51 protein-coding genes and 1 riboswitch are annotated in these 55951 nt (G+C 69.5%); of the genes, 26 read left to right on the forward strand and 25 right to left on the reverse strand.

Annotation, left to right across the window (positions count from 1 at the left end; all coding sequences use genetic code 11):
* Positions 1-7823 (forward strand): hypothetical protein (locus AC07OA_RS06290; RefSeq protein ID WP_494662933.1); only part of this gene is annotated, 7823 nt, incomplete at its 5' end.
* Between the two features lie 152 nt (positions 7824-7975).
* Positions 7976-8728, forward strand: coding sequence for a phosphocholine cytidylyltransferase family protein (locus AC07OA_RS06295; RefSeq protein ID WP_494662934.1), 753 nt, complete (start codon positions 7976-7978; stop codon positions 8726-8728).
* A gap of 4 nt (positions 8729-8732) precedes the next feature.
* Here the strand turns inward: AC07OA_RS06295 and AC07OA_RS06300 are convergent, their stop codons facing one another.
* Positions 8733-9884, reverse strand: coding sequence for a S41 family peptidase (locus tag AC07OA_RS06300; protein ID WP_494662935.1), 1152 nt, complete (start codon positions 9882-9884; stop codon positions 8733-8735).
* Positions 9885-10136: 252 nt separating this feature from the next.
* Between AC07OA_RS06300 and AC07OA_RS06305 the strand changes: the two genes are divergently transcribed.
* Complete coding sequence (locus AC07OA_RS06305; RefSeq protein WP_494662936.1) at positions 10137-12455, forward strand: TonB-dependent receptor; 2319 nt, start codon at positions 10137-10139, stop codon at positions 12453-12455.
* A gap of 245 nt (positions 12456-12700) precedes the next feature.
* Positions 12701-13156, forward strand: coding sequence for a hypothetical protein (locus AC07OA_RS06310; protein ID WP_494662937.1), 456 nt, complete (start codon positions 12701-12703; stop codon positions 13154-13156).
* Here the strand turns inward: AC07OA_RS06310 and mobA are convergent.
* From mobA to AC07OA_RS06340, 6 genes are all read right to left on the reverse strand, one after another.
* Complete coding sequence (mobA, locus tag AC07OA_RS06315; protein WP_494662938.1) at positions 13153-13926, reverse strand: molybdenum cofactor guanylyltransferase; 774 nt, start codon at positions 13924-13926, stop codon at positions 13153-13155. The two genes, AC07OA_RS06310 and mobA, sit on opposite strands and share 4 nt — an antisense overlap.
* Positions 13923-15074, reverse strand: coding sequence for a dATP pyrophosphohydrolase (locus AC07OA_RS06320; protein WP_494662939.1), 1152 nt, complete (start codon positions 15072-15074; stop codon positions 13923-13925). The genes mobA and AC07OA_RS06320 overlap by 4 nt, the downstream gene beginning before the upstream one ends.
* Entirely contained in the window at positions 15075-16139 is a 1065-nt protein-coding gene (locus AC07OA_RS06325) for an LptF/LptG family permease (protein WP_494662940.1), read from the reverse strand.
* The gene (locus AC07OA_RS06330; RefSeq protein WP_494662941.1) at positions 16136-17374 is read right to left on the reverse strand and encodes an LptF/LptG family permease; all 1239 of its coding nucleotides are present in this window, start codon (positions 17372-17374) and stop codon (positions 16136-16138) included. Before AC07OA_RS06330 ends, AC07OA_RS06325 begins: the two co-directional genes overlap by 4 nt.
* On the reverse strand, positions 17371-17808 hold the full coding sequence (locus AC07OA_RS06335) for an HIT family protein (RefSeq protein WP_494662942.1): 438 nt from the start codon (positions 17806-17808) through the stop codon (positions 17371-17373). Before AC07OA_RS06335 ends, AC07OA_RS06330 begins: the two co-directional genes overlap by 4 nt.
* A 104-nt stretch (positions 17809-17912) precedes the next feature.
* Positions 17913-18830, reverse strand: a complete 918-nt coding sequence (locus AC07OA_RS06340; protein ID WP_494662943.1) for a metallophosphoesterase family protein — start codon at positions 18828-18830, stop codon at positions 17913-17915.
* 156 nt (positions 18831-18986) lie between these two features.
* On the opposite strand from AC07OA_RS06340, the gene AC07OA_RS06345 reads away from it, so the two are divergent.
* The 3 genes from AC07OA_RS06345 to AC07OA_RS06355 are packed head-to-tail and all read left to right on the forward strand — an operon-like array spanning position 18987 to position 21906.
* Positions 18987-20051 (forward strand): CDP-alcohol phosphatidyltransferase family protein, encoded by a 1065-nt coding sequence (locus AC07OA_RS06345; RefSeq protein WP_494663737.1) that lies wholly within the window; start codon positions 18987-18989, stop codon positions 20049-20051.
* The gene (locus AC07OA_RS06350) at positions 20051-20980 is read left to right on the forward strand and encodes a diacylglycerol/lipid kinase family protein (protein WP_494662944.1); all 930 of its coding nucleotides are present in this window, start codon (positions 20051-20053) and stop codon (positions 20978-20980) included. The genes AC07OA_RS06345 and AC07OA_RS06350 overlap by 1 nt, the downstream gene beginning before the upstream one ends.
* On the forward strand, positions 20977-21906 hold the full coding sequence (locus AC07OA_RS06355; RefSeq protein WP_494662945.1) for a hypothetical protein: 930 nt from the start codon (positions 20977-20979) through the stop codon (positions 21904-21906). Before AC07OA_RS06350 ends, AC07OA_RS06355 begins: the two co-directional genes overlap by 4 nt.
* Positions 21907-22053: 147 nt before the next feature.
* Here the strand turns inward: AC07OA_RS06355 and spt are convergent, their stop codons facing one another.
* From spt to AC07OA_RS06395, 8 genes are all read right to left on the reverse strand, one after another.
* Positions 22054-23271: a serine palmitoyltransferase gene (gene spt / locus AC07OA_RS06360; protein WP_494662946.1), complete on the reverse strand. Its 1218-nt coding sequence runs from the start codon at positions 23269-23271 to the stop codon at positions 22054-22056.
* Between the two features lie 4 nt (positions 23272-23275).
* The gene (locus AC07OA_RS06365; protein ID WP_494662947.1) at positions 23276-23527 is read right to left on the reverse strand and encodes a phosphopantetheine-binding protein; all 252 of its coding nucleotides are present in this window, start codon (positions 23525-23527) and stop codon (positions 23276-23278) included.
* A gap of 79 nt (positions 23528-23606) precedes the next feature.
* Positions 23607-24572 (reverse strand): NAD-dependent epimerase/dehydratase family protein, encoded by a 966-nt coding sequence (locus AC07OA_RS06370; protein ID WP_494662948.1) that lies wholly within the window; start codon positions 24570-24572, stop codon positions 23607-23609.
* A gap of 1 nt (position 24573) precedes the next feature.
* On the reverse strand, positions 24574-26283 hold the full coding sequence (locus AC07OA_RS06375; protein ID WP_494662949.1) for a fatty acyl-AMP ligase: 1710 nt from the start codon (positions 26281-26283) through the stop codon (positions 24574-24576).
* Positions 26283-27665: a lipopolysaccharide biosynthesis protein gene (locus AC07OA_RS06380; RefSeq protein WP_494662950.1), complete on the reverse strand. Its 1383-nt coding sequence runs from the start codon at positions 27663-27665 to the stop codon at positions 26283-26285. Before AC07OA_RS06380 ends, AC07OA_RS06375 begins: the two co-directional genes overlap by 1 nt.
* The gene (locus AC07OA_RS06385) at positions 27662-28831 is read right to left on the reverse strand and encodes a CDP-glycerol glycerophosphotransferase family protein (RefSeq protein WP_494662951.1); all 1170 of its coding nucleotides are present in this window, start codon (positions 28829-28831) and stop codon (positions 27662-27664) included. Before AC07OA_RS06385 ends, AC07OA_RS06380 begins: the two co-directional genes overlap by 4 nt.
* On the reverse strand, positions 28831-29445 hold the full coding sequence (lptC, locus tag AC07OA_RS06390) for an LPS export ABC transporter periplasmic protein LptC (RefSeq protein WP_494662952.1): 615 nt from the start codon (positions 29443-29445) through the stop codon (positions 28831-28833). Before lptC ends, AC07OA_RS06385 begins: the two co-directional genes overlap by 1 nt.
* 95 nt (positions 29446-29540) lie before the next feature.
* Positions 29541-30308 carry a pseudouridine synthase gene (locus AC07OA_RS06395; RefSeq protein WP_494662953.1) on the reverse strand — a complete coding sequence of 256 codons (768 nt, stop codon included), beginning with the start codon at positions 30306-30308 and terminating at the stop codon, positions 29541-29543.
* A 108-nt stretch (positions 30309-30416) separates the two neighbouring features.
* Between AC07OA_RS06395 and AC07OA_RS06400 the strand changes: the two genes are divergently transcribed.
* On the forward strand, positions 30417-30719 hold the full coding sequence (locus tag AC07OA_RS06400; RefSeq protein ID WP_494662954.1) for a hypothetical protein: 303 nt from the start codon (positions 30417-30419) through the stop codon (positions 30717-30719).
* On the opposite strand, the gene AC07OA_RS06405 is transcribed toward AC07OA_RS06400, so the two are convergent.
* Positions 30716-30898 (reverse strand): hypothetical protein, encoded by a 183-nt coding sequence (locus AC07OA_RS06405; RefSeq protein ID WP_494662955.1) that lies wholly within the window; start codon positions 30896-30898, stop codon positions 30716-30718. The two genes, AC07OA_RS06400 and AC07OA_RS06405, sit on opposite strands and share 4 nt — an antisense overlap.
* A 100-nt stretch (positions 30899-30998) precedes the next feature.
* Between AC07OA_RS06405 and AC07OA_RS06410 the strand changes: the two genes are divergently transcribed.
* Positions 30999-31334, forward strand: a complete 336-nt coding sequence (locus tag AC07OA_RS06410; protein WP_494662956.1) for a hypothetical protein — start codon at positions 30999-31001, stop codon at positions 31332-31334.
* A gap of 137 nt (positions 31335-31471) precedes the next feature.
* Here the strand turns inward: AC07OA_RS06410 and pcaF are convergent, their stop codons facing one another.
* Positions 31472-32674, reverse strand: coding sequence for a 3-oxoadipyl-CoA thiolase (gene pcaF, locus AC07OA_RS06415; RefSeq protein ID WP_494662957.1), 1203 nt, complete (start codon positions 32672-32674; stop codon positions 31472-31474).
* 77 nt (positions 32675-32751) lie between these two features.
* Positions 32752-32883, reverse strand: a complete 132-nt coding sequence (locus AC07OA_RS06420) for a hypothetical protein (protein WP_494662958.1) — start codon at positions 32881-32883, stop codon at positions 32752-32754.
* A 315-nt stretch (positions 32884-33198) separates the two neighbouring features.
* Here AC07OA_RS06420 and AC07OA_RS06425 point away from each other — a divergent pair, with 315 nt between their 5' ends.
* Complete coding sequence (locus AC07OA_RS06425) at positions 33199-33996, forward strand: hypothetical protein (RefSeq protein ID WP_494662959.1); 798 nt, start codon at positions 33199-33201, stop codon at positions 33994-33996.
* Here the strand turns inward: AC07OA_RS06425 and AC07OA_RS06430 are convergent, their stop codons facing one another.
* A complete protein-coding gene (locus AC07OA_RS06430) occupies positions 33997-35691 on the reverse strand; it encodes an ATP-binding protein (protein WP_494662960.1) in 1695 nt (564 codons plus the stop codon).
* 147 nt (positions 35692-35838) lie between these two features.
* Complete coding sequence (locus tag AC07OA_RS06435; protein ID WP_494662961.1) at positions 35839-37485, reverse strand: pectate lyase; 1647 nt, start codon at positions 37483-37485, stop codon at positions 35839-35841.
* A gap of 505 nt (positions 37486-37990) precedes the next feature.
* Here AC07OA_RS06435 and AC07OA_RS06440 point away from each other — a divergent pair.
* The 7 genes from AC07OA_RS06440 (at position 37991) to AC07OA_RS06470 (ending at position 44785) form a co-directional block, all read left to right on the forward strand.
* Positions 37991-38182: a hypothetical protein gene (locus tag AC07OA_RS06440; protein WP_494662962.1), complete on the forward strand. Its 192-nt coding sequence runs from the start codon at positions 37991-37993 to the stop codon at positions 38180-38182.
* A gap of 79 nt (positions 38183-38261) precedes the next feature.
* Positions 38262-39284 (forward strand): sensor histidine kinase, encoded by a 1023-nt coding sequence (locus AC07OA_RS06445; RefSeq protein ID WP_494662963.1) that lies wholly within the window; start codon positions 38262-38264, stop codon positions 39282-39284.
* A 487-nt stretch (positions 39285-39771) separates the two neighbouring features.
* Positions 39772-41649, forward strand: coding sequence for a transglycosylase domain-containing protein (locus AC07OA_RS06450; protein WP_494662964.1), 1878 nt, complete (start codon positions 39772-39774; stop codon positions 41647-41649).
* Between the two features lie 240 nt (positions 41650-41889).
* Positions 41890-42939 (forward strand): IMCp domain-containing protein, encoded by a 1050-nt coding sequence (locus AC07OA_RS06455; RefSeq protein ID WP_494662965.1) that lies wholly within the window; start codon positions 41890-41892, stop codon positions 42937-42939.
* Positions 42940-43072: 133 nt separating this feature from the next.
* A complete protein-coding gene (locus AC07OA_RS06460) occupies positions 43073-43294 on the forward strand; it encodes a hypothetical protein (protein ID WP_494662966.1) in 222 nt (73 codons plus the stop codon).
* 44 nt (positions 43295-43338) lie between these two features.
* Positions 43339-43953 carry a DJ-1/PfpI family protein gene (locus tag AC07OA_RS06465; protein WP_494662967.1) on the forward strand — a complete coding sequence of 205 codons (615 nt, stop codon included), beginning with the start codon at positions 43339-43341 and terminating at the stop codon, positions 43951-43953.
* 88 nt (positions 43954-44041) lie between these two features.
* Complete coding sequence (locus AC07OA_RS06470; RefSeq protein ID WP_494662968.1) at positions 44042-44785, forward strand: DUF4019 domain-containing protein; 744 nt, start codon at positions 44042-44044, stop codon at positions 44783-44785.
* Positions 44786-44797: 12 nt separating this feature from the next.
* Here the strand turns inward: AC07OA_RS06470 and cuyB are convergent, their stop codons facing one another.
* Both cuyB and cuyA read right to left on the reverse strand, forming a co-directional pair.
* On the reverse strand, positions 44798-45481 hold the full coding sequence (gene cuyB / locus AC07OA_RS06475; RefSeq protein ID WP_494662969.1) for a cysteate racemase: 684 nt from the start codon (positions 45479-45481) through the stop codon (positions 44798-44800).
* On the reverse strand, positions 45474-46487 hold the full coding sequence (gene cuyA, locus AC07OA_RS06480; protein ID WP_494662970.1) for a D-cysteate sulfo-lyase: 1014 nt from the start codon (positions 46485-46487) through the stop codon (positions 45474-45476). The genes cuyB and cuyA overlap by 8 nt, the downstream gene beginning before the upstream one ends.
* A 167-nt stretch (positions 46488-46654) precedes the next feature.
* Here cuyA and AC07OA_RS06485 point away from each other — a divergent pair, with 167 nt between their 5' ends.
* Genes AC07OA_RS06485 through ypfJ form a run of 3 tightly spaced genes read left to right on the forward strand, consistent with a single transcriptional unit; the run spans position 46655 to position 48562 of the window.
* Entirely contained in the window at positions 46655-47227 is a 573-nt protein-coding gene (locus tag AC07OA_RS06485) for a tetratricopeptide repeat protein (RefSeq protein WP_494662971.1), read from the forward strand.
* 52 nt (positions 47228-47279) lie between these two features.
* Positions 47280-47681, forward strand: coding sequence for a hypothetical protein (locus tag AC07OA_RS06490; RefSeq protein ID WP_494662972.1), 402 nt, complete (start codon positions 47280-47282; stop codon positions 47679-47681).
* A 32-nt stretch (positions 47682-47713) separates the two neighbouring features.
* Positions 47714-48562 carry a KPN_02809 family neutral zinc metallopeptidase gene (gene ypfJ / locus AC07OA_RS06495; RefSeq protein WP_494662973.1) on the forward strand — a complete coding sequence of 283 codons (849 nt, stop codon included), beginning with the start codon at positions 47714-47716 and terminating at the stop codon, positions 48560-48562.
* Between the two features lie 4 nt (positions 48563-48566).
* Here ypfJ and AC07OA_RS06500 read toward each other — a convergent pair whose 3' ends face one another.
* On the reverse strand, positions 48567-49937 hold the full coding sequence (locus tag AC07OA_RS06500) for a serine hydrolase domain-containing protein (RefSeq protein ID WP_494662974.1): 1371 nt from the start codon (positions 49935-49937) through the stop codon (positions 48567-48569).
* A gap of 77 nt (positions 49938-50014) precedes the next feature.
* On the opposite strand from AC07OA_RS06500, the gene AC07OA_RS06505 reads away from it, so the two are divergent.
* The 3 genes from AC07OA_RS06505 (at position 50015) to AC07OA_RS06515 (ending at position 53160) form a co-directional block, all read left to right on the forward strand.
* Positions 50015-50533, forward strand: a complete 519-nt coding sequence (locus AC07OA_RS06505) for a MarR family winged helix-turn-helix transcriptional regulator (protein ID WP_494662975.1) — start codon at positions 50015-50017, stop codon at positions 50531-50533.
* Between the two features lie 26 nt (positions 50534-50559).
* A riboswitch (TPP riboswitch) is annotated at positions 50560-50667 on the forward strand.
* A 75-nt stretch (positions 50668-50742) separates the two neighbouring features.
* Positions 50743-52578, forward strand: a complete 1836-nt coding sequence (gene thiC, locus AC07OA_RS06510) for a phosphomethylpyrimidine synthase ThiC (RefSeq protein ID WP_494662976.1) — start codon at positions 50743-50745, stop codon at positions 52576-52578.
* Between the two features lie 75 nt (positions 52579-52653).
* Positions 52654-53160 (forward strand): hypothetical protein, encoded by a 507-nt coding sequence (locus tag AC07OA_RS06515; RefSeq protein WP_494662977.1) that lies wholly within the window; start codon positions 52654-52656, stop codon positions 53158-53160.
* Positions 53161-53163: 3 nt separating this feature from the next.
* Here the strand turns inward: AC07OA_RS06515 and AC07OA_RS06520 are convergent, their stop codons facing one another.
* Positions 53164-54159 carry a hypothetical protein gene (locus AC07OA_RS06520; RefSeq protein ID WP_494662978.1) on the reverse strand — a complete coding sequence of 332 codons (996 nt, stop codon included), beginning with the start codon at positions 54157-54159 and terminating at the stop codon, positions 53164-53166.
* Positions 54160-54340: 181 nt separating this feature from the next.
* Here AC07OA_RS06520 and AC07OA_RS06525 point away from each other — a divergent pair, with 181 nt between their 5' ends.
* The 3 genes from AC07OA_RS06525 (at position 54341) to AC07OA_RS06535 (ending at position 55408) form a co-directional block, all read left to right on the forward strand.
* On the forward strand, positions 54341-54694 hold the full coding sequence (locus AC07OA_RS06525; RefSeq protein ID WP_494662979.1) for a DUF1428 domain-containing protein: 354 nt from the start codon (positions 54341-54343) through the stop codon (positions 54692-54694).
* 62 nt (positions 54695-54756) lie between these two features.
* Positions 54757-55263: an ATPase gene (locus AC07OA_RS06530; RefSeq protein ID WP_494662980.1), complete on the forward strand. Its 507-nt coding sequence runs from the start codon at positions 54757-54759 to the stop codon at positions 55261-55263.
* A complete protein-coding gene (locus tag AC07OA_RS06535) occupies positions 55253-55408 on the forward strand; it encodes a hypothetical protein (RefSeq protein WP_494662981.1) in 156 nt (51 codons plus the stop codon). Before AC07OA_RS06530 ends, AC07OA_RS06535 begins: the two co-directional genes overlap by 11 nt.
* 62 nt (positions 55409-55470) lie before the next feature.
* Here the strand turns inward: AC07OA_RS06535 and AC07OA_RS06540 are convergent, their stop codons facing one another.
* Positions 55471-55824 carry a SnoaL-like domain-containing protein gene (locus AC07OA_RS06540; protein WP_494662982.1) on the reverse strand — a complete coding sequence of 118 codons (354 nt, stop codon included), beginning with the start codon at positions 55822-55824 and terminating at the stop codon, positions 55471-55473.
* Positions 55825-55951 lie beyond the last annotated feature (127 nt).

Genomic DNA, 55951 nt, shown 5'->3' on the forward strand with positions numbered 1-55951 from the left:
TGGCGGCCCTGGGCGGCGACGGCTCGGGCGGCGGCGACGGCGGCACGGTCGACGTCTACAACGACGGCTCCATCGAGACCGGCGTCGGCAGCGGCGGCGTGGGCTCGATCGGCATGTTCGCCCAGAGCGTGGGCGGCAGCGGCGGGGTCGGCGGCGGCGGCGGCGGCCTGGTCGGCATCGGCGGCGGCGGCGGCTCGTCCGGCGACGGCAAGAAGGTCACGGCCACCAACGACGGCGCCATCGTCACCCACAAGGACGAGTCCGTGGGCCTGTTCGCCCAGTCGGTGGGCGGCGGCGGCGGCAACGGCGCGGGCGGCGGCGGCGTGGTCGGCATCGGCGGCAAGGGCGGCGCGTCCGGCAAGGGCGGCGAGGTCGAGGTCACCAATCGCGGCTCCATCGAGACCAGCGGCGCCCAGTCTCAAGCGATCTTCGCCCAGTCGGTGGGCGGCGGCGGCGGCAACGGCGCGGGCGCCGGCGGCCTGGTGGCCATCGGCGGCGACGGCGGCGCGGGCGGCGAGGCCCTGGGCGTCACCGTCACCAACATCGGCGACCTGACCACCCACGGCTACGACTCCTATGCGGTGTTCGCCCAGAGCGTGGGCGGCGGCGGCGGCAACGGCGGCGGCGCGGGCGCCCAGTTCGCCATCGGCGGCGCCGGTTCGGGCGGCGGCCAGGGCGGCAATGTCACGGTCCAGAACCAGGGCAGCATCGTCACCGAGCTCGACGGCTCGGGCGGCATCTTCGCCCAGTCGGTGGGCGGCGGCGGCGGCAGCGGCGGCGACTCCGTCAGCCTGGGCCTGTTCGTCAATCTGTCGATCGGCGGCAACGGCGGCACGGCCAGTAAGGGCGGCGACGTCACGGTCGGCAACAGCGGCTCGATCGTCACCAAGGGCGACCGGGCCTCGGCCATCTACGCCCAGAGCGTGGGCGGCGGCGGCGGCAACGGCGGCTTCGGGGCCGGCGGAGCCATCGGCGTCTACGGCGCGGTCAGCATCGGCGTCGGCGGCGAAGGCGGCAAGGGCGGCGAAGGCGGCATCGTCCACGTCACGGCCGACGGCAGCCTGACCACCACCGGCGACGACTCGCGCGGCGTCTTCGCCCAGAGCGTGGGCGGCGGCGGCGGCGACGGCGGCTACACCGTGGCGGCGGCCTTGGCGGTCGGCGACGTGGGCGCGGTCTCGGGCGCGATCTCGGTCGGTGGCACGGGCGGCGACGGCGGCAAGGGCGGGGCGGTGACCATCGACCACGCCAGCACCCTGACCATCGACACCACGGGCGACCGCTCGGTCGGCATCTTCGCCCAGAGCGTGGGCGGCGGCGGCGGCAACGGCGGCTGGAGCGGCGCCATCGCCGCGGCGGTCTCGGGCGGCGGCAGCGCCAGCATCGGCGTGTCCGTGGGCGGCGAGGCCGGCAAGGGCGGCATCGGCGACAACGTGCTGATCGACACCGCCGGGACCATCCACACGCGCGGCGTCGCCGCCGCGGGCCTCTACGCCCAGAGCATCGGCGGCGGCGGCGGCACGGGCGGCTTCGCCCTGGCCGGCGCTCTGTCGGCCGGCACGGCGGCCGGCTCGGCCTCGGTCGGCGTGGGCGGCTCGGGCGGCGAGGGCGGCATGGCCGGTTCGGCCACCGTGCGCAGCGTTACCGACATCGTCACCGAAGGCGCTCGCTCGGCGGGCATCTTCGCCCAGGCCGTGGGCGGCGGCGGCGGCAGCGGCGGCTGGAGCGGCACGGTGGCCGGGGCGGCCGGCCAGGCCGGCGGCGCGGTCGGCGTCTCCATCGGCGGCAGCGGCGACAAGGGCGGCAAGGGCGGCGTCGTCGACATCGAGAGCCTGGGCTCCATCGAGACCCAGGGCGTGGATTCGGCCGGCATCTTCGGCCAGAGCATCGGCGGGGGCGGCGGCAGCGGCGGCTTCTCCATCGCGGCCGGCGTGGCCGTGGGGCAGGGCGCCCTGGGCGGCTCGGTCGGCGTGGGCGGCAGCGGCCTGGGCGGCGGCGACGCCGACACGGTCGACATCGACACCACCGGCTCGATCCACACCATCGGCGACCGGTCGGCGGGCGTGTTCGCCCAGAGCGTGGGCGGCGGCGGCGGCAACGGCGGTTGGAGCGGCTCGCTGGCCATCGCGGCGGGCCAGACGGCCGGCGCGGTCGGCGTCAGCGTCGGCGGCTCGGGCGGCCTGGGCGGCGACGGCAAGGTCGTCACGGTCAACAGCAAGGGCGCGATCACCACCGAAGGCCATGACGCCGCAGGCGTGCTGGCCCAGAGCATCGGCGGCGGCGGCGGCACGGGCGGCTTCTCGCTGGCGGCCGGCGTGGGCGCGGGCCAGACGGCCGGCTCGGCCACGGTCAGCGTCGGCGGCAACGGCGGCGCGGGCAACGACGCCGCGCTGGTCAAGGTGAGCAGCGACGGCGTGATCAGCACCACGGGCGACCGTTCGTACGGCGTCCAGGCCCAGAGCATCGGCGGCGGCGGCGGCAGCGGCGGCTTCACCGGCGCCCTGTCGGTGGGCGCGGGCCAGAGCACGGCGGCCATCGCGGTCGGCGTCGGCGGCTCGGGCGCCGGCGGCGGCAAGGGCGGCGATGTCGAGGTCGACGTCATCGACCTGATCCTGACCCTGGGCGACGACGCCACGGCCGTCCTGGCCCAGAGCATCGGCGGCGGCGGCGGCAGCGGCGGCTTCTCGTTGACCGGTTCGGCGGGCATCGGCCAGACCTCGGGTTCCGGTTCGCTGGGCATCGGCGGCAGCGGCGGCGCGGCGGGCGACGCGGGCGACCTGGTCAAGGTGACCAGCCACGCCGACATCTCCACCACCGGCGACCGGGCCAACGGCATCCAGGCCCAGAGCATCGGCGGCGGCGGCGGCGCGGGCGGCTGGACCGGCGCCCTGGCCATCGCCTCGGGCAACACCAGCGGCGCGGTCTCGGTCGGCGTCGGCGGCTCCGGCGCGGGCGGCGGCAACGGCAAGGAGGTCAAGGTCGACAGCTTCGGCCAGATCCTGACCACGGGCGTCGACGCGGTCGGCGTCCTGGCCCAGTCGGTGGGCGGCGGCGGCGGCAGCGGCGGCTTCTCCATCGCGGCGGGCGGCGCGGCCGGCCAGAGCACGGGCGCGGCCAGCCTCAGCATCGGCGGCGGCGGCGGCGTGGGCGGCGACGGCGGCGTCGTGACCGTCCACAGCTACGACCTGATCGAGACCACCAACGACCGCGCCTACGCGATCCAGGCCCAGTCCATCGGCGGCGGCGGCGGCAACGGCGGCTTCTCGGCGGCGGTGACGGCGGCCCTGTCGTCGGGCAAGCCGGTCGGCGTCGGGGTCTCCGTCGGCGGTTCCGGCGGCAGCGGCGGCGACGCCCAGACCGTCACGGTGATCAGCGACGTCGGCGCGGTGACGCATGGCGAAGAGGCCCACGGCCTGATCGCCCAGAGCATCGGCGGCGGCGGCGGCAGCGGCGGCTTCTCCATCGCCGGCGCCCTGACCCAAGGGACCAGCACCATCGGCATCTCGGCTAGTCTCGGCGGCTCCGGCGGTTCGGCGGGCGACGCTGGCGAGGTCTATGTCACCACCGACGGTGTGACCACCACCACCGGCTCGCGCGCCTACGGTGTGTTCGCCCAGAGCGTGGGCGGCGGCGGCGGCGACGGCGGCTTCGCCGGGGCCCTGACCGGCGGCCTGTCCTCGACCGACAACATCGCGCTCGGCGTGTCGCTGGGCGGCACGGGCGGCTCGGCCGGCATCGGCAAGAAGGTCGAGGTGACCAACAACGGCAAGGTCGGCACCACGGGCGACGGCGCCACGGCCATCTTCGCCCAGAGCGTGGGCGGCGGCGGCGGCGCGGGCGGCATGGCCGTCTCGGCGGCCCTGGGCGGCGCCAAGTCCAAGAACATCTCCCTGGCCCTGGGCGGCTCGGGCGGCGGCGGCGGCAAGGGCGGCGACGTCAAGGTCACCTCGACCGACCTGGTGGTCACCGAGGGCGACGACGCCACGGCCATCTTCGCCCAGAGCGTGGGCGGCGGCGGCGGGGCCGGCGGCGCGGCCGGGACCCTGGCTGTCTCGGGCGGCGAGTCCACCAACCTGTCGATGAACATGGGCGGTTCGGGCGCCACGGGCTCGATCGGCGGCAATGTCACGGTCGACAACAGCGGCACGGTGGTGACGCACGGCGAACAGTCGCACGGCATCTTCGCCGAGAGCATCGGCGGCGGCGGCGGCCACGGCGGCATGGCCGGCATCGACGAGAACCAGTGGTCCGACTACATGGCCGGCGGCGCCGGCACGGTCAGCCTGGGCTCCAAGAGCAACAACATCTCGGTCGCCCTGGGCGGTTCGGGCGGAACCGGCAACGACGGCGGCGAGGTCCGCGTGACCAACAGCGGCGTCGTGGCCTCCACGGGCGAGTCCCAGTCCAACGCCATCTACGCCCAGAGCATCGGCGGCGGCGGCGGCGACGCGGGCGTGGCCACGGCCGCTTCCGGCAGCTTCGGCCAGGGCCAGAACGGCACCTACGCCATCGCCCTGGGCGGCACGGGCGGCGCGGCCGGCGACGGCAAGCTGGTGGACGTCAAGAACACCGGCTCGCTGAGCACGGTGGGCGGCAATTCGTCCGGCATCGTGGCCCAGTCGGTGGGCGGTGGCGGCGGCAGCGGCGGCGACGCTCGCGGCTTCTCGCTGAGCTTCTCCAAGAAGGCGTCGGGCGCGGGCACGGCCAAGGCCACCTCGGTCAACGTCTCGATCGGCGGCCAGGGCGGCGCGGCCGGCGACGGCGGCGAGGTCTGGGTCGACAACAGCGGCCAGATCCTGACCGAAGGCGGCGATTCGCACGGCGTGTTCGCCCAGTCGGTGGGCGGCGGCGGCGGTCGCGGCGGCCTGATCTCGACCCAGGGCGAGGAGGTCGTCACCTTCCTCGACATGGCCAACAAGGGCGAGGCCAAGGGCGGCCAGATCGCCATCGGCGGTTCGGGCGCGGGCGGCGGCGACGGCTTCCTGGTCGACGTCAAGAACAGCGGCCTGATCTGGACCAAGGGCAAGGACTCGCACGGCGTGTTCGCCCAGTCGGTGGGCGGCGGCGGCGGCGACGGTGGCTCGGGCCTGGCCGGCCAGGTCAGCATCGGCGGCCAGGGCGGCGTGGCCGGCGACGGCGGCGAGGTGCGCGTGGTCAATAACGGGACCATCGTCACCGAAGGGGCCCTGTCGCGCGGCGTCTTCGCCCAGAGCGTGGGCGGCGGCGGCGGCACCGGCGGCGCCACCGACTACGACGGCGACGACACCTATTCCTACAGCCAGGGCCTGTCGGACACGATGAGCGTGGTCGGCAACATCACCGACACCATCGACCTGGTGAACTCCTTCAAGGAGCCCGACTGGGGCATCAGCATCGGCGGCACCGGCGGTTCGGCCGGTGACGGCGGCCTGGTGACGGTCACCAACAACGGCGCGATCTACACCTCGGGCCGCCTGTCGCACGGCATCATGGCCCAGAGCGTGGGCGGCGGCGGCGGCACGGGCGGCGAGGGGACCATCACCACCGTCGGCCAGATCGTGTTCTCCGGCGTGGGCGGCTCGGCCGGCGACGGCGGCGACGTCGTGGTCAAGAACACCGGCCTGATCCAGACCGAGGGCTTCGGCGCCTACGGCATCTTCGCCCAGAGCGTGGGCGGCGGCGGCGGCGTGGCCGGCGACGTCTCGCTGGGCATCGCCTCGTGGGGCGACCTCAGCGCCTTCGGCGGCGAGGACTACAGCGACTACGGCAAGCTGAGCCTCAACCCGCTGGACGGCTACGGCGGCGACGGCGGCGACGTGACGGTGACCAACACCGGCGACATCATCCTGCTGGGCGACGGCTCGGTCGGCATCTTCGCCCAGTCGGTGGGCGGCGGCGGCGGCCTGTTCGGCAGCGGCCTTGGCCTGTCGTTCGCCGGTTCGCTGGGCGGCACGGGCGACGCCGGCACGGTCACCGTGATCCAGAACGGCAACATCTGGACCGGCGGCAAGAACGGCGTCGGGGCCTTCTTCCAGAGCCAGGCGGGCGACATCGACCCGGTCTCGGCTCCCGTGGCGGGTTCATCCGCTCCGGCGGCCTCGGCCTTCACGCCCAAGGACATCGTCGCCACCCTGAACGGCGACGTCCGCGGCGGCACGGTCTACGGCAAGGGCGTCCAGATCGACGGCGGCAAGAACAACGTCATCACCCTGAACGGCGTGGTGTCGGCGGGTTCGGACCTGGCGATCCTGGGCTCGACCGGCAACGACGCGATCATCAGCAACAAGGGCGTGATCGGCAACATCGACCTGGGGAGCGGGACCAACAGCTTCCACAACACCGCGACCTCGATCCTGGAGTCGCTGGACTTCGTGAAGCTGGGCGGCGGCGATCTGCTCAACGACGGGGTCATGTCGCCGGGCGGGATCGACCATGTGCAGACCACCCGCGTGGAGGGCGACTTCACCCAGACCACGACCGGCGTGTTCCTGGCCGACCTCGACCTGGGCAAGACCGGCAAGGCGGGCGAGATCGATCGCCTGGACGTGACCGGCGCGCTGGACCTGAAGGGCAAGTTCGTCCTGCAGATCGCCGACGCGGGCCACATCCTGCCGGGCGACCACACCGCCACGATCCTGAACGGCACGGGCGCGCTGACGGCCTCGGGCCTGCAGCTGGTGGCCCCGACCTCGTCGATCGCCACCTTCGAGCTGAAGACCACGGCCGACGACCTGAACCTGCACTATGTGGTCGACTTCTCGCCGGCCGGGTTCAACGTCAACCGCACGGCCGTCGGCGATCACATCAACAACATCCAGCTGGCCGGCAGCTCCGACGGCTTCGCGCCGGTGGCGGCCGAGCTGTTCTGGGAGCCGTCGCAGACGAACCTCGCCAACTACTACGACAGCTTCAGCCCCGAGACCTATGCGACCCAGGTGGCGGTGACCAACTACGCCATCGCCGGGTTCACGGACTCGCTGATGAGCTGTCCGACCGCTCCGGGCGCGGACACGGCGGCCGCCTGCGTCTGGGCCAAGCCCAGCGCGCGCCGGCTGACCCTGGACGCCACTGCTCAGGACATGGCCTACGAAGAGCGTTCGACGGGCCTGTCGGGCGGCTTCGAGGACGGCAACGACCAGTGGCGCTTCGGTGCGGCCGCCTCGGCCGAGGACCTGCGTACGGGCGTCAAGTACCGCACCCAGGGCAACGGCGAGCGCTATCAGTTCGGCGCGGTGGTCAAACACGTCCGGGGCCCGCTGACGGCGGCCCTGGCCTTCGACGCCGGTACGAGCAAGGTGGAGACGAGCCGAGCGGTGCTGCTGCCCTCGGGCCTGCGGATGGCCAAGGGCGAGCAGAACATGGGCTTCAAGGCCCTGACCGCGCGGGTCAGCTACCGCCTGGGCGAGGACAAGGCCTACGTCAAGCCGATCGCCGAGCTGAACACCAGCGCGATCACCACCCACGCCTTCGTCGAAGAGGGCGCGGGCGCGCTGAACCTGGTGGCCCCGCGCCAGACCGACAAGGCCACCCGCGCCAGCGTCAAGGTCGAGGTCGGCGGCGAGTTCATGCAGGGCGTCACGGCCATCCGGCCCTATGCCCGCGTCGGCGCCAGCCAGACCCTGTCGGGCCGGGCCCCGCTGTTCACCGCCGCCTTCCAGGCCGCCCCGACTCCGTCGGGCCAGTTCAGCGTCGCGGGCCGGACGGACAAGACCACGCTCGACACCGAGCTGGGCGTGACCATCGTCGGGGGCAACGGCGCCAGCGCCAAGCTCAACTGGTCAGGCCAGTTCGGCGACCGGGTCGACAACCAGAGCTTGGCGGTGAAGTTCAGCGTGCCGTTCTAGCGCCGGACCGCATCAAGCCGACGGGCAGGGCCTTGCGCGAAACCCGTCCGGCTTGATACTTCCACCCTTCGCACGACGGGGCGGGCTTGTTGGCCCGTCCCGTCGTCGCTATTTCGCGCTCTTCGTATTCCCTGACAGACGAGACCACGCCCGTGGCGAAACCGGCCAAAGCCATCATTCTCAGCGCCGGCCAGGGCAAGCGCCTGTCGCCCCTGACCGACACCCGCCCCAAGTGCCTGGTGGAGCTGTCGGGCCGCACCGTGCTGCACTGGCAGCTCAAGCACCTGGCCGAGGCCGGGATCACCGAGGCGGTGGTGGTGACCGGCTTCGCGGCCGACACGGTCGAGGCCGAGATCGCCAGCCTGAACATCCCCGGCCTGAAGGCGCGGACCCTGTTCAACCCGTTCTATGCCCTGACAGACAACCTGGCGACCTGCTGGCTGGCGCGCGGCGAGATGCGCGGCGACTTCCTGCTGCTGAACGGCGACACCTTGTTCGAGCGCGCCATCGCCGAGACCCTGATCGCCGCCCCGTCGGCGCCGATCACCGTCACCATCGACCGCAAGGCCGCCGGCTACGACGCCGACGACATGAAGGTGCTGACGGAAGGTTTGTCCCTGCGCGCCATCGGCAAGACCATCGAGCAGTACGACGCGGAGTCCATCGGCTTCCTGAAGTTCGATCCCGAAGGCGCGACCCTGTTCACCCGCATCGTCGAGCAGGCCCTGCGCACGCCCGAAGGCCTCAAGCGCTGGTATCTCAGCGTCATCAACCAGATCGCTCAGGACCATGACGTGGTCCGCGTGCAGTCCATCGAAGGCAAGCAATGGGCCGAGATGGACTTCCCCGAGGACCTGCCCCGGAACCACGAGCTGGCCGCCGCCTGGGTGGCCGCAGGCGAGTAGGGCGCTAGCCGCCGCTCTTGAGCAGGGCGACGGCGCGGGCCAGCTGGACGTCGGAAACCTCTCCGGGCGCCGGAGTCACCGTCAGGTCCGGCGTGATCCCGACCGCGTCGATCGCCGCGCCCGAGGCGCGATAGAAATAGGACGTCGTCATCTTCAGGGCGCCGTCCACGCCGCCGCGCAGCGGCATCACCGTCTGGATCGAGCCGCGACCGAGGCTGGGCTGGCCCACAAGCCTGGCGCGGCGGTTGTCCTGCAGGGCGGCTGCGATGATCTCGGCGCCGGCCGCCGTGCCGCCGTTGATCAGCACCACCATCGGCAAGCCATTGGCGGCGTCGCCGGCGTGAGCGGTGTAGCGTCGGGTGTCGTCGTTCCCGCGACCGCGCTGCAAGAAGACCTGTCCCTCGTTCAGAAACAGGTCCGATACCGACACGGATTGATCGACCAGGCCGCCGGGATTGTCGCGCAGGTCCAGAACCACGCCCTTCATTTCCGGGTGATCGCGTCGCAGTTCGCGCAGGGCGGTGTCGAGCGTTCCGGTGGCGGTTTCGTCGAGGCGCGGCAACAGCAGATAGGCGTAGTCGCCTTCCATGCGCGCGGTCGCTGTACTGGAGGCGACGCCCTCGCGGACGAGAGCGACGTCCAGCCGTTCGCGCAGGTCGCGGATGACCGACACCTTGACCGTGCTTCCCGGCGGGCCGCTGAGCTTCGAGCGCAGGCGGGCGTCGGTGTCGCCCAGCACGCTCAGGCCGTCGATGGCGACGACGTAGTCGCCACGGCGCAGGCCGCCCTTGGCCGCAGGGCCGTCGCTGGCGAGCATGACGATCCGGGCCACGCCGTCCGCGTTGTTGGTCGACAGGCCGACGCCCACCGCGGACCCGCGCTCGCCCAGGGTTTCGACCTCTTCGGCCGTAATATATTCCGAGTGAGGGTCGAGGGACTGCATCATGCCGTCGATCGCGGCCTCGACCGCCTTGCGGGCGTCGATCGGCGTGACGTGCTGGAGCTCCGCCGTCTGGAGCGCGTCGCCGAAGACCTCCAGCATCTGGAGCGTGGTCGACTTGGTGTCGCCGGCCACGGCGTGGCCATGGAGCAAGAGCCCGGTCGCCAGTCCAAGCGTGATCGCCCACATCGGTTTCGCCGCCCAGGATCGCGCCATGATCGCCCCCCAAATCCCTTGTGGAGCAAGCGATACCTTAAAGCTTGCAAGGCCGGAAGGCGCCCGTCGGCGCCGGGAAAGCGCTCAGTCGGCGCCCGATCGCCCGTCACGCGAGCGTCACCGAACGGCCTTATACGGCGCGGGTTCGCCTAAGTAAGCGAGTTCTTATAAGCGGGTGGCCCTCGATGGCCTTTCCCCGCGATTCTCGCGCGCAGGCTTCAAGGTCTCGGTCACGGTTTCAGAGGGGTAGTCATGTCTCGTTTTTCGGCCCGCAAGGGCGCTTTGCTGTTGGGCGCGGGTCTCTCCGCCCTCTCGTTCGCCTCTTTGGCGTTCGCCACCGCTGCTCTGGCCCAGGAAGCGGCGCCGACCGCCCTGGACGAGATCGTCGTCACCGCCGAGCGCCGCTCGGAAAACCTGCAGAAAGTGCCGGTGTCGGTGGCCGTGGTCGGCGGCGAACAACTGCGCGCCGTCAACGCCGACGGTTCGGACATCCTGGCCCTGTCGGGCAAGGTGCCCAGCTTCTACGCCGAGACCACCACGGGCCGGATCTTTCCGCGCTTCTACATCCGTGGCCTGGGCAACATCGACTTCTACCTCGGCGCCTCGCAGCCGGTGTCGATCATCCATGACGACGTCGTGCTGGAACACGTGGTGCTGAAGTCCAACCCGCTGTTCGACGTCAAGCAGGTGGAAGTGCTGCGCGGCCCGCAGGGCTCGCTGTTCGGCCGCAACACCACCGCCGGCATCGTCAAGTTCGACACCAACAAGCCGACCCAGACCCTGGAAGGCCGCGCCAGCGCCTCGTACGGCACCTACGGCACCACCACCTTCGACGGCGGCATCGGCGGCCCGATCGTGGCCGACAAGCTGGCCTTCCGCGTCTCGGCCCTCTACCAGCACCGCGACGACTATGTGGACAACACCTTCGCCGGCGCCAGCGCCGACGGCACCGTCACGCCGAAGAAGAACGCCATGGGCGGCTTCGACGAGAAGGACGCCCGCATCCAGTTGCTGTTCACCCCGAACGAGCAGCTGAGCGTCCTGGCCTCGGCCCACGCCCGCAACTACGAGGGCACCTCGACCCTGTTCCTGCGCCAGGCGCTGAAGAAGGGCTCCAACAACTCGACCGCCCCGCGCGACAGCGTCGCCTTCGACGAAGCCGCCAACAACCCGCAGGCCTACGACACGCAAGGCGCGTCGCTGAACATCGGCTACGACTTCGGCCCGGTGACCCTGACCTCGATCAGCGCCTACGAGACCACCAACGGCTACAGCCGCGGCGACACCGACGGCGGCGCGGCGGCCAACTATCCGGTGGGCGGCGTTCCCAACGGCTTCGGCCAATCGATGGGCCAGGTCCGCGACCTGGACCAGCTGACCCAGGAAATCCGCCTGGCCAGCAACGGCGAGGACCGCCTGAAGTGGCAGGTCGGCGCCCTGTACTTCGACTCGCGCGACACCACCGACTTCTACCAGCGCGCCTATTTCCTGACGCCCGGGACCACCGGCTACAACCCCAACAACTGGGTGCGCCTGAACAACCTGAACACCTCGTGGGCGGTGTTCGGCCAGGTCAGCTACAAGGTCACCGACGCCCTGACGATCACCGGCGGCCTGCGCGACACCTTCGACGCCAAGAAGACGGTGCTGGCCAAGACCGCCAACAACGCCGCCAACGTCCAGACCTATACCGGCCGCCGCTACGTGCGCCTGTCGGACGAGCAGGTCAGCTGGGACCTGTCGGCCAACTACGAGGTCACCCCTGACCTGAACCTCTACGCCCGCGTGGCCAAGGGCTTCCGCGGCCCGACCATCCAGGGCCGCTCGGCGGTGTTCAACACCGACTTCACCACCGCCAATTCCGAAACGATCCTGTCGTGGGAAGCCGGCTTCAAGAGCACCCTGCTGGACAACACCCTGCGCCTGAACGCCTCGGCCTTCACCTACGAGGTCAAGGACATCCAGCTGAACGGCAACGACTCCAACGGCAACGGCGTGCTGTTCAACGCCGACAAGGCCAAGGCCTACGGCCTGGAAGCCGACGCCGAATGGCGCCCGATCCAGAACCTGACCCTGACGGCCGGCGTCAGCCTGCTGCACAGCGAGATCCAGGACGACCGCGTCTACGCCCAGGTCTGCGCGCTCAACAGCGTGGTGGTCTGCACCGTCAAGAGCCCGCTCAAGGCCATCGTCGGTCCGTTCGGCACCAACTACTACACCCAGATCGACGGCAACCCGCTGCCCAACGCGCCGAAGTACAACTTCAGCTTCACGGGTCGCTACGACGTGCCGGTGGGCGCCGACGGCAAGCTGTTCGTCGCCACCGACTGGAACGTGCAGGGCTACACCAACTTCGTGCTCTACAAGACCGACGAGTTCTACTCGAAGGACAACTTCGAAGGCGGTCTGAAGCTGGGCTACGAGGGCGGCGACGGCGCTTACGAGGTGGCCCTGTTCGGCCGCAACATCACCAACGAGAAGAACCTCAAGGGCGTGATCGAGAACTACATGGCGGCCGTCTACAACGAGCCGCGCATCGTCGGCATCTCGGTCAGCGCCAAGCTGAAGTAACCGACTCCAACGTTCCTGGACGTTCAGAAACCCCGGCGCCGGCCTCGGCGTCGGGGTTTTCCTTATCCGTTTCTCAGGGTTTTCCATGAGTTGTGTCGGATAAAACTTCCATCAATGATTGCGGTCGGGGGCCAGTTCGGTCAGGCTCGCCCTCGGGACGACGCTCGCTCAGTGTCGCGTCGGAGAGTCGCGATGCGGCGTCCCGCTTCGAGAAAGCCAATCTTTGAAGGGACGAGGGAGCATCCATGTCACTGAGAGTTAACGGTCCGCCGCTGAGCCCGGGCGACAGCCCGCCGCCGCAAGACAACAACACCGACGGCTGGGCCTCGCGCCTGGCCAAGCTGATCCCGGCCGAGGCGCTGGGCACCTACGGCGCGGCCACGGGCCTGGTGCCCACCACCATCGACAGCACGTTGCGGCTGGTCCTGCTGATCGTGATCGCCCTGATCTGCATCGCGATCCTGATCGCGGTCCGCATCAAGTCCACGTCGAAGGGCGGGGTGAAGCCCCAGGCGCTGGGGATCACGATCTCGGCCATCTCCTTCGTGATCTGGGTCTCGACCCTGGGCTCGAACTCGCCCATTCCCTGGCCGTCGTCGGTGGCGTTCATTCCCGCCATCCTGGCCTTGCTGTGGGTCGGCGCCGTCGGCGTCTTCTATCGCGGCGACGAGGGGAACACGCCCGAGGCCGCCACCAGCTAGGCGGGCGCGCCCTCGACGATGGACCGCACCAGGTCCAGGTCGGCCGGCTTGTCGACGTCCACCGCCGCCAAGCCGTGCCGGGCCCGGACCGCCGCCGCCTTGACGCCCGCCAGGGCGCCGATGCGGGCGACCATCTCGTCCAGGGTCATGCGACCCAGCAGGTAGCGCACCAGCATGGCCGGCCCGAACAGGGCGGCGATCTTCCACGGCTTCTTGCGGTGCTTCTCGACCGTGCGCCAAAGGTCGATGGCCTTCAGCGACGCCGGGGTCTTCAGGTAGAACAGGTTGCAGCCCGAATAGCGGCCGTCGCGGAACGCCAGATAGGTGCGCTTGGTGGTCGGGGCCGCGGCCTGGACCAGGGCTTCCTCGCCCAGCAGGATGGCGATGTCGGCTTCGGCAGGCGTGTCGGCGATGAAGTCGGTCACCCAGTCCGGCTGGAGCAGGGCGTGGTCCACCGTGGTGACCAGCAGCGGCGTGCCCATGGCCTGCGCGCCCTCGTGGACGCTCTGGCTGGGGCCGGCGGCGGATGGCAGGCGCTGGAGACCGGCGCGGGTCTTCTCGGCCGCCAGGGCCTCTTGCAGGGCCGCGTCGTTGGTCGAGACGGCGATGCGCTCGGCCCCGGCCTGGTCCAGCGCGCCCAGCACGCGGTTCAGCAGGGTCCGGCCGCCCAGGACGATCAGGCCCTTCTGGCTGACGCCGGCATAGTCGGCCACGGGATCGACCCCGCCGCGCGAACCGGCCAGCACCAGGGCCTGGAAGGGCGCGGTCAAAGCTGTTTCTCGTAGATGCGGTAGGTCTTGTAGATCTCCGCGCCCATGGCCTCGGAAATCCGGCGCATGGCCGTGTTGTCCTCCAGGATCCACGAGAACTCGAACTTGTCGTAGCCGAGCGCGATACCGGCGTCGCGGCCGGCGTTCATCAGGTGGAAGGGCACGACCTGGCCGCGCAGGGTGTCGGCGAACTTCTTCTTCAGGCCCATCAGCGGAATGCGGATCGACTTCACGCGCTTGACCTTCAGCCGCCACAGCAGCTTGGCCCAGCCGAAGGGCAGCAGCTTGCCGTTCAGCCCCTCGATGGCCTCGTTGACGTTGGGCAGCAGCACGATGAAGGCGGCGACCTCGCCGTCGATCTCGGCGAACAGCACTAGGCGCGGGTCGAGCACGTCCTTCAGGGCCTTGCCCAGCTGGGCGGTCTCGGCCTCGGTGGTCGGCACGAAGCCCCAGTTCTGCGACCAGGCGTCGTTGAGGATGGCGGTGAGGGCTTTGACCTCCTCGTCGTAGCGGCTCATGTCCAGCTGGCGCAGGATCACGCCCTCGGGCAGGCCGCGCTTGACCCGGCGCACCACCACGGGCGGCAGGGCCGCGCGCGGGTCGCAGACATAGGCGTAGACGTCCTTGGCCTTGACGTAGCCCTGCTCCTCGACCCGGGCGGGGGTGTAGCGCGGATCGTGGCCCATCATCACCATGGGCTTGGTGTCGTAGCCGTCGACCAGCAGGCCGACCTCTTCGTTGATCGACAGGTTGAACGGGCCCAGCGCCCGGGTGCAGCCGCGCGCCTTCAGCCAGTCCTCGGCGGTGCGGAACAGCAGGCTGAAGATGGCCGGGTCGTCCTCGGCGGCGATCATGCCGAAATTGCCGGTCGTTCCGCTGCCGACCTCGGTGGCCAGATGGTCGATGGTGGCGCTGATCCGGCCCACGTCGCGGCCGCCGCGCACCGCCAGCCACAGCTGGACGTCGGCGTGTTGGAAGAACGGGTTGGTGGCCGGCGTCAGGGCCGCCAGCCGCTCGTACATCAGCGGCGTGACCCAGTTGGGGTCCTTGGCGTTGAGGCGGTTGGCCAGTTCGACGAAGCGCTTCAGCTCGGCCTTGGTGGAGACGGGAATGACCGTGAGATCGGAATCGACGGTGTCGAACGGCATTCAGCCCTCCAGGACTACAAGCGCGTAAATGGCGAGGGCGGCGAAGATGACCGGGCCGCCCCAGACGGCCAGGATGGGCGACAGCGACCCGCCTTCGCCCAGGGCCGAGAGCAGGCCGTTGATGACCAGGAACAGAAGTCCGGCGGCCAGGCCTCCGGTCAGCAGGGTCGCGCCCTGTCCGCTGCGGAAATTGGCCAGGGCGACGGGGGCGCTGAGCAGCAGCATCACCAAGGCCGCGAACGGTCCGGCGAAGGCGCCCAGGAAGCGGGTCTCGTAGAAGGTGGACGGCCGGTCGCCGCCGCCGTTCAGCAGGGCCCGGCGGGCCGTGGCGGCGGTGGGCACGGGGCTGTCGGCGAACAGGGCCTGGACGTCCTGGCGGTGCAGGGGCGAGGGCCAGCTCAGCGTATCGGCCGAGGTGACCGAAATCTGCTCGCCGCTGAACCGGACGATGGTCGGCTTGACCAGGGTCCAGCCCGCGCCGCGGGCGTAGGTGGCGCTGGGGGCCTCGATGCGCTCGATCAGCCGGCCGGCCGTGTCGCGGCGATAGACCTTCACCGTGTTCAGCACCCGTCCGTCGGTCGAGGCGCCGGCGGCGATCACCAGGTCGTCGCCGGCCCGGAAGGTGCGCGGGCCCGGGACCTTGCGGTCGGCGACGGGAGTGGTGGCCCGCCACCAGTCGGCCAGGACCGGATCGGTGCGCGGGGCGATGATCTGGGCGCAGCTGAAGTCGATGGCCATGACCAGCAGGGCCACGGGCAGGGCCATGCCGACGATGCGATAGGCCGAGATGCCGGTGGCGCGCATGGCGATCACGGCGCTCTCGCGCGCCAGCTGCGAGAAGGCGAACAGGCCGCCGGCCAGGGTGGCGATGGGCGCCACCTGCTCGATCAGGCGCGGCGAGCGCAGGGCGGCGTAGTACAGTACCCCGGCCATGCCCAGGCCCCGGTCCAGGATGTCGGTGGTCACTTCCAGCAGGTCGAGGATCTGCAGGATCGAGAACAGGATCAGGGCCGCGCCGAGCACGCGCGTGCCCACCGTGCGCAGGACGTAGAGCTGGATCTTCATGCTTCGACCTGCTCGTCGAACTTGGAGCGGAAGCGGCGGCGCAGGCGCTTGATGCCCACGCCCAGGCGGCGGATCAGCTCGGTGACCGGGGTCTGGCCGGGCCGCTTGCGGCTGCCGATGAACATCCAGAGGCTGAGGCCCACGAAGATCGACCACGGCAGGCCGATCGCCATCAGGGGCATGGCCTTGCCGGACTCGGCCATGCTCTGGCCCAGCTGCAGGCTGTGCTGGAAGGCCAGCAGCAGCACGCCGGCGATGATCAGGCCGGGCGTGCGGTTGCCGCGCTTGGCGGCCAGGCCCAGTGGGAAGGCCAGCAGCGGCAGGAAGGGCAGGAACAGGGCTCGGGCCACGCGCCCGTACAGCTCGGCCAGCAGGGTGGCGCGCGGCACGACGGGGTGGGGATTGTCGGCCTGCCGGGCCAGCTCGCCCAGGGTCAGCTCGCGCTCGTCGCCGCCGCGGTCGCGCAGCAGGGCCGCCGCGCCGGCCAGGGGGACGTTGGTGGTGAACTGGTCGAAGACCAGGGTGCGGTACTGGCCGCGCGCGTCGATGCCGATCCGCTGGCCCTTGCGCAGCAGCATGGTGACGTTCTTGCCGTCCGGGGCGGCGCGCAGGTCGGCCGTGGCGGCGGTGATCACCTCCTCGTGGCCGGCCACATCGACGCGGCGGATGAACACCCGGGTCAGTTGCTGGCCGGCCGCGTCGGCGCCGTCGGCGGTCATCAGCAGCTTGGGCTCGTCGATGAAGGACCCACCGTTCAGCTTGCCGTTCCAGCCGGCGTTGATCGCCTCGTGCATCACGGCGCGATAGGCGTAGCGGCTGTAGGGCTGCATGTAGCCGAAGACGACCAGGCTGAAGATCATCAGGAACACGCCCACGCAGACGAACGGCGCGGCCACGCGGGTCAGGGACTGGCCGCTGGCCAGCAGGGCGTCGATCTCAGAGCCGTCGGAAAGCTTGGTGATGACGATGAACAGCGCCACGAAGAAGGCCACCGGCAGGGCCAGGCCCAGATAGTGCGGCACCAGGTTGGCGGCCAGCTGGGTGACGTAGCCGAAGCGGGCGCTGCTCTGGGACAGCACGTCCAGCAGGCGCAGCACGCGCTCCAGCAGCAGGGCGATCACGGTCACGCCCAGGCAGCCGACGATCGGCCAGACCAGCAGGCGCAGCAGATAGGCGTCGATCAGCCGAAAGCGCGACGTGCCGTGCGGCGTGGGGATGGGCTTCTTCTTTTTCACGCGACCGACCAGACCTGGGCCAGTTCGCCGGCCAGGCGCTCGGCGCCGTCCAGGCCTAGGTCGACGGCTTCGCCCAGGGCGGGCGCGGCGGGCCAGCCGGCGTCGGCGAAGACGCGCCCGTCGTGTTCACGCGTCCCGGCGTAGCGGGGGATCACGTGGAAATGCACGTCCCTGTCGACCATCATCAGCATCAGGTAGTTGATCTTCTCGTAGGCGACCACCTTGCCCAGCATCCGTTCGATACCGTCGACCGCCGTCTTGAGATCGGCGAAGGCGGCGGGACTCAGTTGCGAGAAGGCCTGGGCCGACTCTTTGCATATCAGGACCAGAGACCCAAACGTCGGTTGCTTGGGTCGGACCAGCACCAGCCAGCTTTCGGTTTCGGCGACCTTGGTGCGGGGAAAGCCGAAAGCCTCGGCGGTGGGATTGGTCATGTCGGCCTCGCCTCGGGGCGTACGCCGCCGTCGCGGCTACAATAGGGATGCGCCCTTTTGCAGGGAAGGGCGATCCATGGCGTTCACATCGGTTCCGGACGATTTCAGGGCGCGGCCCGACCCGCCTGGATCAGGACGTAGCGGCCCAGCTCGGCGGGCTCGCCGTTGGCGGGAGACAGGCCCCGCGCCACGACCTTGACCTCGATCCCGCCGTCCGCCCGGCGGTCGATCTCAACGCCGTGCCAGCGGGCGGCGGGGTGGCCCCGCTGACCCAAGGCCGAGGCCGAGGGCACGCCCAGGACCGGGATCGCCTTGCCGCCGGGGCCGGGCAGGGTGGAGACCATGGCGTCGTGGGCGTGGCCGTGCAGCACCAGGTCGGCCCCGTGCGCGGCCAGCAGCGCCCGCAGCGCGTCCTGGTCCTCCAGGCACTTGCGCTTGGCCACCGCCCCGGCGACCGGCGGATGGTGGATCAGCAGCACCTTGAAGGCGTCGGCATAGGCCGGGTCGGCCAGCTGGACCGCCAGTCGCTCCAGCTGCGCGGCGCCAAGGCGGCCGGTGGCCAGGTGGGGCGCGGTGGGCACGGCCGAACACAGGTTGAACAGGGCCACGCCGTCGCGCACCCGCACCTGCGGAAACCGCGTCTCGCCCACGTCGCCCAGCCAGGGCGTCCAGGCGGCGAAGGCCTGCTCGCCTTCCTTGGCCGTGACCAGGGCGTCGTGATTGCCGGGGCTGACGGTGATGTCGTGGGCGGGACCCAGGGCCTCCAGCCACAGGCGGGCGGCGTCGAACTCGGCCGGCGAGGCGTAGTTGGTCAGGTCGCCGGTGATGGCCACGTGGTCCACGCCCTGGGCCTTGAGGTCGGCGATCACCGCCGCCAGGATGTCCGGCCTATGCTCCCGGTGCTTGCGACGCCAGGCGATGCGGCTCAGCAGCCGTTTGGACAACAGATCGCGCCAGCCGAACGCGCCCTTGGGCGGCGGCAGGTGCAGGTCCGAGAGGTGCGCGAGGCGGAATATCGACAAGACTGAAACACGGATTCTGGCGGAAGGGGCCGAAGCTGCTTATCAATCGCCTCGGGTTTCAAGGGGTTGTCTATCGTGAGCGTCGAAAATGATCCAGGCGAGGTCGGCAAGCCGGTCGCGGTGACCGCGGGCAAGGCCGATACGCGCCTGTGGGGCATGAGTTCGGCCGAACGCCTGTCGCGCATCTATCGCCGCCTGGGCCTGCGCGAAGCCGCGCGCGACGCCGTGCTGCTGGACCCCGTCGTGGTCGTGGACGCCGGCTGGGTGTTCGACGAATCGCTGATCAAGGCCCTGGCCGGGCGTCCGGGCGTGGCCCTGACCGACGAGACCGGCCGGGTCGTGGCCCTGCACGCCGCCCCGACCGAGGCCGTGGCCGCGATCGCGGCGATCAACGCGGGCAACGATCCCGGCGCGGCGACGCCGACCCTGACCCGCCTGACCGCCCTGGAGCTGGGTTCGGCCTACAACCACGCCCTGCGCAAGAAGGAGCCGCCGGTCCTGGAGCGCCTGACGCCCGAGACCCGCGTGGCCGTGGAAAAGCGCCTGTTCCAAGGCTCCTACAAGGGCGTCACCGACCTGGTCACCAAGCACGTCTGGCCCACGCCCGCCCGGATCGTCACCCGCTGGTGCGCCCTGGCCAGGATGACGCCCAACCAGGTGACCGGGATCGGCTTCCTGCTGGTGCTGGCGGCCTTCTGGCTGTTCTGGGAGGGCAACTATGGCTGGGGCTTGGTCTGCGCCTGGATCATGACCTTCCTCGACACCGTCGACGGTAAGCTGGCCCGAGTGACCCTGACTTCTTCCAAGTGGGGCAACGTTTTCGACCATGGCATCGACCTGATCCACCCGCCGTTCTGGTGGTGGGCCTGGTTCATGGGTCTTGGTGGTCTGGGCTGGTTCACTGTGCCCTATGGCGGCCTCGCCCTGGCGGTGATCCTGGCCGGCTATGTGCTCCAGCGGGTGGAAGAGGGCATCTTCCTGGCCCTGTTCAAGGTCGAGATGCACGCCTGGCGGCCGTTCGACAGCTTTTTCCGCCAGATCACCGCACGCCGGAACCCGAACCTGATCCTGCTGACCCTTGCGGTTCTGGCCGGGCGACCCGACATCGGGTTCCTGGCCGTGGCGGTCTGGACGGGGATCTGCCTGCTGGTGCACGCCGCCCAGATCGTTCAAGCCCTGGCGGCCCCCAAAGGCTCCATCGTTTCCTGGTTGTCGCGCTGATGCGAGTGGGCGTTGTCCGCAATCCGAAGAGCCACGCCAATATCGGGCGGGTCGACGCCGATACGGTAGGACCGCCGACGCCCGACGCGGTGCTGCTGGTCGAGCCGGCCACGCCGCTGGCGCTGGAGCAGGACCTGAAGGCCTTCGCCGAGTGCGGGGTGAACCTGCTGGTCATCGACGGCGGCGACGGCACGATCCGCGATGTGCTGAGCCTGGCCGCGCGGGTGTTCGGCGAGGCCATGCCCCTGATCGCCCTGATCCCCTCGGGCAAGACCAACGTCCTGGCCATCGACCTGGGCGTGACGCCCGGCTGGACCCTGGAGCAGGCCCTGGCCGCGGCGCGCTCCGAAAGCGCCGTCATCAAGCACCGCGCCCCGCTGGAGGTGCGCTGGGACGACGGGCGGCCCTGCCTGCGCGGCTTCGTGTTCGGCCTGGGCGCCTTCGTGCGCGCCACCAGCCTGGCCCAGAACGTCCACAAGGCCGGGGCCTTCCACAGCATCGCCGTGGCCATGAGCGTGCTGGGCGCCCTGGTCGGCACGGTGATGGGCGGCAAGCGCGACCAGTGGCGGGCCGGCGTGCCGCTGTGCCTGGCCATCGACGGCGAGGAGACCCGCACGGCCGACCGCTTCCTGGTGCTGGCCACCACGCTCAAGCGCCTGCCGTTCGGGGTCAAGCCGTTCGGCCCGCCGCGCGAGGGGATGAAGTTCCTGGACGTCGACGCCCCGCCGCGTCGGCTGCCCGGCGCCTTTCCGGCCCTGCTGGCCGGCAAGGACTCGGCCTGGTCGCCCAAGCACGGCTATCGTCGGGGCGACGCCGAAAAGCTGCGCATCACCACCGACCAGCCCCTGGTGGTCGACGGCGACGTCTATGACGGCGGTTGCGGCGTGACCGTCAGCCTGGCCCCGACCCTGCGGTTCCTGGCGGGATGACCGCCGGCGTCGCCAGCCTGATCGGCGCGGAGCTGCTGGCTCCGGCGCCGCCGCCCGCCGTGGCCTATGCGGCCAGGCTGGCCCAGCTGTTCGACGGCGTGCGGGCGGTGCTGTTCTACGGCTCGATCCTGCGCACGGGCGACCTGGACGGGGTGATGGACTTCTACGTCCTGACCCAGACTGTCCGGCCCGGCCTGCGGGGCCTGGCCACGCGCGTTCTGTGGCCAGACGTCAGCTATCACGAGCTGGAGATCGACGGGCAGGTGCTGCGGGCCAAGGTGGCGACCATGACCCTGGCCCAGTTCCGCAAGGCGACGCGCGGGGAGGGGATCGACACCACCATCTGGGCCCGGTTCGTCCAGCCCGCCGGCCTGGTCTGGAGCGCCGATCCCGAGGCCGCCTCGGAGGTGGTCGAGGCCGTGGCCGACGCGGCGCGCACCGCCGCCCGCTTCGCCGCCGCCCTGGGCCCCGCCGAAGGGCCGCCGGAGGCCTATTGGTCGGCCCTGTTTCAGGAGACCTACGCGGCGGAGTTCCGGGTCGAGAAGGGCGGGCGCGAGCGCTCGATCCTGTCGTTCGACGTGGCGCGCTACGACCGCCTGCTGCGCGCGGCCTGGCACGAGGAAGGCCTGCTGGACCTGGAGGCCGACGGGGCGGTGCGGCCGGCCTTGTCGTTCGAGGACCGCAAGCGCTTGGGCGCGGCCTGGCGTCTGCGCCGGCGGATGGGCCGCCCGCTGAACTACGCCCGGCTGGTCAAGGCCGCCTTCACCTTCGAGGGCGCGGCCCGTTATGCCGCCTGGAAGATCGAACGCCATACCGGCATGCCCGTGGCCCTGACCCCCTGGCGCGAGCGCCACCCGGTGCTGGCCGCGCCGGGCGTGCTGTGGCGCCTGTGGCGACAGCGCCAGGCCCAGGGCAGGGCGCGATAGGGCCGGGGACATGCCCTCGCGGCGTGTCCCCATCAGCATCCACGGCGCCAAGACTTGGGGACACGCCGCAAGGGCATGTCCCCGGCCATAAAAGAAAAAGGCCCGAGGTTTCCCTCGGGCCTTTCGCACTTTCGGATGTCGGTGGCTTTAGGCCGAGACGCGCTTCAGCGGCGTCTCGATCAGGCCCATCGCCGCGCCCAGCTCGGCGAACACGGCCAGGACCTGGTCGATCTGTTCGTCGCTGTGGGCGGCGCTGACGCTGGTGCGCAGCAGCGGACGGCTGTCCGGCGTGGCGGGCGGCAGGGCCAGGTTCAGATAGACGCCGTTCTGCAGCAGGGCGTTCCACATGCCGATCGCGCTTTCGACGTTGGGCATGGTGATGGCCACGATCGGGCTGGAGGTCGGGCCGGTGATGTAGCCCATGCCCGACAGGCCGTCGTACAGGCGGCGGGCGTTGGCCATCAGCTTGTGGCGCAGCTCGGGCTGTTCTTCCAGGCGGCGCAGGGCGGTCACGGTCGAGGAGACCACGGCCGGCGGCAGCGAGGCGGTGAACATGTACGGACGGCAGGTGACGCGCATGACGTCGAAGTCGTCCATGTCCGAGACGCAGAAGCCGCCGATGGCGCCCAGGCTCTTGGAGAAGGTGCCGACGATGAAGTCGACGTCGGCCTCGACGCCGGCCATCTCGGCCAGGCCGCGCCCGTGTTCGCCCAGCACGCCCATCGAGTGGGCCTCGTCGACCAGCAGGTAGCCGCCCAGCTCGCGCTTCACGGCGGCGATTTCCTTGAGCGGCGCGATGTCGCCGATCATCGAATAGATGCCCTCGACCACGATCAGGCGCTCGCCGGGCACGTCCTTCATGCGGCGCAGGCGCTTGTACAGGTCTTCCGGATCGTTGTGGCGGAAGCGGATGACCTCGGCGTGGCCCAGACGCGAGCCGTCATAGATCGAGGCGTGGCTGTCGGCGTCCAGGATCAGGTGGTCGCCGCGGCCGACCAGGGTCGACAGCACGCCCAGATTGGCCTGGTAGCCGGTGGTGAACACCATCGCGTGCTTGCGGTTGTAGAACTTCGCCAGCGCTGTCTCGAGCTCGACGTGCGCCTCGAAACTTCCGTTGGCGATGCGGGAACCGGTGGTGCCCGTTCCGCGTTCCTGAACAGCCTTGACCGAGGCGGCGACCGCCTGCTCGTCGAAGGTCAGGCCCAGATAGTTGTTGGTGCCCAGCAGAATGGTGCGTTTGCCGTTGATCACGCCTTCAGTGGGCGAGACGACGGAGTCGAAACGCACGCTGAAGGGATCGGCTCCGGCTTGCCGGATCGCGTTGTACGCATCGCGATATGCGAGGTGCTTGTCGAACAGCCCCATGGCTTCAGGCCCTATTCCGAAGGTCTTTAATCAGGGATGCGAGGTCTCCGGCGGTCTCCACCGAAGCCAGGCGATCCAGAGGAATGGAGATATCGAAGGTGTCTTCGAGCTCCATGATGATGTTCATCAAGGCCAGGGAATCGACGGCCAGATCGCGGCCGATATGGGTTTCGTTCGTCACATCGACCGAGCGCCCGAGCACCTTGCCCGTAGCCAAGCCGATTTCACGCAAAGTGAGATCCGTAACAGCTTCCATAGACGCGACGATATCCCCGACCAAAGTCCTACATAACCGAATTGTAACAGCCGTCTTGCCAGAAAATCGCCGAATAGGGCTATTTCCGAGACTTTTTATCCTTCAACCAGCCTTCCGAACGATACCAGCGCACGCTTTGCGCGAATCCCGCTTCGAGAGGGTATCTCACTGGGGGAAAGTCCGGAATCGGATCGTTGGTAGATAGTCCCCAATCGCCGTGAAGCAACTCCCGAGCCTTGCCGGGCGTGAGAATTGAGTCTCTCCCGCTGACGATTGAAGCCCATTTTGACAGTTTCGCCAAAGCCTTGATCGTCCATGCCGGGATTCGAACCAGCCGGGGCGAGGCGCCGACCGCTTTGGACGCGGCCTGCATGAGCTCGGCCCAGCCATAGCCTTCGGGGCGGTCGTCGGACAAGCTGAGCAGGCCGGGGCGCGGCATTTTGACCAACTGAGCAATGAGCGCCGCCGCGTCGTCGACGTGGATCCAGGCCATCCTGGCCTTGGGATCCAGCACGGGCAGAACAGGGCTTTGCGAGGCCATGGTGAACAGCCGCAGGGTCTCGATGTCGCCCGGACCGTAGATGGCGGGAGGGCGAACGATGGTCAGGTCGTCGCCGAACACCGCCCGGGCGGCTTCTTCGCCGCCCCGCTTGCTGCCGGCGTAGTCGGACAGGTCCGGTTCGCGCGCGGCCAGGCTAGAGATCAGGATCAGGCGAGCGCCGGCGGCCTTGGCGGCCAGGGCTACCTGGCGCGCGCCCTCGACATTGCCCTTGTCGAACGCGGCGCGGTCGCGGGCCTTGATCAGCCCGGCCACGTGGACGACGATCTCGGCTCCGTCGCACAGCGCCGCCAAAGCGCGAGCGTTGGCCAGGTCGCCGATCACCAGTTGAGGTTCAAGGCCCGCCCAGGCGGGATCGGCGACGTCGCGGCGGGCCAGGACCCGGACGGTCCAGCCCTGCTCGGCCAGGACCCTGACCAGACGTCGGCCCAGGAAGCCCGTGGCGCCGGTGACGGCGACCACAGGCCCTTTCCGGGCCAGGCTCATGTCAGGCGCGCTCGGTCGGGGCGTAGGCGCCGGCCAGATAGGCGGCCTTGGCCTTGGAGCGGCTCAGCTTGCCCGACGAGGTCTGGGGCAGGGCGTGGGCGCCGACCAGCTGGACCTGGGTTTCGACCTGGTGGCGCAGGCGCAGAACGCCGGTGATCTTCTCGACCAGGGCCGCGCGGCTGTCGGCGTCGCCGCCGCGCGCCTGGACCAGCACCACGACCACCTCTTCGCCGTCGCCCGACACCGAGAAGGCCGCCACGTCGCCGCTGCGCAGGCCCTCGACCTCGGCCTCGGCGGACCATTCCAGGTCCTGCGGCCAGATGTTGCGGCCGTTGAGGATGATCAGGTCCTTGCCGCGGCCGGTGATGACGATCTCGCCATCGATCAGGTAGCCCAGGTCACCGGTGTCCAGCCAGCCGTCGGCCGACAGCACGCGGGCCGTCTCTTCGGGTTGCTCGAAATATTCCCGCATCAGGCTGGGGCCGCGCGCATAGATGCGCCCCACGCCGCGCTCGGGCAGGACCGCATCGTTCTCGTCGCGCACTTCCAGCTCGTGGCCGGGCAGGGCGGGGCCGTTGCGGGCGAACTCGCGCGAGCGCTCGGCGTCGTCGGTCAGGACGGCTTCGTGCTGTTCCAGGCGTTCCACGTCCAGGCGCTCGGTCTTCAGGCCGCCGCCCAGCGGGGCCATCGACAGGGCCAGGGTCGCCTCGGCCATGCCGTAGCTGGCGACGAAGGCCGTCTCGGAGAAGCCGACGCTGGCGAACCGCTCGGCGAAGGCGCGAAGCGGGCCGGTGCGGATCATGTCGCCGCCCAGGCCGGCGCTGCGCCACTTCGACAGGTCCAGGTGCTCGATCGAGGCCACCTCGGCGCGACGGGCGCACAGCTCGTAGCCGAAGGTGGGGCTATAGCTGATCGTGCCGCCGTTCTTGGTGATCAGGTCCAGCCACAGCAGCGGCCGGCGCACGAAGGCGCCGGTGGGCAAGAGGTCGACCGTCATCTGGCTGGTCATGGGGCTCAGCAGGAAGCCGATCAGGCCCATGTCGTGATAGAGTGGCAGCCACGAGACGGCGCGGTCGGTGGGCAGCACCTGCAGGCCGTCGCGGGTGATCGCCACGGCGTTGGCCATCAGGGCCCGGTGGGTGACCAGCACGCCGGTCGGGAAGCGCGTGCTGCCCGACGAGAACTGCAGGTAGCAGGTGTTGTCCGGAACGATCCGCGGCAGGGCGTCGCCCTTGCTCTCGGGCAGGTCGGCCAGGGTTCCGGCGAAGTCCAGCGGCGTCTTGGCGGCGATCTCGGCCACCCAGTCCTTCATGCCGCCGGGGCCGATCAGCTGCTTGGCGTGGGCCGAGGCCAGCATGCGGGCGATCTGCTCCACATAGGCCTCGCGGCCGCCCAGCGGCGCGGGCAGGGGCAGTGGCGCGGGGACCAGGCCGGCATATTGGCAGGCGAAGAAGGCGCGCACGAAGTCGCCCTCGGTGTCGGCGATCAGGCCCACGCTGTCGCCGGGCTTGGCGCCGGTGGCCAGCAGGCGCGGGGCCAGCTCGAGCGCCTGCTCGCGCAGCTTGGCGTAGGGCAGGGCCTCGAGCAGCTCGCCGCGCAGGGAGTACAGGTTGATCCCGGTCTCGCCCGTCGCGGCGAAATCGAGCGCGGCGGTCAGGGTGGGGAAATCGGCGAATCGTACGGTTCGCGAAGAGGACGTCGGAGTAATCATCAGGACACGCCTTTGGCGCCGTTTTCACTGTCGGCGCAAGTTTGTTCGTCTTTCGGGGGCGCCGCCGCGGCGGCCGCGACGACCGCCGGATCGGCCCGCAGGCTACGCTTCAGGGCCCAGTACATGCCCAGCGCCAGGGCGGCGGCGACGCCGACCAGGGCCGCGCCGGCGCCGTTCAGGCCCACGGCGCGGATCAAGGGAACCAGGGCGACCAGGTAGATGGCGCAGATCACGGCGCGCACCCGCAGGGCCAGGCCCGCCTTGCCCAGAGAGACCAGCATCGGCTCCAGCGGCATGGCCAGCACGCCGATAGCGGCGGCGGCCACCTGCCAGTTCATGATGCCGGCCCCGGCCGCGAAGGCGGGACCCATGACGATGGTCAGCACGTCGTCGCCGAAAAGCACCGAGATCAGCAGCAGCACGCCGGCCACCGCGCCGCCGATCAGGCCGATCTGGCGCGACAGCTTGCGCATGGCTTCCTCGCCGCCGGTGGCGCGCATCTTGGCCAGTTCCGGATAGAGGGCCGGCACCAGCAGCTTGGCCGGCTTGGCCATGCCGTCGGCCACCTGGCGGCCCACCCGCCACATGGCCGCCTCGGCCGGACCCAGCACCGAGCCCACCACCAGGGTGATCACCTGGCTGAAGGCGGTGTCGATGGTGCTGCTGAAATTGGTCGCCCAGGCGAAGCGCCAGACACCCGGCAGGCCTTCCGACAGCGGACCGCGGAACGTGAAGCCCTTGAGCAGCTGGCGGCGGTTCAGGTCCCACAGGGCCACGCCGTTGACGTAGATGAAGGCCGCGACCGTGCCGGCGGCCCAGGCGGCCAGATAGCCTTCGATCGGGGCGTGCGTGGTGAAGCAGACGGCGCAGCCGATCAGGCGGACGGCCGAGCTGACGGCCTGCTCGGCGGCCAGGAAGCGGAAGCGGTCGAACAGGCGCAGCAAGCCCACCGAGGTCGCCGAGTCCATCACCGCGATCGACAGTGCGTAGCAGGCGGCGGCCGGCGACAGGCTGGCGGGCCAACCCAGCAGGTGTCCGAACAGCAGGGCGCCGACCACGCCGAGGGTCACGCCCACGGCCGCTCCCAGGCTGTCGAGCAGCACGGTGAAGCGCAGCACCTGCTGGAAGCGTTCGCGGTCGTTCTTCAGCAGGGCCGAGGCGCCGTACTGCAGCAGGGTCTGCCAGGACTGGAACTTGGCGACCTCGCCCAGGAACTGCGAAAAGGCGTTGATCAGCACGATCACGCCCATCAGTTCCTTGCCCAGGCCTCGGGCGGTCAGGGCGATATAGGCCAGGCCCACCACGGCGTTGACGGAACGACCGCCGAGCAGCGTGCCGGCATTGGCCAGCACCCGCTTCAAGACGTTGGAATCGTTGCTCATGACGCGTGAAGGGCCGTCTTCGGCAGGCGGTCGACGATCGCCTGGGCGGCGCGCACCGAGGAGGGGGTGGGTTGCAGGTCGAAGCTCTCGGCGAAGCCGCATTTCTGGGCCTCGAGATAGTCGCCGTGGCCGGCCTGGGCCGCCGCCACGTCGTCGACCACCCGGTCCACATCGTCCAGCACCGGCCCGTAGGCCCAGTGGTGGAAGCTCTCGTCGCCCTGCCAGGCCGCCTGGCTGGGATTGAGGAACAGGCACGGCTTGGGCGTGCGCAGGAACTCGTAGACCTGGCTGGAGACGTCGCCCAGATAGATGTCAGCCGCGCGGGTGTAGGTCATGTCGATCGCGGCTGGCCCGCCCAGGTCGAGGTGGATACGCGGATGGTCGATGAACGGCGTCAGCGCCTCCAACGTGCTCGGGTCCGCGCCTTCGAAGAGGCGAATATGGGGGGCGAAGATCAAATTGTAACGCTCGTCCTCGGCGAACCGCTCGAGGATCCGGCGGCCCCAGCGCGGCCACGAGCCCAGGGTCGGGTGGAAGTGCGGATTGTACAGCACCACCGGCTTGGCCTCGGCGAAGACGGGCAGGGGCGAGCCCGGCAGGGCGTCGATGATGTCGAACTTGGGGTAGCCGACCATGGCGCAGGTCTCGGACGTGACCCAGCCCTCGTCCAGCATGCGGTCGCGCTGCTTGGGGCCGGCGGCCATCACCAGGTCGAATTGCTTGAGGCGCGGCTCGAAGGGACCGCCGCGGTCGCCCGCGCCGTGCTGAGTATAGACCAGCTTGCAGTCCTTGACCCCCAGCCGGCGCAGCAGGGCGGTGGTGCGCTCGGGCGTGACCACGGCGTCGTAGCGCCCCAGCCGGCGGGCGTTGGCGGCCAGCATCAGGGCCTTGGGCGGCGTCGAGGCGCCCTTCAGCCGCAGGTCGCGCAGCCAGGACGGCGGCAGCAGCCGCGCGGGGATTTGCGGGACGTTCAGGGTCTCCAGCAGCGCCCGCACATAGTCCAGGTGCTCCTGGGTGGTGGTGGCGATGTGGACGTCGATGTCTGGCCAATCCCGCGCCATGGCGATGGCGATGGGCAGGCTGTGCAGGATCTGGTGGGTCTGGGCGATGTAGAGGAAGCAGACCTTGGGCCTGCCGCCTCGCCCGGAGGCGTCGGTCTTGCTCACTATTGCGGCGTGAGGCGCGTGCGCACCCGACCCTTGAAGATCACCCGGTCGCCCTTGTCGGCCACGCTGTAGCTGTCGGCCTGAACCTGGCTGTTGTTGGGACCCGCGCCCTGGATGGCGGCGTCGCCGGCCAGGTCGCCGGTGCGGGTGTCGATCAAGGCCTTCTGCGAGGCGAACTGATAGCCCTGGCCGTTGTCGATCTTCACGTCGCCGGTCAGCAGCAGCGAGCTCTTCTCTTCCTGATAGGCGCCGTCCTTGGAGACGACGTGGGTGGGGTTGTCGGACCCGTAGCCCCGGGTCAGCTGCGGCCCCTTCAGGAACACCTGGTCGGGATTGGCCGGATCGCGCACGGCCGAGGCGGCGGTGATCAGGAAGGCCCGGCCGTCCTTCATCACGCCGGTGAAGCGAGGATTGTCCATCCGCAGCGAGCCGGCGGGGGCGGGCGGGGCGTCCTTGGCGGCCATGGCGCGGATCGTGCCCTGGCCGACGATGGCCACGGCCACGCCCACCGCGATGGTCGGCAGCACCACGCGCAGGGTGCGCACCGGCGCGCGATGACGATTGCGGTTCTTCTTGCGGACCGGCGGCGCGACTGCGGGCGTGATGGCGATCATGACTGTACGAACTGAAAGCGATGGATCACCGGCTTAAGCCTCCCGGCGCGATCCCCCAAGAGGGAATGCGACCCTGCCTTCGCCCGGCCTGGGGGTCAACGGGGCGAGGCGATCAAGCTTGACCGTTCGGCGGGGGTCAGCGGACGCCAGCGTCCTTCGGGCAGGTCGCCCAGGACGAGGTCGCCGATCCGGATGCGCAGCAGGTCGGTGACCCGCAGCTCGACCAGCTCGCACATCCGGCGGATCTGGCGGTTGCGGCCTTCCTTCAGGACGAAGCGAAGCTGTTGGCGGCCCACGACCTCGACCTCGGCTGGGCGCAACTGGCGCTCGTCCAGCTCCAGGCCGTGGCGCAGCAGGGCCAGCTTCTCGTCGGTGATCCAGCCGTCGACCCAGACGAGGTATTCCTTCTCCAGCTCCGACTGCGGGCCGATCACCGCCTTGGCCACCACGCCATCCTCCGAGAGGATCAGCAGGCCGCGCGAATCCATGTCGAGGCGCCCGACAGGGGCCAGCTTGTTGTCGAAGCCGGGGATCACGGGGCTCTGGCCGACCAGGGCCTCGCGGGTCAGCAGCCGCACGGCCGGGACCTGGCCGGGGTCGGGCTGGGACGAGACGATGCCGACCGGCTTGTGGATCATCACGGTCAGGGCGCTGTCCAGCTTGGCCTGGGCGCGGTCCGACAGCACCAGGGTCTGGCCGGGCTCGATCTTGCGGCCCACGTCGTCCACCCGCTGGCCGTCGATGGAGACCAGGCCCTGGGCGATCAGGGCTTCGGCCTCGCGGCGCGAGCACACGCCGTTCTGGGCCAGCCAGCGATTGACGCGCTGGGGCTCGGCTTCGTCGTAGAGGCGGGTCCAGGCCATGATCGGGATCCGAGGAGTTGAGTCGGTCTCTCTAGGGCGAGGCGGGGGCTCTGAGCAACCGTCATGGCGGCGTGGCCGTTGGTTAGGGCCACTGTCAGGGAGCTTCCGATGACCGACCGCGTCGACAACGACACCGCCCTGGAGGAGGTCCTGGAGTTCCTGGCCGCGCCGCCCGCGCCGGGCACGTCCGAAGACGCCCGCTTCGGCGAGCGGCTGCGCCAGGTGCTGTCGGCCTCCATCGTCGACGACCCCATCGACGAGGACGACCCCACGCCCAAGCCGGAACTGGCCCTGGACGCCGATCTGAGGGGCAAGCTGGAAGCCGTGGCCCGCCGCCGGTCAGGCAATCCGTTCGGCGAACATCCCGACGGCATCGGGCGGACGCTGGGGATGGACTTGGGAAAGTCCTAATGGCCCTTGCGGCCTGACCCGCCCGGCTTTTTGCCGCCGCCGTCCTGCTTGTTGACCGTGGCCCAGGCCCGCCGTTCGGCCTCCTTCTCCGAGGCGCCCCGCGCCTCGTAGCCCTCGGCGATATGATCGGCCTTGCGCTCCTGCTTGTCGGTGTATTTCGACTTGTCGCCCTGGGGCATGATCGCTCTCCACGCTGTGGAGGGGAAAGCCTCGCGCGGGCACCTGAGTTCCTAAGGCCAACCTTCGGAACGGCCTGAACAATCCGGCCGTTGGCGAAACATGGCGCGCAAGCTGAAGGTCTTCTCCTGGTCGGACGGTCTCCACGACTACACCGTGGCCACGACCTCGCGGGCCAAGGCGCTGGAAGCCTGGGACATGGGCCGCGACCTCTTCAAGGACGGCACGGCGCGGGAGGTCTTCGAGGGCGCGGGCCATGACGCCGCCCTGGCCGCGCCGGAGACCGTCGTCACCCGCCCGGCGGGCGGCCTGGACGCGGCGCTTAAGAACCTGCCCAAGGCGCGGCGCAAGCCGTCGAAAGCGGACGCCGCGCGAACCGAGAAGCTGGCGGCGCTGAAGGCCGAGCTCGCCGCCGTCGAGGACGAGGCCGAGGCCTAGGAAGCGGACTTCGCCGAGCGCCGCGCGGCGCTGGACGCGGACGAGGACGCGGCGGTCGAAGGCTTCGCGACGCGGCGGGCGCAGCTGGCCAAGGCGATCAAGGCCGCCGGGAAGTAGCGATTCCCGCGCCGAGGGGCCTAGACCCGCTCCACCACCATCGCGATGCCCTGGCCCACGCCGATGCACATGGTCGCCAAGCCGTAGCGGGCGCCGCGTCGGTGCAGCTCCTCTACTAGGGTCAGGCCCAGTCGCGCGCCGCTCATGCCCAGGGGGTGGCCGAGAGCGATGGCCCCGCCGTTGGGGTTCACGTGCTCGCCATCGTCGGGGAGGCCCAGGTCGCGCAGCACCGCCAGGCCCTGGGCGGCGAAGGCCTCGTTCAGTTCGACCACGTCGATGTCGCCAATGGAAAGATCCAGCCGCGCCAGTAGCTTGCGGGCGGCGGGTACGGGGCCGATGCCCATGACGCGAGGCTCCACCCCGGCGGCGGCGACGCCCAGGATGCGGGCGCGGGGCGTCAGGCCGTTCGCGGTCGCGGCCGCCTCGGAGGCCACGATCAGCGCCGCCGCGCCGTCGTTGACGCCCGAGGCGTTGCCGGCGGTGATCGTGCCGTCCGGCCGGACGATGGGCTTCAGCGCCGACAAGGCCTCCAGGGTTGTGGCGCGTGGGTGTTCGTCCTTGGAGACGACGACCGGGTCGCCCTTGCGCTGGGGCAGGGTGACGGGAACGATCTCGGCGTCGAAGCGGCCCGCGCCTTGCGCGGCGGCCGCGCGGGCCTGGCTGCGCAGGGCGAAGGCGTCCTGGTCGGCGCGCGACACCTGCCACTCATCGGCGACGTTCTCGGCGGTTTCGGGCATGGAATCCACGCCATAGGCCTTGCGCATGGCCGGATTGACGAAGCGCCAGCCGATGGTGGTGTCGAAGATCTCGGCGTTGCGCGAGAAGGCGCTGTCGGCCTTGCCCATCACGAACGGGGCGCGGCTCATGCTCTCGACGCCGGCGGCCAGCATCAGTTGGGCTTCGCCGGACTTGATGGCACGGGCGGCCACGCCCAGGGCGTCCAGGCCCGAGCCGCACAGCCGGTTGACGGTCGAGCCCGAGGCGGTGACCGGCAGCCCGGCTAGCACGGCGGCCATGCGCGCGATGTTGCGGTTGTCCTCGCCGGCCTGGTTGGCGCAGCCCAGCACCACGTCGTCCAGCGCGCCCCAGTCGACGCCGGGGTTGCGGGCCATCAAGGCCTTGATCGGGAGCGCCGCCAGGTCGTCGGCCCGCACGCTCGACAGCGCGCCGCCGTAGCGGCCGATGGGCGTGCGGATCGCGTCGCAGATGAAGGCGTCGGTCATGGCTTGGCCTGCAAACATTTGTTTGAAGGCAAACTAGCGGGCCGATCCGAACGATCAAGGCCCGGCCGGCTTGGCCGTCAGTGCTTGATGTCGATGGTTTCGATCTGGGACTGGGTCGCTTCGGCCTTGCGGTGGCCCGGCACGGGCATCAGCAGGCCGACGACGATGGCGCCGACGACGGCGAGGGGAATGAAGGCCTTGAGGGCCATGACGCACACGGGGTCCTTGGTTGATCCGACCCGGAAACAGCGTGCGAGGCGCTGGCGAAGTTCCAGAGTCGGACGGTCGACTCTCCTCACCCGCGCAGCGGGGGAGGTGGCGCGATGCGGATACGCGTCGTGACGGAGGGGGCGTCCGGCCGCCCCACGACGCCCCCACCGTCTCGTCGCTGCGCGCCGATCCACCTCCCCCGTTTCACGGGTGAGGAGAAGAGGGTTCGCGGCTCTCGCAGCAAGGGTTCGGCCCGATTGGGGGCGCGGGATCGCCGCACCAAGCTCCGTTCGGGTTCGACGGAGGTGTTGGCCATGAACTTCAGCAGATCTTGGGGCGTATCCTTGTGCCTGATCAGCCTGGCCGGCGCCGCCCACGCCCAGGACAGCGACGCCGAACTGGCCAAGAAGCTGTCCAACCCCGTGGCCAGCCTGATCAGCGTGCCGCTGCAGGGCAATTACGACTGCTGCTACGGACCCGAGGACGGCGGGCGCTACACCCTGAACGTCCAGCCGGTGATCCCCCTGTCGTTGAACCAGGACTGGAACCTGATCATCCGGACCATCGTGCCCATCGTGAAGCAGGAGCACACGACGCCCGGAGACGACACCGCCTTCGGGCTCAGCGACACCACCCAGAGCTTCTTCTTCTCGCCCAAGGACACCAGGAACGGCCTGACCTGGGCCGTCGGCCCGGCGATCCTGTATCCCACCGGCGAGTCCGCCCTGGGGGCTAAGAAGTGGGGCGCCGGACCCACGGCCCTGATCCTGAAGCAGGAGCACGGCTACACCTACGGCCTGCTGGCCAACCACATCTGGTCGTTCGCCGACGCCGGCGACCACGACCGGCCCGACGTCAGCACCACCTTCGTCCAGCCGTTCCTAAGCTACACCAACAAGCACGCCACCACCTGGGGCTTGAACGCCGAGAGCAGCTACAACTGGAAGACCGACAACTGGACCGTGCCCATCAACCTGTCGGTCAGCCATCTCTACAAGTTCGGCGGTCAGAGGGTGTCGCTGGGCGCGGGCGTGCGGGGCTACGCGGCTAGCGAGGAGGGCGGGCCGCAGTGGGGCGTGCGGCTGATCGCGACCTTCCTGTATCCGAAGTAGCTAGGCCGCGACGGCCCGGCTGGCCCGGGCGATGGCCGAGATCAGGTCGGCAGGCTTGATCGGCTTGGGCTGCACGGCGTCGAAGCCGTGGGCCAAGAGGTCGCGCTCGTCGCCGTGCATGACGTCGGCGGTCAGGGCGATCACCGGCACGTCGCGGGCTCCGGCCGCGCCGGCCCGGACCCTGCGCAGGGCCTCCAGCCCGTCCATGTCGGGCATGTGCACGTCCATCAGCACCGCGTCGTAAGCCTGCTCGCCCAGGCGTTCCAAGGCTTGGCGACCGTTGTCGGCGACCTCCACCTGGGCGCCGGCGGCTTCGAGGATGGTGCGGGCGACGATCTGGTTGATGCGGTTGTCGTCGGCCACCAGCAGGCGCAGGCCCGCGACGCCGTCGCAGGGCGCCGGTTCGGTCTTGGGCGCGGGCGCCGCCACGGCGGGCAGGGGCAGGGCCAGGGTGAAGGCTGAGCCGGCGTCGGGCGCGCTGCGCACGCTGATCGCCCCGCCCATCAGCTCGGTCAGCTGCTTGCAGATCGCCAGGCCCAGCCCCGTGCCGCCGAACCGTCGGGTGATCGAGGCATCGGCCTGGGAGAAGGTCTGGAAGAGGCGCGCCTGCTGCTCGGGCGACATGCCGATGCCGGTGTCGACCACCTGGATCTCCAGGAACGCCGCCCCGGCGGGGCCGACCCGCACGGTCACCGCGCCCCGCGTCGTGAACTTCAGGGCGTTGGAGATCAGGTTGGTCAGGATCTGGCGCAGCCGGGTGGGGTCGCCGCTGACCCAGGTGGGGGCGGCCGGATCGATCATGGCGGTCAGGCGCACGTCCTTGGCGTCGGCGGCCTGGGTCCACAGGGCGATCACGTCGTCGACCAGGTCGCGGACGTCGAAGGTCAGAGTCTCTAGCTCCAGCTTGCCGGCCTCGATCTTCGACACGTCCAGCACGTCGTTGAGGATGGTCATCAGGCCTTCGCCCGAGCGGATCAGCATGTCGACTTGGCGGGCCTGGTCCGGGCTGAGCGGGCCGGCCGACAGGGCGTGGGCCATGCCCAGCACGCCGTTCATCGGGGTGCGCAGTTCGTGGCTCATGGTGGCCAGGAAGGTCGACTTGGCGGCGCTGGCAGACATGGCCTCGCGCTCGGCGGTCTCCAGCGCCTTGACCCGGCGGGCGTTCACGCTGGCGCTGGACACGGTGTAGAGCAGCACCAGCCCCACCGATATCAGCACCGTGACCAGGGCCCAGCCCTCGTAGCCGCCCCGCAGCATCGGCATGCCGGCCAGGGCCAGGGCGGGCAGGCCGGCGTCGACGGCGAAGATGGTGGGCGAGCGGAAGGTCACCGACTGGGCGTGGATCAGCTGTCCGGCGGTCAGGCAGACGGCGGCGAAGCGCAGGACGTGGTTGTCGGACGACCACAGCACCACGGCCAGGGACGTCCAGACGCCGACCATCACCACCACGGCCGAGACGTAACCGGCCCGGCGCAGCTTGATGCCGCGCCGCTCGGACAGCCGCGTGACGGCCAGGCCGTAGGCGTCGGCGAACAGCACGGCCGCGAACCACAGGGCGGCGGTGCGGAAACCCAGGTTGAAGATCAGGAAGACGGTGATGAACACCGCCATGACCAAGCGCTGCGGCCGCGCGCCACGCGCCGCCTGGGCGACCTCGTCGACCCGCTCGTCCAGAATGCCAAGCCTGTCCAGCATGGGCGAAGACGTCTCCCGCATCACACGGGTCGGTCTAGCGCCATACGGTTAGGAAGATACTCCCAAGGCCGCGTTTGCCCCGGCGTGCGACACTTGGTCGTGCAGCCGGCGGGCGAGGGCGCGCGGCGTTGCGCGCCCTCCGTGAGCCTAGGCCGTCAGGTAGCGGATCAGAGCCGCCATGTTCTCGATATAGGCGCCGGTCGAGATGCCCGGCTTGGGCACGTCGGCGATGTAGGGCGAGGTGTCGGTGGGGTCGCCCACGCGGGTCATGGAGAACTCGCCCGGGGTCACGGTGGTGGAGCCGTCGCCGATATAGGGGTTGCTGACCGCCTTCATCGGCGTGGGCCACCAGCCCTCGGCGTTCAGGTCGGCCATCAGGCCGGCGACCTCGGTCTCGCTGGTCTTGTCGCCCGCCGCCTTCAGCGCGCCGACGTTCAGGTCGGACACTGACAGGTCCTTTGTGGTGAAGTAGCGGGGCAGGGCGCTCTTGCCGCCCTTGGCCTTCAGCGGCGAGTCCTTGCTGGCCACCTCGGGTGGGGTGGCCTTCAGCTTGTCGTAGCGCTTGCGCAGCTTGTCGATATTGACCGCGCGGAACGACGAGTAGTGGACGATCGTGTTCTCCCAGTGCTTGTCGACGAAGTACTCGCCGTTGAACACGTTGGAGCCGCGGCGGTGCACGTAGAGCGGCTCGTTCGTGCCGATCTCGATGAAGGTGGGATAGCGCGGCTTGCCGGGGACGATCTTGTCGTCGAGCTTCAGGGCCGCCAGCCAGTCGATGGTCTCGGGGATGCGGTCCAGGTATTTCGGGTCGCCCGTCAGCTCGTAATAGTCCATCAGGTTTTCGAGGTTGCCCGCCGTGGTGTGGCTGGCGAAGGCCTTGGGCTCGTAGGTGCGTGCGCCGGCCGGCTTGAGGTCGGCCACGGTGTGCTGCAGGCCCCAGCCCGGCTGCGGCATCGGCTGGTGGGCGGCGACATAGACGTCCATGGCGCGCTTGATCGGGTCCAGAACCCGTTTGTCGCCCAGGGTCTGCCAGACCATGATCAGGAACTTGATGTTCTCGTCGACCACGCCGTCGTTGAAGGTGATGTAGCCGGTGTAGTCGGGATGGCCCTTGTTCTCGAAGCCGCCGGCCAGCGGGAAGCGCTGGGGCCAACCGCCGTTCGGATACTGGGCGTCCAGGACGAACTGGATGGCCTTGTCCAGGGCCGGCTTGAAGGCCTTGTCCTTCTTTTCCAGATAGATACGCAGCAGCAGCTGGCAACTCTCGGCCGTGCCCTCGTCGTCGAAGGTGGCGTTGCCGTAGTAGTGCTGGAATTCCTCGAGCCGCCAGCCGTTCTTGCCGATGGTGGCGTACCACTTCTGCAGCGACTCCGGCCCGGCCAGGTCGCCCATGTAGTTCCAGCCGCCAGCCGGGTGCTGGATCTTGATCAGGGCTTGAGCGGCTTTGCGGGCCGCCTCGTAGTAGTACTCGTCGCCGGTGGCGTGATAGGCGTCCAGGAACAGGTGGCCCATGGTGGCCGTGCCGGGCGGCTGGACCCAGATCATGGTCGGGAAGGCTTCCATCTCGCCGAAGCGTCGCGAGAAGTCGGGCAGGTAGCTCCAGACATAGCCGCCTTCGTAGGCGGCCTTCTCGGCCATGAAGGTCGAGGCCTTCTTCATGGTGGCCAGGACCTGGTCCTTGGAGGGCGCGACCCCTTCCGCCAAGGCCTTCAGCGGCGCCAGGGCCGTGGCGGCCGCGAAGGCGGCGGTGGTCGTCGCCAGCAGGCGGCGGCGGGTAAGCGGGCTAAGCGGCATGACGACGAGACTCTCCCAGGGCCTTCGCGGCGGAAACCCATGCGGCGCAAGGACGCGGCGCGGCGGTCGGGAGAGGAGCGGGAGGGGCCTTCCAATCCCCCGCGTTCCTGGTCGTCCTCCCGGTCGGTCCTTGCCGAAAACCCTTGTCGCCGTTGGCCGGCGCGATGTTGCGGCTAGTTATGATACCGGTGTCATCGATTGACTAGCGTCTTTTGGCAGAGCTTTGTTATATGACGCCGGCGTCACCCTGCGACAGGCGGTCGCCTTGTGAGGGAAATCGGCTTCGACGAAAATCACATCATCGGTTTTGAGGCGACGCCGCCGCGCCGGATTTTGGTAGCGCGCGACGCCGTCCTGTTGGGGAACAGGACGACGGCCCCGGGTCAGAAATGACCCGGGGCCGTTTTCAATTTCAGGCCTAAGCCTCTGATTTTCCGTGAGATTGCACCGTTCTGCGACCAGCGGTCACATAGTCCGGCTCGTTCATCTCTCGTAAATCTTCATCATGCCCAGCCAACTCGATCATCTGAACGAAGCCGAGCGTCTCGAGCGACAAGCCGAGATCGCCGACAGCGATCACGCCCGCGAGGCGCTGCGTCGCATGGCCCAGACCTCGCGCCTTTCGGCCGCCCTGGTGGGCATGCTGGAAGCCAGCCGCGAGGAACAGCCGGGCCGCGCCTGGAGCGCCGCGCTCTAGAATTCGTCGCTCGCGATACACGCATGACTTGAATTGCGGCGTGCGTCGGTGAACATGGGTTCCGTGCAAGGAGACCCGTGTGGCGGACGAGGGATCTGACAAAGCGGTTCTGCAGGACGCGGGCGCCTACTTCCTCAGCGTCGTCGAAGCCAGCCGCGATTGCATCCGGGTGATCAGCGCCGACGGCTTCGTCGAATACATGAACGCCCAGGGCCAGGCGCTGTTCGAGATCGAAGATTTCGACGGGCGCAACCGCCTCAAATACTGGCCCGACATGTGGCCGCCCGAGAGCCGCGCCGGGGTCGAACGGGCCCTGCGCCGGGCCATGACCGGCGAGGCCTCGGCCTTCCGCGCCGTCTGCCCGACGGCCAAGGGCGACCCGCGCTGGTGGGACACCACGGTCTCGCCGATCTTCGACGCGGAGCGACGAGTGATCCGGGTCCTGGCCACCTCGCGCGACGTCACCAGCGAGGTGCGGTCCGAAGCCCACCGCCAGCTGCTGGTCAACGAGCTGAACCATCGGGTGAAGAACACCCTGGCCACGGTCCAGTCGATCGCCAGCCAGTCGCTGCGCAACGCCGGGGTCGACCTGACGGTCCGCGGCGCCTTCGAGGGCCGCCTGATGGCCATCGCCGCCACCCACAATGTGCTGACCGACGAGAACTGGTCGGCGGCCAGCCTGCGCCAGATCATCGACGGCTCGGTCACGCCCTATCGCGCCAATCCTGGCCAGCTGACGATCTCGGGCGACGACCTGAGGGTGTCGCCCAAGCCGGCGGTGGTCATGGCCCTGGCCTTCCACGAGCTGGCGATCAACGCCCTGAAGTACGGCGCCCTGTCGACGGCCGCCGGCCATGTCGACATCCACTGGGCGGTGGAGGACGGCCAGCGCCTCCAGATCGACTGGACCGAGCAGGGCGGTCCGGCCGTGCGCCCGCCCGAGCGGCGCGGTTTTGGCTCGCGGATCGTGGAACTGGCCCTGCCCAACGAGCTGGGCGGTCAGGTCGATCTGGACTATCGCGCCGACGGGCTGCGCTGCAGCATCCGCTCGCCCCTGTCGGCTCTCGACAAGGTCGACGCCTTCATGCGCCTGCCGGCCTAGGGAAGAGGCGGGCGTAGTGTCCGATGAGAGTCGCTTGTACCATTCAGACATCTTGGTCTGCGCACCAAGCCAAACGTATTGGGGACGGTTCATGAATTGGCGAACGGGGTTGCGACGGCTGATTGTCGTCGCAACGGTGTTGTACGTGCCTTTTGCATTGTTGAACGCGGCGAGCCAAGCACGTGATCGCGCCTCGGCTCTCGTAGCGTACTCGCAGCTATGGTCTGATACTTACAACCGAGAATTCCGCAACGCACTGTTCATCTATGCCGCCCTCTATGCTGGCATTTGGATTACCTACTACACCACCCGATGGGTCGTCAGGGGCTTCATCACCCCAAGCCAGCCGCCTTCCAAATAAGCACCAAGTCGCGCTTTTTGCTTTAGCCAAGTCGAGATGATTGGCTGTGAGCCCTAAGAATGAACCGTCGGCTTCCCGACCCGTTCTCAAGCTTGAGCGGCGCTGGGCCGAGGAGACGCGTCGCGCATGATCCCTGACGACTGGAAGGCGAGACTGAACGCCGCCTGGATCGCCGCGCGCGACTTCGTGATCCGTCATCGGCTGTGGTTCGGGGCGGGGCTGGGCGCCTTGCTGCCGCTGGTCGTGCTGCTGGTGTGGCTGGGGTCGAGCCTGCCGATCTCGCGCGCCCTGGAGCCCTTGCCCAACCGCGCCCTGATCCTGCTGGACGACCAGGGCAAGCCCTTCGCCCGGCGCGGCGCCTACAAGGAGCCGCCGGTGGTCATCAAGGCCCTGCCCAAGTACGTGCCGGGCGCGTTCCTGGCCATCGAGGATCGCCGCTTCTATCACCACCTGGGCATCGACCCCGTCGGGATCGTCCGGGCCTTCGTGGTCAACGCCAAGGCCCACCGCACCGTCCAGGGCGGCAGCACCATCACCCAGCAGTTGGCCAAGAACGCCTTCCTGGAGCCCGAGCGCAGCCTGCGCCGCAAAGGCCAGGAGGCGATGATCGCCCTGTGGCTGGAGCTGCGGCTGTCCAAGGACGAGATCCTTTCGCGCTACCTTTCCAGCATCTATTTCGGCGATGGGGTCTATGGCCTGGGCGCGGCGGCCCGGCACTATTTCGGCAAGCCCACGGAACAGCTGTCGGTGGGCGAGGCGGCAATGCTGGCGGGCATGGTCAAGGCGCCGGTCGACCTGGACCCGGTGGACCATCCCCAGGCCGCCGGGGCGCGGGCCCGGCTGGTGCTGGAGGCCATGGTCGACACCAAGGCGATCACCCGCCAGCAGGCCGACGCCGCCGGTCATGTCAGCGTGCGGACCACCCGCGCCGACCTGCCGGTGGGCGGCTATTTCGCCGACTGGATCTCGCCCCAGGTGAAGTCGGCCTTCGACGGTCCCGGCTATGGCGAGGTGCGGGTGCCCACCACCCTGGACAGCCGCCTGCAGGCCATCGTCGAGCGCGCCGTGGCCCGCCAGATGAAGGGCGCGGCCAAGGCCAAGGCGGGACAGGTGGCCGTGGTCGCCATGCGTCCGGACGGCCGGGTGGTGGCCATGGTCGGCGGGACCAACTATCGCCAGAGCCCGTTCAACCGCGCCGTCCAGGCCAAGCGCCAGCCCGGCAGCGCCTTCAAGCTGTTCGTCTACCTGGCCGCCCTGCGCGACGGGGCCACGCCCGACAGCCTGGTGGTGGGCGCGCCCGTCACCATCGGCGGCTGGACGCCCAGCAACTACGAGGGCGGCGGCGGGCAGGACATGACCCTGCGCGACGCCTTCGCCGAGTCCAACAACGTCATCGCCGCGCGGGTGTACCAGCAGGCGGGCGGCGAGGCGGTGGTGCGGGCCGCGCGGGACCTGGGGATCGTCTCGCCGCTGCGCGAGGACGACGCCACTCTGGCCCTGGGCACGGCCGAGACCAGCCTGCTGGAGCTGACCGGCGCCTATGCCAGCGTGGCGGGCGGCAAGATGCCGGTCCGCCCCTACGGCCGCCCGACGGTGGTTCCGGCGGCCGACTTCAAGCCGCTGGAGCCCTTCGCCCGCGAGGCCCTGCTGGACATGATGGGCGCGGTGGTCGAGCAGGGCACCGGCCGCGCCGCGCGTCTGGGCCAGAAGGCCTATGGCAAGACCGGCACCGCCCAGGACTATCGCGACGCCCTGTTCGTGGGCTTCACCGGCGACCTGGTGGTGGGCGTCTGGGTCGGCAACGACGATCACTCGCCGATGAACCGCGTGGTCGGCGGCGACATCCCCGCCCGCATCTGGCGCGACGTGATGACGGCGGGGCTCAAGGCGGGACTCGTGGCCCGCGACAGCGCCCCCGAGCCGCGCTACGCGGCCGAGCCGGTGGAGGACGCGCCGCGTCCGAAACATGTGCCGAAATGGCTGAGGAAGCTGTTCGGGCTCTAGTTAGCTCAAATCCCAACATCCCGGCGAAGGCCGGGACCCAAGCCGAGGCTGGTGTTTCGTTTCGAACAGGCCCGCTTGCTCAGCTTGGGTCCCGGCCTTCGCCGGGATGTTGTGCGTTGGGGAATGGTCCGCCCCTTGCTCCGAAGGACCCGCCGCGACCCAGAATGGGACGCTTTTCGGCCGCGCATCGGGGGAGCGGGCGGAAGGCGCTGGGCGGCGTAGTCGGAAAGGCGCTTGGCGATGAACCCGAAGGCAATGCTCGTGATCGGAGCGGCGGCGACGCTCGCCGCCCTGGGACCGGCGACGTCCGTCCTGGCCGACGGCTATCCCACGCGCGTCACGCCCGTGACCAAGCCCGCGCCCAAACCTGCAGCCAAGCCCAAGCCCGTCACGCGCGTCGTGACCCGTGTGAAGGTGGTCGAGAAGCCCGTCTACGTCGAGAAGGTGGTCAAGCAGCCGGTCTATATCGAGCGCCGCGTCGAGGTCCCGGTCGACCGCCCCGTCTATGTCGAAAAGCCGGTGGACCGCATCGTCGAGAAGCGGGTCGAAGTGCCGGTCGTCAAGATCGTGGAAAAGCCCGTCGACCGGCCCGTCTATATCGACCGCCCGGTGGAGAAGATCGTCGAGAAACGCGTCGAGGTTCCGGTCGAGAAGATCGTGGAACGCCGCGTGGAAGTGCCGGTGGTCAAGATCGTCGAGAAGCCGGTCGACCGTATCATCGAGAAGCGCGTGGAGGTCCCCGTCGACCGGGTGATCGAAAAGCGCGTCGAAGTGCCCGTGGACCGGATCGTCCGTGTGCCGGTCTATGTGGAGCGCCAGGAGCGGGTCGAGCGTCGCGGCTGCGATTGCGACGACGACCGCCGCGCCTATCGCGACGAGGGTTATGGCTACGGCCGCTCCGAGCGCAGCGTCGAGAGCACGGAAGAGACCTACGAGTCCGAATCCTCCAGCTGGAGCCAGGAAGGCCAGGGCTGGAGCTATCAGGGCAGCTACCAGGCCGGCGACGGCTACGCCCAGTCGCTGGAGGGCCAGGGCGGGGTCGGCTATTACGGCGGCTCGACCGCGCGCTACGGCGCCGGCGGCGGCTGGATCGGCGGCCAGGCCTATGGCCGGTCCGGCTATGCACGCGGCTGGTCGGGCGCGGGCGCTTCGTCCAGCGCCTCGGCCAGCGCCAGCTCGTCGTCCAGCGTGACGGTGTCGGGCGGCGGCCGCTACGGCGGGGGCGGCTATCACGGCGGCGGACATGGCGGTCCGAAGGGCGGTTCCAAGGGCGGCTGCTGCGGCCACTAGGAACGTTCTGGACAAAACCGTGGGCCCAAGCGCCTCGACGCCCCGTTCTGCATAGTCGGAACGCCGGAATCGCGCATCACTGGCCCATCGGGGGATCGCGTCGGCGTCGGGGCCGGCGGATCTGGAGCGGGCCATGGAGACGATCCTGGTTGTGACCAAGCCGTTCGACTGGTGCGTGGAGCGCCAGGGCCAGACCCTGTCGCGCCACTCCAGCCAGGAGGCCGCCTACAAGGCCGCCCTGGACTACGCCAGCGCCCTGTTCGACGAGGGCGTCCGCGCCCAGGTGACGATCAAGCCCGAAGCCCGCACCTTCAAAGGCACCGCGCCCGACTGGTCGGGGCCGGCCTCGGGTTGAAGCCGCGCCCGCCGCGTGGCAAGCCGGAGGCGAGGAGCTAGCCCATGCAGATCGCGGTCCTGACCTTCGACGGCTTCAACGAACTGGACTCGTTCGTCGCGGCGGGAATCCTCAATCGGATGAAGGCCCAGGGCTGGAAGGCCCACATCACCTCGCCGACCGAGGAAGTGACCTCGATGAACGGCGTCGTGGTGCGCCGCCAGCAGCCGCTGAGCTTCGCGGCCGAGGCCGACGCGGTGATCGTCGGCAGCGGCGTGCGCACGCGCGAGATCGCCGCCGACGCCGGCCTGCTGTCCCAGATCCGGCTGGACCCGTCGCGCCAGCTGATCGCCGCCCAGTGCTCGGGCACGTTGATCCTGGCCAGGCTGGGCCTGGTGGACGGCGTTCCGGCCTGCACCGACCTGACCACCAAGCCGTGGGTGGTCGAGGCAGGGGTGAACGTCATCGACGCGCCGTTCTTCGCCAACGGCAATGTCGCCACCGCCGGCGGCTGCCTGGCCTCGCAATACCTGGCCGCCTGGCTGATCCTGCGCGGCGCCGGACGCGAGGCGGCGGAAGGGGCGATCCACTATGTGGCCCCGGTGGGCGAAAAGGATGGCTGGGTCACCCGCGCCATGGGCGTGGTGTCGCCGTTCGTGGATCGCGAAGCGGCGGCCTGACAGCTGCACGGCAGGTAGCAAAAACCGTGCATTTTCCATGACCTCGCGCTAAGGGGGAGTTGCGTCAGGTTCGCGGGGAAAGTGATTCATGGACGACCAGCCGAAGCGCTCGTTCATCACCGGCGAGATCGACATCAAGGCGCTGATCGCCTTCGTGTTCGGCGCGATCTTCATCATCACGATACTCGTCTTCGCAGCGGTGGTGAAAAGCCCCAGCCCGGCCGAGATCTGGACCTATCGGGTGATCCTGGCCCTGGCGGCGGCCGGCGTCGCGGCGATCCTGCCGGGCTTCATCGACATCAAATACAAGAGCGTCGTACAGGCGGGCGGGGCGCTGGGCATCTTCGTGCTCGTGCTGCTGATGTTCCCCGCGCCGAAGGCCGATCCGGTCCCGGCTCCTGCGCCTGTCCCCGCGCCAGAGGCGGCGAAGGCGCCCGTCACATCGACTGAAGAGCTGGCCTGGCCGACCAGCGATCCGGACCTCACCGCTCGCAAATACCTCGACATGATCGACAGCGGCAGGCTCGCCGAGGCCTTCGAAACGGTCGACATGGCGGTGGGATTTACGTGGAGCTCGTTCGAGGTCACGTACAAGACGGGACGGGCGCCGTTGGGCGCCGTCGTTGATCGTCGTGAAACGGAATCACGACGCGCGGTGGACCCCCAGGGCAAGCCGAAGGGCGCCTATGCGGTCGTGGCCTACCAGACCAAATTCGCCAACGACAAGAAGTGCTGGGACGAACTTGTCACCCTGAGGGTGAGCCCCACGAAGACATGGCGTGTTGCGGGGCATGACTTCGTGCCGGCCAAGACCGAGTGCATCGGCTTCTAAACGCGCTTCCGGTCAGGCGGCCGAGCACACCTCCACGCACCGTCTGGCCAAGGCCTCGGTGGCGTCGATGAACGGCACGGTCAGGTCGGCCGCGCTCATCACCAGAGGCACCTCGGTGCACCCGGCCACCACGGCCTGGGCGCCCTTGCCGACCAGGCGGTGGGCGAGGGCGGCCATGGTATCGCGGCTGTCGGGACCCAGGTCGCCGTGCTTGATGCGGTAGAGCAGGGCCATGAACTCGACCTGCTCGTGGTCGTCCAGAGTGACGGCTTCGATGGCCTGGTGCGAGAAGGTGCGGCGATAGAGGGCCAGGGCCCCGCCGGTGCCCAGCACGCCCACGCGCTCGGCGCCGCCGGCCTTCGCCGCCAGGCCGGCCGTCTCGATCAGATCGACCAGGGGCAGGCCGCTGGCCTTCACTTCGGCGGCATAGGCGTGGGCGGTGTTGCAGGCGATGGCCAGCACCTGGGCCCCGGCGTCGCGCAGGCCCACGGCCATTTCGGCCAGCACCGGACCGGCCTCGTCGTAGCTGTTGTTGCGGTCGGGAACCTTGGGGTTGATGTCGACCAGCACCCGCAGGTGGTCCTGCTCACGGCTCACGGGCGTTGCCGCCTGCAGCTTGGCCAGGAAGTCCAGGGTGGCGGCGGGACCCATGCCGCCGAGGACGCCCAGAACCTTGGAATGGGGCGTTTTAGACAAGGGCCGCCTCCAGTTCGCTCTGATACCCGAACAGTCCCTGCGCCCCGCCGGTGTGCAGGAACACCACGCGCTCGCCCCCCTTGGCGCCCTTGAACGCGCCCTTGCGGGCCTGGTCGATCAGGCCCTTCATCGCCTTGCCCGAATAGACCGGGTCCAGCAGCAGGCCCTCGGTGCGGGCCGCCAGGGTCAGGGCGTCGATCACGCCCTGGTCGACCAGGCCGTAGCCTTCGCCGACATAATCGCAATCAGCGACCACGGCCTCGCGCTTCACCCGGCCCGCGGCGCCGATCACCTCGGCCGTCGCGACAGCCAGGTTGAAGACGTTCTCCTCCTGTTTGGCCTTGGGGGCGCGCACGCCGAAGCCGAGGATGGGGATGTCGACGCTGAGCGCGGCGAACCCGGCGACGAGGCCCGCGTGGGTGCCGGCGCTGCCGGTGGCGGTGACCAGGCGGTCGATCTTCAGGTCCAGCGCGTCGGCCTGGACCACCAGTTCGCGCGCGCAATCCACATAGCCCAGGGCGCCGACCGTGTTCGACCCGCCGCCGGGGATCACATAGGGCTTGCCGCCCCGCTGGCGCACCGCCTGCGCCGAGGCTTCCAGTTCGGCGACCATGTCGGTCCCGCCCGGCACGAAGCGGATCGACGCGCCCATCAGCCGGTCCAGCAGCACGTTGCCGTTGCCCAGGTAGTCGGCGGCCTTGGAGCCCGTGCGCTCCTCCAGGATCACCTCGGTCTTCAGGCCGAAGCGCGCGCCGGCGGCGATGGTCTGGCGCACGTGGTTGGACTGCACCGCGCCCTGGGTCACCAGCGTGTCGGCGCCTTGCGCCAGGGCCTCGCCCAGCAGGAATTCCAGCTTTCGGGTCTTGTTGCCGCCGCCGGCCAGGCCCGTGCAGTCGTCGCGCTTGACCCACAGGTCGATCCCGAGCTCGGCGCCCAGGCGGGGCAGGGGTTCCAGCGGCGTGGGCAGGTGGGCGAAGCGGGCGCGGGGGAAGCGGGCCAGATGCATGGAGGTCTCTTGCGGCGGGAAGCGGTCGTTCGGCCAAATCCCTACAGGGTCCGGCTTGGCCGTGCTATGCTGACGGCCATAAAAGCACGACCCGGCGCGGCCCCGCGCGACTGTCCTCCCAGCCGCTCGCCCGCGTCAGAAGGCCGTGCGGTGTTGGGAGAAACGTCATGCTCAAGACCCCCCTTCGGGCGGCGGCCTTCGTGTCCGCCTTCGTCTTCTCTGGATCGGCTTTCGCCGGGACCAGCGCTTCCTCGACCCTGGTGATCGGCGGCGGCGCGGCCAAGGATTGCGCGACCGCCGCCATCGAGGGCCGACAGGACGCCTCGTCGGTCAGCACGTGCACCCAGGCGCTGGAGACCGAGGCCCTCAGCTTCCGCGACCGCGCCCGCACCTATGTCAATCGCGGCGTCCTGCAGATGCGCCAGCGCAATTTCGACGGGGCGGTCGCCGACTTCAACGAGGCCTCCAAGATCGATCCCAACCTGGGCGAGGCCTTCGTCAATCGCGGCGCGGCCTATGTGGGAACCAGTCGCTACAGCGACGGGCTGAGCCAGATCGACCAGGGCCTGGCCCTGGGCGTGAAGGACCCGGAGAAGGCCTATTTCAACCGGGCCGTGGCCAACGAGAGCCTGGGCGACGTGACCGCCGCCTATCGCGACTTCTCCAAGGCCGCCGAACTGGCGCCGACCTGGGATGCGCCCAAAAACGAACTGGCGCGTTTCTCCGTCAAGCAGCCCTGAACCCGACGTCTTTCGGGCGTAGGCTAGGGGCCTGGAAGACGGAGTTTGCGGCATGACGACAGCTCGAACCATGATCGCGGCGACGGCCCTGGCCGCCGGGCTGGTCGGCGGACTCGTGGGCGCGTCGGCCTGGGCCCAGGTCGACCAGCGGCTCCTGCGCCAGCAGGCCGAGATCCAGCAGCAGCAGGACATCGCCCGCCAGAACGCCCTGGCCAGCCAGCGCGAGCTGTCGGCCGCCCAGAGCCGCTACGACACCCAGCTGACCTTGCGGGCCTTGAGCGACGCGGCCGCGCCGCGCTCGACCGAGCCGACCCTGCGCCCCACGGTCGCCCCGCCGCCGCGCGCCCCCAGCGCCGACGACATCGCCACCGACGCGGCGCGGATGGAGCAGATGACCGACGCCCGCCTGGCCGAGAGCAACGCCCGCCTGCGCGCGGTCAAGCCCGCCAACTGAACCGCCTTTTCTGACCGACGGAGAGCGAACGCATGGAGTGGGGTGGGGGACGCCGCGAAGGCAATATCGAGGACCGGCGCGGCATGGGCGGCGTCGGCTTGGCCGGCGGCGGCATCGGGGCGGTGGTGCTGGCGGCGGTCGGCTATTTCTTCTTCGGGATCAATCCCGACACCACGATGAGCGTCGTCAACGGCGTTCAGCAGCCCGCCGCCCAGGAGGGCGCGCGCGGCCAGGTCAGCGACCGCGAGGGCCAGTTCGTCGACGTGATCGAGACCTCCAACACCGATGTCTGGGGTCCGCTGCTGGCCAAGCACGGCGTCAACTATCGTCCGCCCCGGGCGGTGGTGCTGTACGACCAGGCCACCGGCACCGGCTGCGGCACGGGCCAGTCGGCCATGGGGCCGTTCTACTGTCCGGCCGACAACAAGGTGTATCTGGACCTCTCCTTCTGGAACGAGCTGGAGACCCGCTTCGGCGCCAAGGGCGAGTTCGCCCGGGCCTATGTGATCAGCCACGAGATCGGCCACCACATCCAGAGCCTGACCGGCGCTTCCGCGGAGGCCCGCCGCCTGGGCGCGCGCGGCGCCGAGAGCGGCTCGGTGCGGCTGGAACTGCAGGCCGACTGCTACGCCGGCGTCTGGGCCCGTCACGCGCCCGAGGCCTCGAACGGCGGCATCCAGATCTCCAAGGCCGACATCGAGGACGGCCTGGGCGCGGCCTCGGCCGTGGGCGACGACGCCATCCAGGAACAGAGCCAGGGCCGCGTCATGCCCGACAGCTTCACCCACGGCACCTCGGCCCAGCGCATGCGCTGGTTCGGCAAGGGCTATGACGCGGGCGATCCTAGCGCCTGCGACACCTTCGCGGCGCGGACGCTCTAGGGCGTCAGGCCGGCAGGCGATTGCCGAGGTATTCGGCCGGGTTCACGGCCTGCGGGTGGCCGCGATTGCACAGGGCGACGGTCACGTAGCCGGAGCCCGGATAGATCGCCAGGTCGCCGTTGACGCCCGGCGCGCCGCCGCCGTGACCATAGAACGTCGCGCCGTTACGGCTCTGGACCCGGAAGCCCAAGGCCCAGCGGGAGGTGGCGCTGGCCTCGACCCTGGGCGTGGTCAGCAGCTTGGTGTGGGCCGCGTCCAGCAGGCGATGACCGGTCAGGGCCGTGGCGAAGGCGTGCAGGTCGTCCACCGTGGAATAGCCGCCGCCCGCCGGCAGGCCGACATAGGGCGTCAGCGGCTTCAGGCCGGCCAGGGCGCTGCCGGAATAGGGCAGGGCGTCGCCGTCTCGCGGCGTCTGGCTGGTGGCGGTCATGCCGGCGGGGCGGAAGATCCGCTCGGCGAAATAGGTCTCGTAGGGCTGGTCCGAGACCCGCTCGAGGATCGCGCCTAGCAGGACGAAGCCGTAGTTGCTGTAGGCGAACCGGGCGCCGGGCTCGAACAGCGGCTCGCGCGGGCCGTAGAGCCGCACATAGTCGGCCACCGTGCGCAGCTCCGCCTGGTGGGCGTCGTGGAAAGGCCCGAAGATGTCGCCCGTGCCGCCGGTGTGGGTCAGCAGGTGCTCGACGGTCAGGCGCTGGGCCAGGACCGCGTTCGGATAGTCGGGCAGCAAGGCGGCGACCGTGTCGCCCAGGCCGATCCGCCCGGCCTGGACCTGCTGCAGGATCGCGACGGCGGTGAACATCTTGCCCATCGAGCCGATGCAGAACCGCGTGCCGGGCGTGATCGGGGCGCGTCGGGCGCGGTCGCCCAGCCCATAGGCCTCTTGCAGGAATACCCGGTCGCCCTGCGCCGCCAGCACCGCGCCCGAGAAGCGGTCGGCCTTGGCCTCGACCCCCAGCTTGTCCGTCAGGGCCGCGGCGGCCTGGGTTTCGCCAAGGCGGACGATCCGAAACCCGTCCGGCGGCGCCGCGCCGGAAAAGGCGATGTCGACCAGGCCGCCGTCCGTCCCGGCGGTGACCACCACCTTGGAAAACCGGTCCCAGGCCCGGTCCTGGGCCCAGGCGGTCAGCGCGCCCGGCCCGGTGAGCTCGGTCCGCAACACCGTGAAGCCGCCGGACGCTTCGCGCGTGGCCAGGTCCTCGTCGGCATAGGGCAGGGCGTCGGGCAGCCGCGCCTGGATGAAGGCCCGATAGGCGGCCGGGTCGCCGTCGTTGAACACCGCCAGCCACCGGCGGAACCAGACCGTGGCGGGCTCGTCGCCGGCGCACAGGGCGCCCGTCGCTGGCAGGCCGCCGGCCAGCAGGATCGACCCGGCCATGAAATGTCGCCTGTTCATCCGCCGGGATCTCCTGTAGAGCGTTCGTGGAGAAATGTAAGCACTTACGGATATTGTCAATGGCCGACGAGACGCCGGGCTCCGACGACTACACCCACCGCTCCGGCGCGGCCGCGCTGGGGGCCAGGCTGCGCCGTCTGTCCGAGCGGATCGATCGCGACGCCGGCCGGCTCTATGCGGAACTGGACGTGCGGTTCGAACAGCGGTGGTTCGGCGTGCTGAACCAGCTGGCCCTGCAGGGGCCGCGCTCGGTCGGGGATCTGGCCTCCGCCCTGGGGGTGACCCATGTCGCGGTCAGCCAGGTGCGCCAGGCCCTGGTGGCCGAGGGGCTGGTGAGCGAGGACCGCGATCCGCGCGACGGCCGCAGCCGCGTTCTGGCGCTCACGGACCAGGGCGCGGCCCTGACTCGCCGGCTGGAACCGGCCTGGCGCGCCCTGTCGGCGGCGGCGGTCGAACTTAACGCCGAGGCGGTGGACGCTCTCGCGGCCCTGGAAAGGCTGGAGATCGCCCTGGACCGCGCCTCGATTCTGGAGCGCGCCAGGCGGGCGCTCGCGGCGACGGACACGCCTCGCCCTTGACCCTCGCATCAACACGCCTAGTGTCCCCCTGTTCACCGGGGGGTCGCATTCGCGCGGCTGAGATTGGGCAAACGCCCTGACCCGTCGAACCTGATCCGGGTCATGCCGGCGAAGGGAGGGAACGCGGTCGGAGGCTTTCGAAGTCCGCCCGTAAACCGACTCAAGCACGACACGTCCGGGTCTCCTTCACGCTTGAGGAGCGCCCGACCATGAATATCCAACTGCCCATCAAGGACGCCATCGGGGCCATCCCGACCGGGGAGCGCCCCGGTTCGCGCAAGGTCTACCAGGCCGGCGAGCTGTTCCCCGACATCCGCGTGCCGTTCCGCGAGGTGGAGGTCCACCCCAGCGCCAACGAGCCGCCGGTCACCATCTACGACCCGTCGGGCCCCTATACCGACCCCCACGCCAAGATCGACATCGAGCAGGGCCTAGCCCGCGTGCGCGAGCCGTGGATCGTCGCCCGGGGCGACGTCGAGCTGGTGGCCAACCCCCGGGAGGTGAAGCCCGAGGACAACGGCTTCGCCCAGGGCAAGCACCTGGCTCCGCAATTCACCGCCAAGCGGCCGATCTTCAAGGGCGCGCAAGGCAAGCTGGTCACCCAGCTGGAATACGCCCGCGCCGGGATCATCACCGCCGAGATGGAATATGTCGCCATCCGCGAGAACCTGCGCCGCGAGCAGAGCCGCCCGTGCGTGCGCGACGGCGAGGACTTCGGCGCCTCGATCCCCGACTTCGTGACGCCCGAGTTCGTCCGCCAGGAAGTGGCGCGCGGCCGGGCCATCATCCCGGCCAACATCAACCACGGCGAACTGGAGCCGATGGCGATCGGCCGCAACTTCCTGGTCAAGATCAACGCCAACATCGGCAATTCGGCGGTGCTCTCCACCGTCGCCGACGAGGTGGACAAGCTGGTGTGGGCCACGCGCTGGGGCGCCGACACGGTCATGGACCTGTCCACGGGGCGCAACATCCACAACATCCGCGACTGGATCATCCGCAACAGCCCGGTGCCGATCGGCACGGTGCCGATCTACCAGGCGCTGGAGAAGGTCAACGGCGTGGCCGAGGACCTGAACTGGGAAGTCTTCCGCGACACCCTGATCGAGCAGTGCGAGCAAGGGGTGGACTATTTCACCATCCACGCCGGGGTGCGCCTGCCGTTCATCCCGATGACGGCCAAGCGCGTGACGGGCATCGTCTCGCGCGGCGGCTCGATCATGGCCAAGTGGTGCCTGGCCCACCACAAGGAGAACTTCCTCTACGAGCGCTTCGAGGACATCTGCGAGATCATGCGCGCCTACGACGTGTCGTTCTCGCTGGGCGACGGCCTGCGTCCGGGCTCGACCGCCGACGCCAATGACGAGGCCCAGTTCAGCGAACTGCGCACCCTGGGCGAGCTGACGAAGGTGGCCTGGAAGCACGGCGTGCAGGTGATGATCGAAGGGCCGGGCCACGTGGCCATGCACAAGATCAAGGCCAACATGGACGAGCAGCTGAAGCACTGCCACGAGGCCCCGTTCTACACCCTCGGCCCGTTGACGACGGACATCGCCCCTGGCTACGACCACATCACTTCGGCCATCGGCGCGGCGATGATCGGCTGGTTCGGCACGGCCATGCTCTGCTACGTCACGCCCAAGGAGCACCTGGGCCTGCCGGACCGCAACGACGTCAAGACCGGCGTCATCACCTACAAGCTGGCCGCCCACGCCGCCGACCTGGCCAAGGGTCACCCGGGCGCGGCCATGTGGGACGACGCCATCAGCCGGGCGCGGTTCGAGTTCCGCTGGGAGGACCAGTTCAACCTGGGCCTGGATCCCGAGACCGCCCGGGCCTTCCACGACGAGACCCTGCCCAAGGAGGCGCACAAGACCGCGCACTTCTGCTCGATGTGCGGTCCCAAGTTCTGCTCGATGAAGATCAGCCAGGAGGTCCGCGACTTCGCCGCCGGCCTGGCCCCGAACGACGCCGAACTGGGCATGGCCGCCATGAGCGACAAGTTCAAGGAACAGGGGTCTGAGATCTATCTGAAGACGGAGTAGGGGCGGCGGGGGCGCAGGGGGCTTGTGCTCAAGCCCCCGACCCGGCTCTCTGGCCTGAAAACGGAGAATCCCCGGGTGCTGTCCCTGTTCCTGACCCTGGCCCTGCAGGCCGCCGCGCCCGCCGCCGATCCCTTGGCCCCGGCCCGGATCGGCGACCTGCAGTGCTATCGGCCCGATCCGGTCCGCAAGACCTGCCGGTCGCTGGCCGGCTACAGCTTCGCCGCCGACGGCACGATCCTGAACCGGGCCGAGGTGCTGCTGCAGGACAACCCGCCGGTGACCATGACCACGGTCACGCCGGTGACGGTGCGGGGCGGCGTGGTCTGCGGCCCGCTGTCGGGGATCGACAAGGCCCAGATCGCCTTCCGGGGCCGTCGCATCCCCGAGGCCGACGCCGCGCCGATCCGCGCCCAGATCGCCCAATCGATGGGCGCGGCCCTGGGTCAGGAGGTCTGCACCACCTATCGCCGCAGCGGCGACTGGCTGATCGCCGAGGTGACGATGAACGGCGTCGCCCAGCCCGACATGGGCGACACCGTGCTCTGGGTGCCGCCCTCGGCGGGCTATACGGTCCAGCCCTGAGGCTCAGCTGATCGTCGTGGTCCCGGCGATCTGGCGCATCTCGTTGTCGCGCAGGCCGCGCCAGTAGAAATACAGCATCACCGCCATGACGCCCGACAGGGTGTGCCACAGCAGGCCGTGCGGCTGGAACCAGCTGTCGGGATGGCACATCGGATAGCCGGTTTGCGAGGCCGAGCGGAACTGGCTGGCGGCGATGAAGCTGCCCAGGCCCAGCGCCCAGAACATCAGCGGCAGCCACATCCAGTAGCTGGTGAACAGGCCGTCGTAGAGGCGCCCGAACCACGGCCCCCAACCCATCTTGTAGATGTCGTAGACCTTCACGAAGATCTCGGCCGCGGCGTATAGGCCCACGATAATGCCCACGAGCACGGTGGAGGCGTCCTCCAGGCCGGGGATGACGTTCAGGCCGGTGAACAGGGCGGCGGGTCCCAGATAGACCGCCAGGAACCACCAGCCCAGGTTCAGCCGGCGGGTCAGGGTGTAGGCCGGCAGGAAGCTGGTGAAGACGTACATCGACATGCCGTCGAACCAGCTGACCGTGCTCGACAGCGAGGCGTGCAGGAACATGCTGCCCAACCCCAGGAACAGCACGGCGAAGACATAGACCTCGGGGATCCAGCTCTCGACGCTCCAGAAGGCGTTCTTCACCTCCGCCCCGTCGTTCAGCACCTTCTTGCGGTCCCAGCGGATCCACAGCACCACGCCCAGCGAGGTGAAGATCGCGTAGAAATTGCTGAGGGTGTTGGTCATCTGCCGGATGCCCGGCTTGCCCTCCTTGACGTCGTCGACCTTGAAGGCCTCGCAATAGCAGGTGTCGGGATGCTCGACGTCCGGGGTTCGAGTGCCCTCGATGAAGGGGATCACCTGGACCCCGTCCTTGTTGATGTTGGTGCAGGAGTCCGGGTTGGCCGGCCACCCCAGGGCCACGAACAGGAAGAAGGGGACCAGGATCAGCAGCATCCCGCCGCCCCACACGAAGAACCCTCTGATCGGCGCCATGGCCTGTCTCCGGATCATGATCGTGGAGCGTTCATGGTGAGCCGACGCACCACATGGTTGCGCACCATGACATGGTCGCGCTTGAGTGCAACCGGTTCCGAGACGATGATTTTCTCGCGACGGTGTCGGAACGGGCCGGTTCGCCGCGTCCTTGAAGAGGCAACAACCCAGGAGGGACGTCATGTCCTATGTCGATGGTTTCGTGATCGCGGTGCCCAAGGACCGGATCGAGGACTACAAGGCGATGGCCAGGCTCGGCGGCGAGGTCTGGATGGGCTATGGCGCTCTGGCCTATGTGGAGACGCTGGGCGACGACACGCCCTACGGCGAGCTGACCTCGTTCCCGCGCGCGGTCCAGGCGACCGACGACGAGATCGTGGTGTTCTCGTGGATCGTCTACAAGGACAAGGCCTCGCGCGACGAGATCCAGGCCAAGGTCATGACCGACGAGCGCCTGAAATCCTACATGGACAACATGCCCTTCGACGGAAAGCGCATGATCTTCGGCGGCTTCAAGGCGTTCGTGGAGCACTAGTTTAGTGTTTTCGTTTTGTTCTCTCTGTGCGATAGTGCGTACTCCTGATCGGGGAGGGCGGAATGCCGGATGCCGTGCTGATCGCCGGCGCCAACGGCGCGGGCAAAACGACCTTGGCGCGCCGGCTTCTGCCGGCCGCCTATCCCGACGCTCGTTTTCTGAACGCTGACGAAATCCAACGTGAAGAGGGCTTTTCCACGCCGTCATTGGCCGGACGGGAATTGATCGCGCGGCTGAGGGCGATATCCGAAGCGGGAATGAGTTTCGTAGTTGAGACCACCCTGTCTTCAGCGGGCTACGCACGCCAGTTCGCCACTTGGCGGGCACGCGGCTATTTCATCACGGTGCACTATCTCGAGGTCGTTTCCGCTGATTTCGCCGTGGCTCGGGTCGCGAGGCGGGTCGCCGCTGGCGGGCACGGCATCCCGGAGGCGGATATTCGGCGGCGACACGGTAGAGGTCGGGTGCTGTTCAGCGATCTCTACCGCTCCCAGGCCGATGCGTGGTACCATTACAGGGTCGATGAGCGAGGAATTGAACTTGTCGAAAGCAGCCAAGATGCCCGCTAAGTCCCGGTCGATGATCGATATCGTCGAGACCGCCCTCAAGGAGGCGACCTGGGACGCCACCCAGGGACCGGAATATTTGCGCGCGGGTCGCTTCGAGCCCAAGCCCTCGGGCGACGCAATGAAGGCGACGCCCGAAAAGGACTGATCAAGCGCGTTGATTCCGATCAGTCCCTTCAGTCGAGCAATGTTTCGACCTGGCTTCGCGCCTCAATAAAAGAACCGCTCCTCCACGATCTTGCCGTCCTTGATCGTGTAGAGGCCGACCTCGTCCATGGTGATGCGTTCGCCCGTGGCCTTGGGCGTGAGGTCCATCTTGAAGCCGACCACGAACTGGTCGCCGTTGACGAACGGGCCGGTGACCTCGAAGCCGTGGACCTCGTTGTTGGCGGCCCACCATTCGCCCTTGCCGCGCACGGCGGCCTTGCCGGCGACGCGGGCCATGTCGCCGGGCATGGCCTCGATGCTGACCACGTCGTCGGCCCAGTATTTCTCGCCGGATTCGTCGAACTTGCCGGCCTTGCACATTTCGACCAGGTCGGCGGCGATCTCGTGAACGGTCATGATGGTGCTCCAGTTTAGGTGGCTTGGAGACCAGACATTGGCCTGCCGGAAGCTGCCGGCAAGGCGCGCCGCGCGCGTTGCTGACAGCGGGTGTCAGCAGGGACAGGCGAGGCGTTCCGGTCTAGCC

The sequence above is a fragment of the Caulobacter sp. GW821-FHT09B08 genome (assembly GCF_059418225.1).

Excerpts from the sequence above, each read along its gene's own strand:
- thiC (WP_494662976.1), top strand. The coding sequence starts at position 50,743 with ATGAATATCCAACTGCCCATCAAGGACGCCATCGGGGCCATCCCGACC.
- AC07OA_RS06400 (WP_494662954.1), top strand. The coding sequence starts at position 30,417 with ATGACCGACCGCGTCGACAACGACACCGCCCTGGAGGAGGTCCTGGAG.
- AC07OA_RS06335 (WP_494662942.1), bottom strand. The coding sequence starts at position 17,808 with ATGACCAATCCCACCGCCGAGGCTTTCGGCTTTCCCCGCACCAAGGTC.
- AC07OA_RS06530 (WP_494662980.1), top strand. The coding sequence starts at position 54,757 with ATGCCGGATGCCGTGCTGATCGCCGGCGCCAACGGCGCGGGCAAAACG.
- AC07OA_RS06470 (WP_494662968.1), top strand. The coding sequence starts at position 44,042 with ATGGACGACCAGCCGAAGCGCTCGTTCATCACCGGCGAGATCGACATC.
- AC07OA_RS06370 (WP_494662948.1), bottom strand. The coding sequence starts at position 24,572 with ATGAGCCTGGCCCGGAAAGGGCCTGTGGTCGCCGTCACCGGCGCCACG.
- AC07OA_RS06535 (WP_494662981.1), top strand. The coding sequence starts at position 55,253 with ATGCCCGCTAAGTCCCGGTCGATGATCGATATCGTCGAGACCGCCCTC.
- AC07OA_RS06305 (WP_494662936.1), top strand. The coding sequence starts at position 10,137 with ATGTCTCGTTTTTCGGCCCGCAAGGGCGCTTTGCTGTTGGGCGCGGGT.
- cuyA (WP_494662970.1), bottom strand. The coding sequence starts at position 46,487 with ATGCATCTGGCCCGCTTCCCCCGCGCCCGCTTCGCCCACCTGCCCACG.
- AC07OA_RS06395 (WP_494662953.1), bottom strand. The coding sequence starts at position 30,308 with ATGGCCTGGACCCGCCTCTACGACGAAGCCGAGCCCCAGCGCGTCAAT.
- AC07OA_RS06410 (WP_494662956.1), top strand. The coding sequence starts at position 30,999 with ATGGCGCGCAAGCTGAAGGTCTTCTCCTGGTCGGACGGTCTCCACGAC.
- AC07OA_RS06300 (WP_494662935.1), bottom strand. The coding sequence starts at position 9,884 with ATGGCGCGATCCTGGGCGGCGAAACCGATGTGGGCGATCACGCTTGGA.
- AC07OA_RS06365 (WP_494662947.1), bottom strand. The coding sequence starts at position 23,527 with ATGGAAGCTGTTACGGATCTCACTTTGCGTGAAATCGGCTTGGCTACG.
- AC07OA_RS06460 (WP_494662966.1), top strand. The coding sequence starts at position 43,073 with ATGGAGACGATCCTGGTTGTGACCAAGCCGTTCGACTGGTGCGTGGAG.
- AC07OA_RS06505 (WP_494662975.1), top strand. The coding sequence starts at position 50,015 with ATGGCCGACGAGACGCCGGGCTCCGACGACTACACCCACCGCTCCGGC.
- AC07OA_RS06375 (WP_494662949.1), bottom strand. The coding sequence starts at position 26,283 with ATGATTACTCCGACGTCCTCTTCGCGAACCGTACGATTCGCCGATTTC.
- AC07OA_RS06320 (WP_494662939.1), bottom strand. The coding sequence starts at position 15,074 with ATGCCGTTCGACACCGTCGATTCCGATCTCACGGTCATTCCCGTCTCC.
- lptC (WP_494662952.1), bottom strand. The coding sequence starts at position 29,445 with ATGATCGCCATCACGCCCGCAGTCGCGCCGCCGGTCCGCAAGAAGAAC.
- AC07OA_RS06345 (WP_494663737.1), top strand. The coding sequence starts at position 18,987 with ATGAGTTCGGCCGAACGCCTGTCGCGCATCTATCGCCGCCTGGGCCTG.
- AC07OA_RS06450 (WP_494662964.1), top strand. The coding sequence starts at position 39,772 with ATGATCCCTGACGACTGGAAGGCGAGACTGAACGCCGCCTGGATCGCC.
- AC07OA_RS06540 (WP_494662982.1), bottom strand. The coding sequence starts at position 55,824 with ATGACCGTTCACGAGATCGCCGCCGACCTGGTCGAAATGTGCAAGGCC.
- AC07OA_RS06455 (WP_494662965.1), top strand. The coding sequence starts at position 41,890 with ATGAACCCGAAGGCAATGCTCGTGATCGGAGCGGCGGCGACGCTCGCC.
- ypfJ (WP_494662973.1), top strand. The coding sequence starts at position 47,714 with ATGGAGTGGGGTGGGGGACGCCGCGAAGGCAATATCGAGGACCGGCGC.
- AC07OA_RS06355 (WP_494662945.1), top strand. The coding sequence starts at position 20,977 with ATGACCGCCGGCGTCGCCAGCCTGATCGGCGCGGAGCTGCTGGCTCCG.
- AC07OA_RS06525 (WP_494662979.1), top strand. The coding sequence starts at position 54,341 with ATGTCCTATGTCGATGGTTTCGTGATCGCGGTGCCCAAGGACCGGATC.
- AC07OA_RS06405 (WP_494662955.1), bottom strand. The coding sequence starts at position 30,898 with ATGCCCCAGGGCGACAAGTCGAAATACACCGACAAGCAGGAGCGCAAG.
- AC07OA_RS06520 (WP_494662978.1), bottom strand. The coding sequence starts at position 54,159 with ATGGCGCCGATCAGAGGGTTCTTCGTGTGGGGCGGCGGGATGCTGCTG.
- AC07OA_RS06435 (WP_494662961.1), bottom strand. The coding sequence starts at position 37,485 with ATGCCGCTTAGCCCGCTTACCCGCCGCCGCCTGCTGGCGACGACCACC.
- AC07OA_RS06440 (WP_494662962.1), top strand. The coding sequence starts at position 37,991 with ATGCCCAGCCAACTCGATCATCTGAACGAAGCCGAGCGTCTCGAGCGA.
- AC07OA_RS06490 (WP_494662972.1), top strand. The coding sequence starts at position 47,280 with ATGACGACAGCTCGAACCATGATCGCGGCGACGGCCCTGGCCGCCGGG.
- AC07OA_RS06310 (WP_494662937.1), top strand. The coding sequence starts at position 12,701 with ATGTCACTGAGAGTTAACGGTCCGCCGCTGAGCCCGGGCGACAGCCCG.
- AC07OA_RS06430 (WP_494662960.1), bottom strand. The coding sequence starts at position 35,691 with ATGCTGGACAGGCTTGGCATTCTGGACGAGCGGGTCGACGAGGTCGCC.
- AC07OA_RS06420 (WP_494662958.1), bottom strand. The coding sequence starts at position 32,883 with ATGGCCCTCAAGGCCTTCATTCCCCTCGCCGTCGTCGGCGCCATCGTC.
- AC07OA_RS06350 (WP_494662944.1), top strand. The coding sequence starts at position 20,051 with ATGCGAGTGGGCGTTGTCCGCAATCCGAAGAGCCACGCCAATATCGGG.
- AC07OA_RS06500 (WP_494662974.1), bottom strand. The coding sequence starts at position 49,937 with ATGGCCGGGTCGATCCTGCTGGCCGGCGGCCTGCCAGCGACGGGCGCC.
- spt (WP_494662946.1), bottom strand. The coding sequence starts at position 23,271 with ATGGGGCTGTTCGACAAGCACCTCGCATATCGCGATGCGTACAACGCG.
- AC07OA_RS06465 (WP_494662967.1), top strand. The coding sequence starts at position 43,339 with ATGCAGATCGCGGTCCTGACCTTCGACGGCTTCAACGAACTGGACTCG.
- AC07OA_RS06325 (WP_494662940.1), bottom strand. The coding sequence starts at position 16,139 with ATGAAGATCCAGCTCTACGTCCTGCGCACGGTGGGCACGCGCGTGCTC.
- pcaF (WP_494662957.1), bottom strand. The coding sequence starts at position 32,674 with ATGACCGACGCCTTCATCTGCGACGCGATCCGCACGCCCATCGGCCGC.
- AC07OA_RS06380 (WP_494662950.1), bottom strand. The coding sequence starts at position 27,665 with ATGAGCAACGATTCCAACGTCTTGAAGCGGGTGCTGGCCAATGCCGGC.
- AC07OA_RS06485 (WP_494662971.1), top strand. The coding sequence starts at position 46,655 with ATGCTCAAGACCCCCCTTCGGGCGGCGGCCTTCGTGTCCGCCTTCGTC.
- AC07OA_RS06425 (WP_494662959.1), top strand. The coding sequence starts at position 33,199 with ATGAACTTCAGCAGATCTTGGGGCGTATCCTTGTGCCTGATCAGCCTG.